At 48.6% G+C, this 57,671-nt stretch carries 45 protein-coding genes (1 of these 45 running past the window's edge); 20 read left to right on the forward strand and 25 right to left on the reverse strand.

The features are described 5' to 3' along the window. Positions 1-87 precede the first annotated feature (87 nt). Positions 88-876 carry a C39 family peptidase gene (locus ACKFKF_RS01225; RefSeq protein ID WP_446866008.1) on the reverse strand — a complete coding sequence of 263 codons (789 nt, stop codon included), beginning with the start codon at positions 874-876 and terminating at the stop codon, positions 88-90. Between the two features lie 269 nt (positions 877-1,145). On the opposite strand from ACKFKF_RS01225, the gene argS reads away from it, so the two are divergent. From argS to trxA, 4 genes are all read left to right on the forward strand, one after another. Beyond that, positions 1,146-2,927 (forward strand): arginine--tRNA ligase, encoded by a 1,782-nt coding sequence (gene argS / locus ACKFKF_RS01230; RefSeq protein WP_446866009.1) that lies wholly within the window; start codon positions 1,146-1,148, stop codon positions 2,925-2,927. Positions 2,928-3,045: 118 nt separating this feature from the next. Further along, positions 3,046-5,505: a hypothetical protein gene (locus ACKFKF_RS01235; protein ID WP_446866010.1), complete on the forward strand. Its 2,460-nt coding sequence runs from the start codon at positions 3,046-3,048 to the stop codon at positions 5,503-5,505. Between the two features lie 150 nt (positions 5,506-5,655). Continuing rightward, positions 5,656-6,552, forward strand: coding sequence for an Hsp33 family molecular chaperone HslO (gene hslO, locus ACKFKF_RS01240; protein WP_446866011.1), 897 nt, complete (start codon positions 5,656-5,658; stop codon positions 6,550-6,552). A 182-nt stretch (positions 6,553-6,734) separates the two neighbouring features. Then, a complete protein-coding gene (gene trxA / locus ACKFKF_RS01245; RefSeq protein WP_446862616.1) occupies positions 6,735-7,052 on the forward strand; it encodes a thioredoxin in 318 nt (105 codons plus the stop codon). Positions 7,053-7,060: 8 nt separating this feature from the next. Here trxA and ACKFKF_RS01250 read toward each other — a convergent pair whose 3' ends face one another. Then, positions 7,061-12,100 carry a translocation/assembly module TamB domain-containing protein gene (locus tag ACKFKF_RS01250; protein WP_446866012.1) on the reverse strand — a complete coding sequence of 1,680 codons (5,040 nt, stop codon included), beginning with the start codon at positions 12,098-12,100 and terminating at the stop codon, positions 7,061-7,063. A 230-nt stretch (positions 12,101-12,330) separates the two neighbouring features. On the opposite strand from ACKFKF_RS01250, the gene ACKFKF_RS01255 reads away from it, so the two are divergent. Then, positions 12,331-12,870: a transposase gene (locus tag ACKFKF_RS01255; RefSeq protein ID WP_446866013.1), complete on the forward strand. Its 540-nt coding sequence runs from the start codon at positions 12,331-12,333 to the stop codon at positions 12,868-12,870. Positions 12,871-13,174: 304 nt separating this feature from the next. Further along, positions 13,175-14,128 carry a DNA cytosine methyltransferase gene (locus ACKFKF_RS01260; protein ID WP_446866014.1) on the forward strand — a complete coding sequence of 318 codons (954 nt, stop codon included), beginning with the start codon at positions 13,175-13,177 and terminating at the stop codon, positions 14,126-14,128. 97 nt (positions 14,129-14,225) lie between these two features. On the opposite strand, the gene ACKFKF_RS01265 is transcribed toward ACKFKF_RS01260, so the two are convergent. Further along, on the reverse strand, positions 14,226-14,429 hold the full coding sequence (locus ACKFKF_RS01265) for a phycobilisome linker polypeptide (protein ID WP_446856580.1): 204 nt from the start codon (positions 14,427-14,429) through the stop codon (positions 14,226-14,228). Positions 14,430-14,469: 40 nt separating this feature from the next. Here ACKFKF_RS01265 and ACKFKF_RS01270 point away from each other — a divergent pair, with 40 nt between their 5' ends. Further along, positions 14,470-14,676 carry a hypothetical protein gene (locus tag ACKFKF_RS01270; protein ID WP_446866015.1) on the forward strand — a complete coding sequence of 69 codons (207 nt, stop codon included), beginning with the start codon at positions 14,470-14,472 and terminating at the stop codon, positions 14,674-14,676. Positions 14,677-14,812: 136 nt separating this feature from the next. On the opposite strand, the gene apcB is transcribed toward ACKFKF_RS01270, so the two are convergent. The 5 genes from apcB to surE all read right to left on the reverse strand — a co-directional run bounded on the left by apcB (position 14,813) and on the right by surE (position 19,522). After that, positions 14,813-15,298: an allophycocyanin subunit beta gene (apcB, locus tag ACKFKF_RS01275; RefSeq protein WP_446856581.1), complete on the reverse strand. Its 486-nt coding sequence runs from the start codon at positions 15,296-15,298 to the stop codon at positions 14,813-14,815. A gap of 55 nt (positions 15,299-15,353) precedes the next feature. Next, positions 15,354-15,839, reverse strand: coding sequence for an allophycocyanin subunit alpha (gene apcA, locus ACKFKF_RS01280; RefSeq protein ID WP_446856582.1), 486 nt, complete (start codon positions 15,837-15,839; stop codon positions 15,354-15,356). A 463-nt stretch (positions 15,840-16,302) separates the two neighbouring features. Then, positions 16,303-17,622 (reverse strand): homoserine dehydrogenase, encoded by a 1,320-nt coding sequence (locus ACKFKF_RS01285; protein ID WP_446866016.1) that lies wholly within the window; start codon positions 17,620-17,622, stop codon positions 16,303-16,305. A 184-nt stretch (positions 17,623-17,806) separates the two neighbouring features. Beyond that, entirely contained in the window at positions 17,807-18,319 is a 513-nt protein-coding gene (locus tag ACKFKF_RS01290) for an AAA family ATPase (protein ID WP_446856584.1), read from the reverse strand. Between the two features lie 411 nt (positions 18,320-18,730). Continuing rightward, entirely contained in the window at positions 18,731-19,522 is a 792-nt protein-coding gene (surE, locus tag ACKFKF_RS01295) for a 5'/3'-nucleotidase SurE (protein WP_446866017.1), read from the reverse strand. 42 nt (positions 19,523-19,564) lie between these two features. Here surE and pheS point away from each other — a divergent pair, with 42 nt between their 5' ends. After that, a complete protein-coding gene (pheS, locus tag ACKFKF_RS01300; protein WP_446866018.1) occupies positions 19,565-20,566 on the forward strand; it encodes a phenylalanine--tRNA ligase subunit alpha in 1,002 nt (333 codons plus the stop codon). Positions 20,567-21,195: 629 nt separating this feature from the next. On the opposite strand, the gene ACKFKF_RS01305 is transcribed toward pheS, so the two are convergent. After that, on the reverse strand, positions 21,196-21,408 hold the full coding sequence (locus ACKFKF_RS01305) for a helix-turn-helix domain-containing protein (protein ID WP_446856590.1): 213 nt from the start codon (positions 21,406-21,408) through the stop codon (positions 21,196-21,198). 146 nt (positions 21,409-21,554) lie between these two features. Here ACKFKF_RS01305 and ACKFKF_RS01310 point away from each other — a divergent pair, with 146 nt between their 5' ends. The 5 genes from ACKFKF_RS01310 (at position 21,555) to ACKFKF_RS01330 (ending at position 28,235) form a co-directional block, all read left to right on the forward strand. Further along, on the forward strand, positions 21,555-21,800 hold the full coding sequence (locus ACKFKF_RS01310; RefSeq protein ID WP_446866019.1) for a hypothetical protein: 246 nt from the start codon (positions 21,555-21,557) through the stop codon (positions 21,798-21,800). Then, positions 21,790-22,512, forward strand: a complete 723-nt coding sequence (locus ACKFKF_RS01315; RefSeq protein WP_446866020.1) for a tetratricopeptide repeat protein — start codon at positions 21,790-21,792, stop codon at positions 22,510-22,512. The genes ACKFKF_RS01310 and ACKFKF_RS01315 overlap by 11 nt, the downstream gene beginning before the upstream one ends. A gap of 192 nt (positions 22,513-22,704) precedes the next feature. Then, complete coding sequence (metH, locus tag ACKFKF_RS01320) at positions 22,705-26,262, forward strand: methionine synthase (protein ID WP_446866021.1); 3,558 nt, start codon at positions 22,705-22,707, stop codon at positions 26,260-26,262. Positions 26,263-26,535: 273 nt separating this feature from the next. Then, the gene (locus tag ACKFKF_RS01325) at positions 26,536-27,123 is read left to right on the forward strand and encodes a Uma2 family endonuclease (protein WP_446866022.1); all 588 of its coding nucleotides are present in this window, start codon (positions 26,536-26,538) and stop codon (positions 27,121-27,123) included. Between the two features lie 155 nt (positions 27,124-27,278). Then, complete coding sequence (locus ACKFKF_RS01330; RefSeq protein ID WP_446866023.1) at positions 27,279-28,235, forward strand: fasciclin domain-containing protein; 957 nt, start codon at positions 27,279-27,281, stop codon at positions 28,233-28,235. A gap of 85 nt (positions 28,236-28,320) precedes the next feature. On the opposite strand, the gene ACKFKF_RS01335 is transcribed toward ACKFKF_RS01330, so the two are convergent. The 3 genes from ACKFKF_RS01335 to ACKFKF_RS01345 all read right to left on the reverse strand — a co-directional run bounded on the left by ACKFKF_RS01335 (position 28,321) and on the right by ACKFKF_RS01345 (position 32,465). Beyond that, positions 28,321-29,604 carry a dihydrolipoamide acetyltransferase family protein gene (locus ACKFKF_RS01335; RefSeq protein WP_446866024.1) on the reverse strand — a complete coding sequence of 428 codons (1,284 nt, stop codon included), beginning with the start codon at positions 29,602-29,604 and terminating at the stop codon, positions 28,321-28,323. Positions 29,605-30,039: 435 nt separating this feature from the next. Beyond that, positions 30,040-30,489, reverse strand: a complete 450-nt coding sequence (locus ACKFKF_RS01340; RefSeq protein WP_446856597.1) for a YlqD family protein — start codon at positions 30,487-30,489, stop codon at positions 30,040-30,042. 59 nt (positions 30,490-30,548) lie between these two features. Beyond that, positions 30,549-32,465 carry an AMP-dependent synthetase/ligase gene (locus ACKFKF_RS01345; RefSeq protein ID WP_446866025.1) on the reverse strand — a complete coding sequence of 639 codons (1,917 nt, stop codon included), beginning with the start codon at positions 32,463-32,465 and terminating at the stop codon, positions 30,549-30,551. A gap of 338 nt (positions 32,466-32,803) precedes the next feature. Between ACKFKF_RS01345 and ACKFKF_RS01350 the strand changes: the two genes are divergently transcribed. Both ACKFKF_RS01350 and ACKFKF_RS01355 read left to right on the forward strand, forming a co-directional pair. Then, positions 32,804-33,088 carry a DUF427 domain-containing protein gene (locus tag ACKFKF_RS01350; RefSeq protein ID WP_446866026.1) on the forward strand — a complete coding sequence of 95 codons (285 nt, stop codon included), beginning with the start codon at positions 32,804-32,806 and terminating at the stop codon, positions 33,086-33,088. Between the two features lie 234 nt (positions 33,089-33,322). Continuing rightward, positions 33,323-33,646, forward strand: a complete 324-nt coding sequence (locus ACKFKF_RS01355) for a hypothetical protein (protein WP_446866027.1) — start codon at positions 33,323-33,325, stop codon at positions 33,644-33,646. On the opposite strand, the gene ACKFKF_RS01360 is transcribed toward ACKFKF_RS01355, so the two are convergent. From ACKFKF_RS01360 to ACKFKF_RS01380, 5 genes are all read right to left on the reverse strand, one after another. Continuing rightward, positions 33,643-33,999, reverse strand: a complete 357-nt coding sequence (locus ACKFKF_RS01360; protein ID WP_446866028.1) for a hypothetical protein — start codon at positions 33,997-33,999, stop codon at positions 33,643-33,645. The two genes, ACKFKF_RS01355 and ACKFKF_RS01360, sit on opposite strands and share 4 nt — an antisense overlap. Positions 34,000-34,488: 489 nt before the next feature. Further along, entirely contained in the window at positions 34,489-35,556 is a 1,068-nt protein-coding gene (locus tag ACKFKF_RS01365; protein ID WP_446866029.1) for a glycosyltransferase family 4 protein, read from the reverse strand. A 15-nt stretch (positions 35,557-35,571) separates the two neighbouring features. Next, positions 35,572-36,717 carry a glycosyltransferase family 4 protein gene (locus tag ACKFKF_RS01370; protein ID WP_446866030.1) on the reverse strand — a complete coding sequence of 382 codons (1,146 nt, stop codon included), beginning with the start codon at positions 36,715-36,717 and terminating at the stop codon, positions 35,572-35,574. A 14-nt stretch (positions 36,718-36,731) separates the two neighbouring features. Continuing rightward, complete coding sequence (locus tag ACKFKF_RS01375; protein WP_446866031.1) at positions 36,732-37,703, reverse strand: GDP-mannose 4,6-dehydratase; 972 nt, start codon at positions 37,701-37,703, stop codon at positions 36,732-36,734. Positions 37,704-37,852: 149 nt separating this feature from the next. Further along, positions 37,853-38,767 carry a DUF4214 domain-containing protein gene (locus tag ACKFKF_RS01380; RefSeq protein WP_446856605.1) on the reverse strand — a complete coding sequence of 305 codons (915 nt, stop codon included), beginning with the start codon at positions 38,765-38,767 and terminating at the stop codon, positions 37,853-37,855. 308 nt (positions 38,768-39,075) lie between these two features. On the opposite strand from ACKFKF_RS01380, the gene ACKFKF_RS01385 reads away from it, so the two are divergent. Further along, positions 39,076-40,377, forward strand: coding sequence for a class I SAM-dependent methyltransferase (locus tag ACKFKF_RS01385; RefSeq protein WP_446866032.1), 1,302 nt, complete (start codon positions 39,076-39,078; stop codon positions 40,375-40,377). Positions 40,378-40,522: 145 nt separating this feature from the next. On the opposite strand, the gene ACKFKF_RS01390 is transcribed toward ACKFKF_RS01385, so the two are convergent. The 6 genes from ACKFKF_RS01390 to ACKFKF_RS01415 form a co-directional block, all read right to left on the reverse strand. Then, positions 40,523-44,944 carry a glycosyltransferase gene (locus ACKFKF_RS01390; RefSeq protein ID WP_446866033.1) on the reverse strand — a complete coding sequence of 1,474 codons (4,422 nt, stop codon included), beginning with the start codon at positions 44,942-44,944 and terminating at the stop codon, positions 40,523-40,525. A gap of 140 nt (positions 44,945-45,084) precedes the next feature. Continuing rightward, a complete protein-coding gene (locus tag ACKFKF_RS01395) occupies positions 45,085-46,953 on the reverse strand; it encodes a methyltransferase domain-containing protein (RefSeq protein WP_446866034.1) in 1,869 nt (622 codons plus the stop codon). Continuing rightward, a complete protein-coding gene (locus tag ACKFKF_RS01400; protein ID WP_446866035.1) occupies positions 46,946-48,232 on the reverse strand; it encodes an ABC transporter ATP-binding protein in 1,287 nt (428 codons plus the stop codon). The genes ACKFKF_RS01395 and ACKFKF_RS01400 overlap by 8 nt, the downstream gene beginning before the upstream one ends. A gap of 153 nt (positions 48,233-48,385) precedes the next feature. Next, the gene (locus ACKFKF_RS01405) at positions 48,386-49,492 is read right to left on the reverse strand and encodes a radical SAM/SPASM domain-containing protein (protein ID WP_446866036.1); all 1,107 of its coding nucleotides are present in this window, start codon (positions 49,490-49,492) and stop codon (positions 48,386-48,388) included. A 232-nt stretch (positions 49,493-49,724) separates the two neighbouring features. Further along, positions 49,725-50,573 carry an ABC transporter permease gene (locus tag ACKFKF_RS01410; RefSeq protein WP_446866037.1) on the reverse strand — a complete coding sequence of 283 codons (849 nt, stop codon included), beginning with the start codon at positions 50,571-50,573 and terminating at the stop codon, positions 49,725-49,727. A 132-nt stretch (positions 50,574-50,705) separates the two neighbouring features. Further along, positions 50,706-51,242 (reverse strand): hypothetical protein, encoded by a 537-nt coding sequence (locus tag ACKFKF_RS01415; RefSeq protein WP_446866038.1) that lies wholly within the window; start codon positions 51,240-51,242, stop codon positions 50,706-50,708. Between the two features lie 37 nt (positions 51,243-51,279). Here ACKFKF_RS01415 and ruvB point away from each other — a divergent pair, with 37 nt between their 5' ends. Beyond that, positions 51,280-52,467, forward strand: a complete 1,188-nt coding sequence (gene ruvB, locus ACKFKF_RS01420; RefSeq protein WP_446866039.1) for a Holliday junction branch migration DNA helicase RuvB — start codon at positions 51,280-51,282, stop codon at positions 52,465-52,467. 15 nt (positions 52,468-52,482) lie between these two features. Continuing rightward, a complete protein-coding gene (locus ACKFKF_RS01425) occupies positions 52,483-53,343 on the forward strand; it encodes a tetratricopeptide repeat protein (protein WP_446866040.1) in 861 nt (286 codons plus the stop codon). Here ACKFKF_RS01425 and ACKFKF_RS01430 read toward each other — a convergent pair. Further along, positions 53,333-54,151, reverse strand: coding sequence for a TIGR01548 family HAD-type hydrolase (locus ACKFKF_RS01430; RefSeq protein WP_446866041.1), 819 nt, complete (start codon positions 54,149-54,151; stop codon positions 53,333-53,335). The two genes, ACKFKF_RS01425 and ACKFKF_RS01430, sit on opposite strands and share 11 nt — an antisense overlap. Positions 54,152-54,259: 108 nt before the next feature. Between ACKFKF_RS01430 and ACKFKF_RS01435 the strand changes: the two genes are divergently transcribed. Further along, a complete protein-coding gene (locus ACKFKF_RS01435) occupies positions 54,260-54,559 on the forward strand; it encodes a 30S ribosomal protein PSRP-3 (protein ID WP_446856616.1) in 300 nt (99 codons plus the stop codon). A gap of 322 nt (positions 54,560-54,881) precedes the next feature. Next, positions 54,882-57,179 (forward strand): 1,4-alpha-glucan branching enzyme, encoded by a 2,298-nt coding sequence (glgB, locus tag ACKFKF_RS01440; RefSeq protein ID WP_446866042.1) that lies wholly within the window; start codon positions 54,882-54,884, stop codon positions 57,177-57,179. A gap of 5 nt (positions 57,180-57,184) precedes the next feature. Here the strand turns inward: glgB and ACKFKF_RS01445 are convergent, their stop codons facing one another. Beyond that, positions 57,185-57,671 carry the 3' portion of a pilus assembly FimT family protein gene (locus ACKFKF_RS01445; RefSeq protein WP_446866043.1) on the reverse strand. Its footprint extends 101 nt past the window's final position, so the window shows 487 of its 588 coding nt (coding positions 102-588); its start codon lies beyond the right edge, outside the window; the stop codon is at positions 57,185-57,187.

The raw sequence follows: 57,671 nt of genomic DNA on the forward strand, positions 1-57,671 counted from the left end.
TGATCTCACACCTGTCTCAATCTAAGACCCTCAGATTGGATTTTTCGAGGTGCCCTGGCTTTACTTCCAGCGATAGTTTCTAACTCTTCAAGGTTTTGAGATGAAATGCACCCAAAAATTGCCGTCGGGAATGCATAGCCGCTTGATCATCTCATAGGAATAATGGACGTATTTTCCTTTGGTGTCTTCGATGCCGAGAGTGTTGCGATCGTAGCCCCAAGAGTACCATTCTCCAAACGGATCGTGAACCAAAAAGCCATTTTCGTCAAAGCCAGCCAAAACGACAATGTGACCAAAATCAGTGAAATAGCCGTGAATCACAGCAGGTTTGTTGTCGGTGAGCCATTCTTTGACCTGGGTGATCGTGCCGTCTGCTCTAAAATCATCTCGGTAGCCGTAGTCCTCCACGATCGTCGCCAAATCATGGGGATCATGACGGCTCAAGCCTTTCTTCTCAGCGTAGGCATAGAGTTCGTCTTCAAACTGACCGATCGTAGATTTGCGTTTGACACCCAAAAATTCTAAACACATCGCCAGCGAAGTCACGTTACAGGAGCCATTGGGATTTAGCTCATTGTCGCGCTGAGATTTGTAGGGAATGTTGAGCTTTGTCGTAATCGGAATGGCTCTCGGATAAGCGCGAACCCCATCTCTACGAACTTCTATATGTTTACCAAACACATACCAAACATTCGTATCTTTGAAGGTATCTTTGGAGAAAAAGCAGCGAACGTGATCTCGCTCAATGGTAAAGGAATCGAGTTCTAAAACTTTGCCTGCTGCGATCGACTGCTTAAAATCATCGGGCAGTTCTGAAGAGGGAATCGGCTTTCTTTTGAGAATCGTTGAGGCGAGAATCTTAAGGGTTAGTGACATAATGCACCCACTGATTTGGATTGAGACTACTAGGTTAAGAATATTGGATTGAGAAACGGAAAAGTCTGAAGGTTAGCGTTCCCAGATTTTTGGATCAGCTTCTAAGTCATTTATTCAGAGAGACGATCGCCCATTCCAGTTTTTGGGTCTTGAAAAATTTTCTGCAATCAATTTTCTTGCCCAAACGATCGCCCATACTGAATGATAGAAAGTCAGGTCGCTATTCTAGAGTGGATGGCCGCTATTTTGTTTGCAGGCTTTTGAAAAGTATGGACGCTACGATTTCACAGTTAAAACATCGCTTTGAGCAGGCATTGGTTTCAGCGTTTGGAGAAACGTTAGTGGGAGTCGATCCGCTTTTGGTGCCGTCGAGCAATCCTAAGTTTGGTGATTATCAGTCCAATGCGCCGATGTCGCTGGCCAAACGGTTGGGCAAGGCTCCACGAGCGATCGCAGAAGAATTAATTCAAGCTTTGGATGTGTCGGAGCTTTGTCAAGCGCCCAGTGTCGCCGGGCCAGGGTTCATCAATCTGACCCTCAAGCCTGACTATTTAGAGGCGCGATTGAATGCGATGCAAACCGACGACCCCTCGCGGGTAACTCGAAGAGATCGTCTCAGCATTGCTCCCGTTTCGTCGCCCAAGCGGATTGTGGTGGACTTTTCGAGTCCCAATATTGCCAAAGAAATGCATGTGGGGCATCTGCGATCGACCATTATCGGAGACTGCATCGCCCGAATTTTGGAATTTCAAGGGCATGACGTGCTGCGGCTCAACCATGTGGGCGATTGGGGCACTCAGTTTGGCATGTTGATCACCTATTTACGCGAAGTGGCTCCGGCTGCCTTGACGACGGCGAATGCGATCGACCTGGGCGATCTGGTGGCGTTCTACAAAAAAGCCAAACAGCGATTTGACGAAGATCCTCAGTTTCAAGAAGCGTCTCGTCAAGAAGTGGTGCAGTTGCAATCGGGTGCAGAAGATACGTTACGAGCGTGGAATTTGCTGTGTGAACAGTCGCGGCGTGAGTTTCAAGAAATCTACGATCTGTTGGATATTTGTCTAACGGAGCGAGGCGAATCTTTTTACAATCCACTGTTAGCTGATGTCGTCAAAGATTTAGAGAAAGCAGGATTGTTGGTCGAAGATCAGGGCGCAAAATGTGTCTTTCTGGAAGGGTTTTCTAATCGAGAGGGTGACCCGTTACCTTTGATTATTCAAAAGTCAGATGGTGGCTACAATTACGCGACGACTGATTTGGCAGCGATTCGGCAACGCATTCAAAAAGAACAGGCTCAACGCTTGATTTACATCACGGATGCGGGTCAATCCAATCACTTTGCTCAAGTGTTTCAAGTGGCGCGTCGGGCGGGGTGGATTCCTGAAACAGTGCAGGTTGAGCATGTTCCGTTTGGGTTGGTGCAAGGTGAAGATGGCAAGCGGCTCAAGACCCGATCGGGCGATACCGTCCGACTGCGAGATTTGTTGGATGAAGCGATCGCCCGCTCAAGAACAGATATTGAAACTCGACTCAAGGAAGACGATCGTTCTGAAACCGAAGAATTCATCGCCCACACCTCACAAATTGTCGGAATTAGTGCCGTTAAATACGCTGATCTGAGCCAAAATCGCACCAGTAATTACATCTTTAGCTTCGACAAAATGCTGGCGCTCCAAGGCAACACAGCACCCTATATGCTCTATGCCTATGCGCGAGTTCAGTCCATCAGTCGAGAAGGAAAGATCGACTTTCAAAACTTAGGGTCAGAGGCGAATATTCTCTTAAAAGAAGAAGCAGAATTAACGCTGGCAAAGCATCTATTACAGCTAGAAGACGTTATCGATTTGGTTAGTCAAGACTTGTTTCCCAATCGATTGTGTCAATACCTGTTTGAACTCAGCCAAAAATACAATCGATTTTACGAACTTTGCCCCGTTCTTAAAGCCGAAGAACCTGTTAGAACCTCTCGCTTAATGCTCTGTGATCTAACCGCCCGCACGTTGAAGCTGGGACTTTTTTTGTTGGGAATTGAAGTTGTCGATCGCATGTAACTCGCCTGACAATCCCTTAAACGAATTTCGATTGATGAGAGCGTAATTAATCAGGGTGAGCGATCGTCGTTCTGGGCAGACTTTCTTGAAATCGTAGCAGGCAGAGGAGCAAAGCGGTTTGGATTTTATCGTCATAGATACGGAAGGTGACCCAGAACTTCGCGAAGTTGCTATTCTCGACTGTCAAGGACGACTGATCTACGAAGCGTTTTCTGCTGACCACAAAGATTTCTCGGCCAAAAATGTAAAAAGTTACGATGGCAGCCTTAAGCCGCTTAAGCAAATTGTTCAGGACATTGCTACGATCGCTCTATCAAAGCGTGTAGTTTGCCACTATGCCGAGCATGATCTTAAAGTGTTACGACATAGTTTTCACAGAGTTAAAGTCTCGTGGAAAAATTTTACTGTTGCCTGTACTTATGAGCTTGCCAAACAGCATTTTCAAGTAGATAGCTACTCGTTAGACCATTTGAGTAAATATCTACACCTCAAAGTCAAGGGCAAGCGATTCAATTCAAATCAGGCGCATACTGCTCGATACGACGCAGAATTTACTCACCAACTCTACTTAAAAATTTTAGAGAATCAGCAGGCAATGACACAGCCCCAATTGCATCACGCAAATCCTTTTAGCAGCAGTCGTGTTGATACGCCTTTTCAAGATCACGTTGATTTTCAGTCGATTTATCACGCCGAGTTTGAGCTTCTTAAGTCCAGTTTGAGAGACATTAAAGCTGACGCTAATCAACAAAGCAAAGGTGCGGTCGTCATTGGTGAAGCTGGGTCAGGAAAGACGCATTTGATCATGCGAATGGCGAAAGAATTGCTGCGTACTAATCGCCTATTGTTCATTCGACAGCCCAACAACGCAGAGCATGTTTTGCACCACACGTATTCTCGGATTTTGGAATCTTTTGCAGAGAAAGTAGTTGGGAGCGATCGTACTCAACTCGAACTTTTACTAGCGAATAGTTTTGTCAAAATTCTTAGCTCACTTCCCAGGGTAACGAATAGCTTAAGAGGACAAGAAATTCTCGCGGTGCTTCAAAATAACAGTCTTAATCTTTACAGCGGACTAGGAGCGGAGGACACCGATCGTAATCGACAGAATTGGCAATATATTGAGCGCCACCTCAATGAATGGTGGGGTCAACACTACACAGCAGCGGGCTATTCGTCCACGATTCTCAAAGGGATTATCAAGTTTTGCAGCTATATTGACTTGAGAAAAAAAGATTTGGTGAGGCGATGGTTGGCGGCTTACGAACTTGAAGATCAGGAAGCCAAAGAGATTGGGTTAGACAACTGGAAATCGGATATTAGTCAAGAAGAGTTTGCGCTAGAGGCAATCACTGTATTTGGTAGATTATCAACTCTGGACGAACCTTTGATTATTGTTTTTGATCAACTAGAAAGTTTGGGATTAGTCCACAATCATCCTATTTTGGAGAGTTTTGGATCTGCTGTTAAAGAAATCTTAACCCATGTTCCCAACAGTCTGATTATTCTGAATCTGTTCCCCGATCGTTGGGAGCAATTCAAGACATTTTTTGACGGCTCTGTGGTCGATAGAACTTCTGAATACATTGTCAGATTAGAACGCCCTAGTGTTGAGCAACTAGAAAAACTTTTAGCTCTCAAAGCAAAGTCAGTGGATCTTGATCTGTCTGATCTCTTTAACTCGACAGAGATTAATAACATCCTCAACCAAAAATCAATTCGGGCTGTTTTTAATTGTGCAAGCGCTTATTTTCGTCACAAAGTCCACAACATTCCTTTACCAAGCGACTATCAACCCTCCATCCAAACGCCTTTAGTTGAGTCCAGAATTGAACAGCTTGAACAGGTGATTTCTCAAATTGCTCACTTGATCCAGCCTTTAATTAGTAATCAACCTGGCTCCAGAATTTCAGATTTAGAAATAGCGTCAAATTCTCCACAAATCGATCGCTCATTCGTTAATTTCCTTGCTCCACTTCAGACAGAAACGGTGAAAAGAAAACCGCCTTCTGTAGAAGATAGAGTGTGTGAATACCTGGAATACAAGAAGCTTGAACTGATCGAGAACTACGGCAAGCCTACAATCATTAATGATGCAGATGAAATCGGAAAGCTGGCAGCGATCGCAGAGGCTTTTAAGCTCGATCGAGCCTTAGAGTTTCGTCCACTTCGGTTAGGAAGAAGCACACTACCAGAGCATTTTAATATCGAAACTTCTCAAGGAGAGATTGTGGTCGGTTTTCTCAACACAAGTGGTAATAGCTTCACGTCTCGGATCAAAAACTTTAATCAGTTAGTGAGCAATTATCCAAAAATCAGATTTTTCTTAACTAGAGATGCGCGTGAATCTAAGATTACTGGCGGAGTTGGTTCAGCAGAAATTGAAAAACTTAATCACAGTCCAAATGGTCAATTTTTGGTGATCGAACGGGACGATCGCGTTAATTTTGATCTAACTTACAACCTGATTATTGACATTCAAGAGAAAGACCTGGAAGTTGATTTAGTAACGGCTTTGCGTGTCTTAACTTCCTACTTGAGTGATTACTGGCTTATCTCCGCTCTGAGTGGAAGCTAAGAAGACATTAGACCAAAGATGGAGCCAAAGATTTATAGAAAGGCTCCTCTATCCGTCGAAAGGCTGGAGGTTAGAGTCTCGATCGCAAACTACCCATCTCCAAAACCTTAGAATAGGAACAGCACTCATTAAGAAATGTAAGGGTTTTTCATGGCTGATCAGTTAATTCGAGCGACTGCGGCCGACGGGGGAATTCGGGCCGTCGGAGTGATCACTACCCGCCTCACAGACGAAGCCAAGCAGCGACACCACCTCTCTTATGTCTCGACTGCCGCCTTGGGGCGCACCATGGCCGCCGGACTGTTGTTGGCATCCAGTATGAAGCGCGAAGGATCGAGGGTGAATATTCGGATTCGGGGCGACGGGCCGATCGGCGGCGTAATGGCAGACGCGGGAGCAGACGGCACAGTGCGCGGCTATGTCGATAATCCCCACGTCGAACTGCCGCCCAACGCCCAAGGCAAACTGGATGTCGGAGGAGCCGTCGGCCAAGATGGTTACGTCTACGTCGTGCGAGATATTGGCTATGGCTATCCCTACTCCAGCACCGTCGAACTGATTTCTGGAGAAGTGGGCGATGACATCACACACTACCTCGTTACCTCCGAGCAAACGCCTTCCGCTCTAGTGTTAGGAGTCTTTGTCGGCGCAGAAGGCGTGACAGCCGCCGGGGGAATTCTCATCCAAATCATGCCCAAAGCCGCCTCCGACCCCGAACTCGTTGCACTTCTAGAATCTCGACTTGCCAGCCTCAAAGGATTCACGCCTCTGTTGCAAGCAGGCAGAACGCTTCCTACAATTCTTGAGGATTTGTTGGGCGATTTGGGCTTAGAAATCTTGCCAGAAACTCAATTGGTGCGATTTCACTGTGGCTGCTCGTTTGATCGCGTTCTCGGTGCCCTAAAGCTCCTGGGTCAAGTCGAACTGCAAGACATGATCGAAAAAGACGAAGGAGCTGAAGCCATCTGTCACTTTTGCGGCGAAGTCTACAAAGCCGATCGCGATCACCTCTCACAACTGATCGGAGAATTGCAAGCGGGAGGATAAAGTTTTGGACGTTGGACTCTAGACTTTGGACACGGTAGCCTTGAGAGTCTCTGGTTTTCCAGTTTTTGGTCTAATGTCTAACGTCTTCTACCTTTCGTCATCACATTTCTCAAACATTCTTTAAAACTCAAAACTTCTTGCAAACGCTACGCTTAGAGAACACGCGATCGAGGAATCAAAAAATGGCAACCAAACAGGAGTTCAATAGCTTTGAAGAGTTAGTATCTCAGTCCGAAACTCCCATCGTCGTTGACTTTTATGCTCCCTGGTGCGGCCCGTGTCAACTGATGGCTTCGATCTTAGAAGAAGTCAATGGGCAGATGAAAGACCAGATCAAAATCGTCAAAATCAACGTTGATAACTATCCGGATCTGGCCAGTCAGTATCAGGTTCATGCGCTGCCGACGTTGGTAGTCTTTAAGTCAGGAAAGCCCGTTCACAAAATTGAGGGAGTCGTGCGATCGCAGCAACTTGTCCAACAACTACAAGCGATCGTTTAAGGTCTTCTCTAAAATCTCGTTTCATACTCCACCACGGCGCGATTGTCCCCCGAAAAATCAGTCGAGCCGCGCAGCAACAGGCGATTATTGATGCGATAGCGTACCCCAAACTGAGTCGGTTGATCCGAAGTCAAGACTTTGAGCGCCGAGGCAGACAGACCACGGGTGATATCGATACTCAATTCTGCGCCTAGACCCAGGGTTGAGCTTCTCCTGTTTTCATCATTGATGACAGTAGGAAACAGGCGAAACTCCCCAAATCCGAGGGCATTCCCAATCAGTCCTTGAATATTGGTCAACAGCGCAGAACCCGCCAGATTTGCGATTCCCAGCGTGCTGTCTCCTCGTCCGAGCGTATTTACAAAGCCTCCTCCAATCAGGGCGATGATTTCGTTTTGGCTCCGGCTGGGACTACTCGTGAGTTCTAGATTTTCAAATAGCTGGCTGGCGGCTCCCGTCGCTCTTGCCTGAATGCGAATGGTTTGTAGCGAGCCTAAACTGGTCGCCAGCAAAGAATTATCCTCAATCTCCGAAGAGGTCGTATTGGCAGAAATGCGGCTGCGCGTCACCTCCGGAACAGAGGCAATCAGACGAATATTGAGGATGGGGTCAAGCCCTTGAGCAGGGGTAAAGGTCGCACTTTGTGCCCCGCCTCGCGCCAAGACAAACTGGGTTGTAAAAAGGTTGACCTGTCCCGCTGTCAGACGAATGGTGCCATTGGGTTTGAGATCATTTAACGAGCCATTAACGAGTAACTCGCCTCGCGCTAGAAAGTTGATGATCGGGGCACGGGTGACACGGACTCGATCGCCCAGCACCAACCGTAAATTCTGTAATTCAACAAACTGATCTGGCTGTCCTGTTGTACCTCCTCCTGTCGTGCCTCCTCCTGGACTGGCGGGAGCGGCTGAGGTGTCAGGAAGTAGCACCTGTCCGTCTGCTAGTTGAATTTCACCCCCAACTTCTGGACTGAAGGCCGTTCCTCGGAGTGCCACATTACCACTCACGCCCCCCTGATACAAGCCTTTGAGGGTAAGGTTGATATCGTTGAGAGCAAGGGCGATCGGCGTATTGACATCGGGATCACTCTGACTCAAGGTTGAGAAAATGGGAATCACGCCCTGGGCTGAGAGGCGACCTTTGCTAAATTGTCCCGTTAGCGGCGTGGTAGCAGCGCCGACTCGAATGCGATCGCGCTCAAAGGTAATCGTGCCTGTCAGATCGGTGATCGGTTCGGGGAGCGCCTGGGCCAAAAGTTGAGCGTTTTGAACCGTGACGACTCCGGTGACGACGGGCTGAAGCAGCGTTCCCCCAACCTGTAGCTGCACATCTCCTTTGCCGTCTACCCAGGCGACTTGCTGAGTCAGCAGATTTAATAAAGCCAATCCTTCGTTTTTGACATTTACAGACAGACTGATCTGATTGCTGTCGGGGAAAGTGGACGCAAACGGCAACTTGATTGGGATGCTGCCTGCGATGCGGAGCGGTTCGGGAGGGGCGATCGTCACCGTCGTGCCAAAGTTGAGTCGAGCGTTGGTGTAGTTAAAGCTGCCAGTGGCGGATTGGACGGGCGTGCCGTTGAGGGTGCTGTCGGCGAGACTGATTTCTCCGATCGCAAAGGGGTTGTCCTGGGTGCCTGAGATAGTGGCGGTGGCGTTGAGGTTGCCTGTGATGCCGATCGGCAGGGGGTAAAAGGTTTCGATCAGTCCAACGGGCAGATTGGTGACTTGCACCTGTCCTGATTGGCTTGCCCCACCAAAATTCCCGGATACATTAATGCGAGCGTCTCCAGATTGCAGGCGTAACGGCAGCAGATTGACGACTCCATTTTCAAAACTGCCTTTGGCGATCACCTGGTCGATTTCAATAATCCGATTGGGGTTTCGCGTAATTTTCCCCTGATCAACTTCGGCAAACGAGGGAAAGGGCCGCCATTCGAGATTTTGCCCGGTCAAGTCAAACTCGGCTTTGGGGGGCGATCCCAGTCCTGCTGAGACGCTGATGTTGCCGTTAAAGGTGCCGCGCACGTCGGCCAATTCGGGAATGTTGAGGTTGCGTCGATCGTTGGCTACTCGCCGCAGAAGCGTATTGATTTCAGAAAAGCGCTTTAGTTGATCAGAAAGGCTGGCATCCGGGAGTCCTACCGTCGTCGGGACAACAGTTTCGGCTCTGCCAACATCCGCCGCCTGCAAAATTTGGGAGAAATCTTGAATTTCAAAAATTCGCAGCGTTCTGAGAACATCTTCGAGTTTGCCCTGAGCGATCGCAACTTTGCCTTCAAATTCGGGAGTCGATCGCAGGTCTACACTGCCTGACAGCGCATAGCGGCTGGTGCCCTTTTGCAAAAACGTATCGGTAAATCGAATCACATTGCCCGTGTTGACAAACCTCGCCTGGATGGTTTCTGGCTCGATCACGATGCCCCGCACTTCTCTGGCAGGTCTGACCACGTTGAGCGACCCATCCGCAACTTGTAGCCGATTGACATCAATATTCAAGTTGCCTGTGAGAAACCGTCCGCCAAAGCTGCCCAATCGCGCTAGATCCACACCAGGAATAATTAAGCCATCTAACGGCAACTGCTGGATCACCACTCGAAAAATGTTGCCTTCTGTTTTGCCTGCAATGATCGCTTGATCTCGTTTGACATTCAGGGCGATCGGTCGATAGTCAGGATTCAACGCCAGGAAGATCTGATCTTTGCCGCCTGCCACGTTGACCGTAAATCCTTGAGTCGGGACGAGGCGAATGCTGCCATTGAGCGGCGAATCAAAGGTGATGCCGTTGAGAGACAGCCCTTTGACGGCGACATCACCAATCACATTCGGTGCGTCAGGCGTTCCGGTGATGCGGCCGGTGAGATCGAGTTGACCCGTGAGATCGGTGACCGGAGGGCGAGGAATCGGTAAGTTAGCCAGGGCGTAGTTTGTGGTTTTGACGAACAGATCCAACCCGGTGACCGCGGGGGAACCTGCGCCTTCGAGTCGAGCCAGAATTGACCCATTGGCGCTAAATCCGGGAGCCGTCGCCTGCGGAATATTCAGCTTGCGTCCATCCCATTGCACTTGAGCGACGATCGGCTGCTCGATCAGCGAAATTCCTTCTGACAGTCGCACCTGACCATTCGCCCGAATCGTCCCCGCACTCAGAGAATTGACCAATCCCGCGACGCGCAAATCGCCACTCAACAATCCACGTAGGTCAGGTGAAAAGCGGCTTAGTTGCAGTCCGCCTCCGGTGACTCGCGCCTGCCATCTTCCCAAACTGGAGGCAATGTCGGCATCAAATGCGCCTGTGCCTTCGGTGAGTCGCGCCTTACCCGTTGCCCGAATGTCTGCGAGATTAAAAGATTTGGTTGTCCCAGACAAATTAAAATTGCCGCTGGCCAACCCGGTTAATTGAGGCACGAACTGTCTTGCTTGAACGCCGATCGCCCGTACTGTCGCTTGCCAATTTTCGCCGATCGTTCTGCCGTTTGCGGTGACCGTTCCGCCACCAACCTGGGCTACGATGTTTCGCAGAATGGTATTGCCGCCCACGATCGCCACTTCTCCTGTCGTGGGATAGGTTGCCTGGGGTGCCTGAAATTGGGCCACCGTCTGAACGCGATCGCCCGCTCCCCTAAGCTGAATCTGGCTATTGACTCGACCCACCGTAATCGGAGGCGCTTGTCCGTTGTTGTAAAGTCTGGCTAGCGTGTCACCCGGAACGTTTTGAGCATTTAGATTGAACGCGATCGTTCTTGGGGGGGCGAGAGAAAGGGTGCCCTGTCCGGTGATTTGTCCGCCGATCGTGGGAGTCGCTTGAAGATTAGAAACAGCCAGATCGAACGTACTCGCATCCAGTCTAAAGTTGGCGCTGGCCTGACTGAGATTCAGTCGATCGACTCTAGCAACTTTGGTATTACGGACAACGCCTGTGAGAACGGGACTGGCGATCGCTCCCGTCACTTTTACATCCGCTCCAACTTCACCCACAGCAGCAAACGGAAGCTGAATCGCAAAGGTCTCAAAAAAGTTATCCAGCGTGACGGCCTTGACCTGAGCAGATAGATTAAATCCTTTCTTGGTGTCTAGTGTGCCCTTGGCCAAAAGTGGAATTTTGCCGAGAGAAGCGCTGACTTGCTCCAAAGTAATTAGCGTTTCTTTAAGTTGCAGTTTGCCATTCGCATTGGTGAATTTTTGCGGTAACTGCGGAATGCTCAACGTCACATTCTTAAAGTCGGCCGTCCCATTCACTAAAGCGGGTTCTTTGGGGCGCAGTTTTACATTCACCTGACCATTGACGCGACCCTGAGTTAGATCAACGGGGAGTTTGACGAGGCGATCGATTTCAGCGATCAAAAAATCCTGGCCGCGAATGTCAATATTGGAGTTTAGCCCCTGCTGATTGAGCGACTCGCCTTTGAGGTCAAAACTGCCGCCCTGAGTTGATTTTCCTTCGGCTTCATAGGCAAAACGCCGATTGCGATCGAGGGGCTTGACTTCTCCAGCTACGTCGGTCAGATTCACCGAAGTCCGCTTGCGGCCGGGTTTGGGAAAGGGAGACAGTTCAATATTGGCTTCTCGTAGCTCCAGCACTTCAAGCTGAGTTCTAATAAATCCCTTTTCTTCCTGTTCTTTGATGGCGGTCGAAACCCACACTCCGTCTCTATCCTGCTCGATATAGGCCGTCGGTTTGATCAGCGTCACATCCAGCTTTAAGGTGCGATTAAAAACTAGCTGAATCGGATTGAATCCAACCTCGACTGACTCGACCGTGGCGCGATCGGGATCATCCTCTGTCGGCGGAATCTCGCTCTTACCAAACCGCAACCCTGTCAGCGAAAACCGTTCAACTTTGCCTAGCTTAACGGGACGATTGAGCAACTGAGTTAGATTGTCGGCGACTAAGGGCGCTAACTCCTGATTGACAAAGACGGTGCCATACCAAACCCCTGCCCCAATTCCTGCAACGGCAGCGATCCCCAACGGGATGCCAATACGGACGAGGCGCGATCGTCGTCTACGAGGGGTGGGGGGCGTACCTTGCTCAGGAGGATTCGTCATTTACAACAGTGGGGAAGGAATTGAGGCGCGTCTAGCGAAGCCTCTATATAGTTACCACACAGGTCATTATTTGGGGAAATGAATTTGAGATTACCGTTTAGAGATGAAATTAACTCCGATTTGGAGACCTTAGCGAAAGCGAATTTTGAGAGAATAATGTAGCGCAAAACCAGCTATTTCCAGCCAAGTCCAACATTTTTGTAAGACTTATCTCCCTTCATGCCGCTCGTGTGAGAACCCGGACTTTTTGGGTCTACGTCGAGCATATTGACTGGTTGCAAGAGCAGGTCAAGGAACTCGACCGCACGATCGCAGAGCAGATCAACCAGTGTGAGCGTTGGCAGCGAACTCAAAAGCTGTGGGTGAGCGTTCCCGGCGTGGGGTCGGTGATGAGTGCCACGTTACTGGCAAGTTTGCCAGAGTTGGGACAGTTGACGCACAAGCAGATCGCTACCTTAGTCGGCGTTGCGCCCTGGAACTACGACAGTGGTCAGATGAAAGGCAAGCGGCGGATCTTTGGCGGTCGTGCGCCCGTCAGGCAGGTGTTGTACCTGTCAGTTTTGGTTGCGGTTCGTTACAATCCGGTGTTGAAAGCGTTTTATAATCGCCTTCTTGATCGCGGCAAGTTAAAGAAAGTGGCCTTAGTCGCTTGTATGCACAAGTTGCTGACGATTCTCAATGCAATCGTGAAACAGGGCAAGGCTTGGCAGCCTCTTGCTGAAGAAGCCAGCCCTGAAAAAGTTGCGCTTCCGGCTCGACATTCAAGATAATCGCTAAATCCCCTAAAAATGGGAGACTTTGAACGAGAAATATTGTCTCAAAGTCCCCAAAAGTGGGGGGGGTGGGGGGCAGAAGCGCTGAACAACGAAGCGAGAAAGCTCCATCGAATTCACGGAAATTTAATCAATCAGGTAAACCGCTCAAAACTGACGATATCAACAAAACTGACATAGAATTACGATTCGCAGAGCCAACGCAATTAAGATGGCTTTGCATCTAGATTTTGAGCTGACTAAGCCCCAAAAGAAAGCTTGATGCTATTATCTTCAACTCACCCGATCTTTTTGACTGACCATGAGAGCGATCGACTTATTTGCTGGGTGTGGTGGTCTTTCATTAGGGGTGCAAACTGCTGGCTTTGAAGTGGCGGCCGCTTTCGACAACTGGAAAGAATCTTGCGAAGTCTATACTGCCAACTTTGATCACCCGATCTTTCAAGCTGATTTGTCAAATGTTGAAGATGTCGGGAGATTTAAGGAATGGCAGCCAGACATCATCATTGGTGGCCCGCCCTGTCAAGACTTTTCAAGCGCTGGAAAGAGAGACGAAACGCTTGGACGAGCAAATCTGACGATCTCATATGCAAAGCTCATTTCCAAAGTCAGACCTGACTGGTTTTTAATGGAAAATGTAGAGCGGATTAAAAGCAGTCGTGTATTGCAAGAAACGCTTTTGATCCTTAAATCGATCGGCTATGGGCTGAGTTCTACGGTTTTAGATGCCAGCTATTGCGGAGTTCCTCAGATCAGAAAAAGATTTATTCTGGTTGGGCATCTGCACTCAGAAGACGGATTTTTGGATCATCACTTGATTAAAAACCAGTCAGTTCATCCGATGACGGTTGATAATTATATGGGCGATCGTTTAGACATCAAGTTTTATTATCGGCATCCTAGAAGCTATGCGCGCAGAGGGATTTTTAGCGTCTACGAGCCGAGTCCGACGATTCGCGGAGTTAATCGACCTGTGCCTAAAAACTACCGCCAGCACGAGGGCGACCTCTGTGACCCCAAAGAAGTGCGTCCTTTGACGACATTAGAAAGAAGCTACATTCAGACTTTTCCAGAAGGCTTCAAATGGCTTGGCACAAAAACCTGTCTAGAGCAAATGATTGGTAATGCAGTCCCAGTAAAGCTTGGGCAATATGTTGCTAACTGCATTCTCCAATACATTCAAGATGACACGCTGACAAAGACCAACGTTGTAGAAGAGCAAGTTGTAGAGAGACAATTAGAACTTTTCATTTGACGAACTGTTCTTGTCTACAAAAAAGCATAAAAAAGGAGGTCATCACGACCCCCACAGCTAATGCTCAGAGTTAACAAACTTTTAGAAACTCAGCTTACTACAGCAACCCGGTATCTAGTCCAGGCTTGCCTGTTGCCAATTCAACCTTGACAATCTTGCCGCCCATCTTTTGAATCCGCTGTTGCTCACGAAACCAGTTGTCGTAAGGAACCAACTTGGTAAAGTAGGTGTTTTGCAGCTCGCGCTGGGTGCGGATGCGAGTCTGGCTAGGAACGCAGGCAGTAACCTTAAACATTCTCATGGGTCTTATTTTCTCCTGAGTAGGCTGAGGATGGTTTTGAATGTTGAGTCTTGAATTAACTAACTCATACCACAATTCAAAACCCGTTACACAAGTGGAATATTTCTCAAAAACTTGGCAAGTTACGATCGAGTCAAAACCTTTTCAGGCGGATTCACAGACTCAAAAGCACCGCAAACCTTTTGGATGGTATATCAAAATTGATGGTTGGAAGGTTGGAAGTCGAGAGGCAATGTTAGATCGCTAAAACCATTTCTCAGACTAGCCTTTGACAAGCTAACACCAAACCCCAGACTTCCAAAACCTCACATTAGAGTGACAAACAATGAGCCATGAATAATGAATTTAATACATCCTTCATCCCTCATTCTTCATCCCTTCAGTTAGCTCAAGCCAGAGCAGATATAGTCGAAGTAAACGCCCATTTCTTTGCCAGCGTCAGAACCGACCAAACCAGCGGTGACTTCTTTCATCGCTTGGATCGCTTGCACCGTTGCACCCACAGGTACGCCCAAAGAGTTGTAGGTTTCCTTCAAGCCGTTGAGCACGCGCTCGTCGAGGATGGAAGGATCGCCAGCCAACATTGCGTAGGTGGAGTAGCGCAGGTAGTAGTCGAGGTCACGAATGCAAGCCGCATAACGACGAGTCGTGTACATGTTGCCACCGGGACGAGTGATGTCCGAGTACAACAAGGATTTTGCAACGGCTTCTTTGACGATCGCAGCCGCGTTAGCCGAGATGGTGGTCGCCGCACGAACGCGCAGTTCGCCTGTTTGGAAGTAGCCTTTGAGCTTTTCGAGAGCAGACGTATCGAGGTACTTGCCTTGAACGTCAGACGTGTTGATAACTGAGGTAATTGCGTCTTGCATGATTTATTCCCGTAAGTCGCGTGGTCTTGATCAATCCTAAAAGGGTGGGCAGCAATTACTGCATTGCACCAATCACGTAGTCGAAGTAGGAGCCAGCTTCAGAAGCATCTTCGCCAGACAGCAAGGAAGCAGCCACGTTTTTCATCGCACGAATGCCTTCTGCAACCGCCGGGATGGGGGTGCCCAAGGAGTTGTACATTTCACGAACGCCGACGATACCGATTTCTTCGATCGGGGTCACATCGCCTGCAACAATCCCGTAGGTGACGAGACGCAGGTAGTAGTCGAGGTCACGCAGGCAGGTGGCGGTCATTTCTTCGCCGTATGCGTTGCCACCGGGGGAGACGACATCGGGGCGCTTTTGAAACAGTTGGTCGCCTGCTTGCTTGACGATGCGCTCACGAGAGTCGGTCAAGGTTTGAGCGATGCGGAGACGACGTTCGCCAGTGGTGACGAAGCCTTTGATCCGATCTAGTTCGCCAGGGCTGAGGTAACGAGCTTCAGCGTCTGCATTCACGATTGATTTCGTGACAATACTCATTGATGGATTCCTCCAAAAGTAGTGTAACCGAGTATGTTTAAACGGGATTTCCCCAAATGGCTTGTTAAGTCTGCACTCAAGCTTTGAAGCTTGCGATTTTGCGATCGTCAGAGGCTTTTGAACCTTGAGGTTTGCTGAGTAAATCCGATTCGCCTTGCGGTTACTTTGATTACACAAGCGTTGTAAGACTTAGCGACCTTCCGTAATTATTTTGCGGTATTTAGTTCACCATCCTGATCACTCCGCAACATTTTGTAATGTTGTTCCTCATGTTTGCATTTAGCGATGATTTGTGCTTTGTGCGTCAATGAGGGAGGGGTTCACAGAGTTGAGAACGATCGCAGCTACAGGGTTAGCGTTTGGGTTTGATGAAACTCCGTTTTCAGCATGTTACGGTTCTTTGAGTCCTTAAGTCAAAGGCTGAAATGTATCGTTTGATTGAGAAGATTTTTTCAGATTTGTTCTAGAGCACTCGTAGCACACTGGCGACGCTAGCAATGGTGGGCAACGCCTGAATCTCGTTTAGTGCCTTGCGAAAATTGCCTTCGCGGACATCGTGGGTGACGACGACAATCTCAGCCGAGCCGTCTCGAATGCCCGTCTGGACAACTGATTCTAGGCTGACTTGGTGATCTCCAAAGCAGGTACCCAGTTTGCCGATGACACCGGGATAGTCTTGAGTGAGAAATCGGGCGTAAAAGCGGGTTACCAAGTCTTCGATCGAGGCGATCGCGCAATAGTGTTGGTGAGAACAGGCTAAAAGCGGATCGAGTAGTGGTTTTCCGTCAGCTTGAAGGAGTTGTCCGCGACCCAGTGTGAGCAAGGCGGCAATGTTGAGCATGTCGGAAACCACCGCACTGGCAGTCGGCCCGGCTCCGGCTCCCCGCCCAAAAAACATCACTTGCCCGATCGGATCGCCTTCAATCAAAATCGCGTTGTAGACATCGTTGACGCTGGCGAGGGGATGAGATTTGGGAACGAGGGTAGGATGGACTCTAAGCTGCAATTGTTCAGGATCGGTGTGGGGTTCTCGTTTGGCGATCGCCAGCAGCTTGATCACAAATCCCAATTTTTCGGCGTAGGCGATATCGGTGGCGCTGACTTGACGAATGCCCTCACAGTGGACTTCAGGAAGCTTGATTCGTCCACCAAAGGCGAGAGAAGCCAGAATCGCAATCTTATCGGCGGCATCCAATCCATCGACATCAGCGGTCGGATCGGCTTCGGCGTATCCCAGTTGTTGAGCGTCTGCCAGGATCTCGGCAAAGTCGCCGCCCTCGGTTTGCATTCTCGTCAGAATGTAGTTGGTCGTGCCGTTGACGATGCCTGTAACGGTGCTGATGCGATTGGCGCAAAGGGATTGTTTGATCGGCTCAATGACGGGAATGCCGCCGCCTACGGCCGCTTCTAACAGAACGTATACGCCTGCTTCGGCGGCCGCTGAGAAAATTTCTTCACCAAATCGAGCGATCGCCGCTTTATTGGCCGTGACGACGTGTTTTTTGTGAGCGATCGCTTTCAGTATTAACGATCGAGCAGGCTCTAATCCGCCGATCACTTCCACCACAATATCGATGTCTGGATCGGTAACGATCGCCTCTAAATCAGTCGTCAACAAGTCAGCAGGGATATCAATTGAGCGGGGTTTGTCGAGCGATCGGACTCCGACTTTGTGAATCACGAGTTCTTGAAGCAGGGGATGTCGCTGAATCGGGTCGCGCAGAATTTCTACCGTTCCCGTTCCGACCGTTCCCAGTCCGAGTAGACCAACTTTAAACGCCACAGGCTTTCCCTATCACAACTGCAATCTCATTTTAGGACTGCATCGGTTCACTCAGAAAATCGATTGGGTGGAGGCGCGATCTATTTTCAGTGATTGAGCATTCACACACCCTGATTCAGTTATGTTGCAATAGCCTCGTTGTGCTGCGGACACTGCCTCTCACATACACATTGTGATGCTTTTGCTAGGTTGACAACCCTATTGAAGTGGAATCATATCTAATGATGTTAAAGCCTTCGTCGGCGATCGGGGGTTGAAAATATGCGGTGATGGAGTCGAATTCTGCCTCAGACATAATCATCGAACCTTCGGGCTGTTCAGCGTTCCGTTTCCGCAGTTGCTCTTTGCACAAGGAGTCAGGCGCAACGATGTAATGAAGTGCATGATTGACTTTAGCTGCTTCAAAAATGGAGCGAAACCATTGGCGTTGAGAAGGAACATTTCCTGGAAAATCTAGAACAACAGATATTCCCTGGGTAAGAATGTCTTGTATGTGCTGTGAGGCTACAGATTTTAAGCGTGACGAATATCTTAAATAATCATCAAAGGTGCTAATCTCTTCTGGGTACAACTTCGACAACCAGAGATCTTCACTGATCAAAATGGCACGATGGTCGGATGCCAGCTTTTTTGATAACGTTGTCTTTCCGGATGCCATCTTTCCGCAGAAAAAGTGTAGAACGGGATTGGTTTTCACGATTCACCACCGTTACATTTTTCTAAGTTTACTTAATGAGTCTAGCGGCTCTGTTGATTTGTGACGAATACTACACCAACAAAATCACCTTTTTGTAAATTCAGCCAGTCTTCCAGGCTCGCTTTTAAGAGGACAAAAATGCCCATCCGTTTGCTACTTAAATTTTAGACGGAAATGCCAGCTGTATAACCGTTTGCTTGAGCGGCTGTAAATAGCCTTGTATTCAACACCCATATCCCTTATTAGTCTCCTCCAAGCAATTATGATGAGGGTGCTATTTGGAAAAGGCTAAAGAAAAGTAGTCCGCAGCGAAAAACTTATTGAAGTTTGCGTCTGAATTATTCTCTAGCTCTTCCAAAGTAGAACTGTTCGCTTTTCCGGTATGTTCAGGAACAAGATTTTGGGTTTACGTTAAATCCCGGAATCCTGCGTCCACTTCTGCATGGTTCTCAGCCCGGATGGAGAGGTGAGATTGTAGTGCAGCGGCGTGATTGTAATATAGTTGTCGCGAATTGCCTGTACGTCGGTCGGTACATCCGTTGGCACATCGGGGTCATCGACATCTTCGAGCAGTTCGCCCGCTAGCCAATAATAGTTTTTGCCTCTGGGATCGGTGCGCTTCTCAAAGACATCGGTGTAGCGGCGGACTCCTTGACGAGTGACGATCGCTCCCTTAATCTTGTCTTGTTCAATGGCTGGCACATTCACATTGAGTAGCGTTAACTCAGACGGCGGATTTTTCTCAAACTGACGCACTAGCAAGCAAGCAAAATCGGCCGCAGGTTGAAAATTTTGAGCAGCAAAGCTAGTCAAACTAAACGCCACACTGGGAATCCCTTCGATCACGCCCTCCATCGCGGCCGAAACGGTGCCCGAATACAGCACATCGGTTCCTAAATTTGAGCCATGATTGATGCCCGACAGTACAAAGTCAGGGGGACTCTCAAGCAGCGCCCAAAGGGCCAGTTTTACGCAGTCAGATGGCGTTCCCGAACAGGCCCAAGCTTTGACGGCGGGATGAAAAATCTCAGTCATCACCTCTGCTCGAATCGGGTCGTGTAAGGTCAGCCCATGTCCTGTAGCAGAGCGTTCTCGATCGGGACACACCACCGTCACTTGATGCCCCGCGTTTGCTAAGGTGTTGGCCAGCGTCCGAATCCCCAACGCATAAACCCCATCGTCATTGCTGATCAGTAATTTCATCGAATCCAGTAAACTAGTAAAACAATTCGGCCCTTTCTTAGTATGACTGCTCAGACGATCGAACTCGAATCTCAACTCGAAGCCATCCGGCAAGAAGCACAACAGGCGATCGCAGCCACTGACACGCTCGATCAACTAGAGCAACTTCGTGTCAAATATTTGGGCAAGAAGGGGCCGATTCCTCAAGTATTGGGGGGAATGGGCAAGCTTGATCCGGCAGAGCGTCCCCGGATTGGGGCCCGCGCCAATGAGGTGAAAGAAGCGATTCAGGGAGACCTCGATCGCAAGCGAACTGACCTGCAAGCGGCGGCCATTCAGGCAAAATTGGAGGCAGAAACGATCGATGTGACGATGCCGGGAGTGTTTCGTCCCCAGGGTCGAGTGCATCCACTCAACAGTACGACGGATTTAGTGTTAGATATCTTCGTAGGTCTGGGTTACACGGTGGCGGAAGGGCCGGAAATGGAGACGGACTACTACAACTTTGAGGCGCTTAACTTCTTGCCGGATCACCCCGCACGAGACATGCAGGACACGCTCTATTTGCCAGATGGCAACCTGCTGAGAACCCACACTTCGACGGTGCAAGTCCGTTATATGGAGTCGAATGAGCCGCCGATTAGAATTGCGGTGCCTGGGCGGGTTTATCGTCGCGATACGGTGGATGCAACTCACTCAGCCGTCTTTCATCAGATTGAAATTTTGGCGGTCGATGAGGGGCTGACTTTCACGGATCTTAAAGGCACGATTAAAGTGTCCTTGCAGGAAATTTTCGGTGATTTGCCGATTCGTTTTCGTCCCAGTTTCTTCCCCTTTACTGAGCCGTCTGCTGAGGTTGATGTGCAGTGGAAAGGTCGCTGGTTGGAGATCTTGGGCTGCGGCATGGTTGATCCAAATGTTCTCAAATCGGTGGGCTATGACCCAGAAATCTACACGGGATTTGCGGCGGGGTTTGGGGTCGAAAGGTTGGCGATGGTGCAACATCAAATCGATGATATTCGACGACTTTATGACAGCAATTTGCGATTTTTAAAGCAGTTTTAACGTAAAGTCAAAGAGCTTTCTCGCTTGGTGGCATTGCTGATTGGAGGGATGAATCTGTGAGAATCGTCAAGCTTTTCGCCCCCTAAATCCCCCATTCTGGGGGACTTTGATTTACGCGATCGCACCTTTAGCGCCCCTCTCGCAAAATCAGCTTTCCCGATTAGTGGAGAACTTTGAATCAAACCTCTTGTCTTAAGAGCGCATTTCTAAATTAATGATCAAGCTTGCTCCTTGCGTTCACCGAGCCGTTGCAGCATGAGTCGAATCATAGATTGCTAAATCATCGCCTCGCTCATTTCCGGTCGTAACTCGTCGTCTTTACTCAAGCGTCGATTTGGATTGATCCAAGCAAATGTCCTCGCTGCGTTCGGGGTAGACGAGACTTTCTGATCTTGATTCAGTTCGCGGTCATGCTCCGTCTATTTAAGCTTTTGAAGTGCGCTCTAATACAAGATTACACTTGGGTCACTTTGAGAACGCCTGACCTTTTCTGGCTCTATATAAAGTTAGTTCAAGTCTATCTTCTAACGTCGTCATCTCCGGATGTTCCAGACTGTATTGCCCTCGCTCCTCCGTTAGGCGAATCTGTCGTCCTTGAAAGTCTGTAAGTGTAAACATCTCAGCATTGGTCACTCTTCAACGACTTCGATCAAGTCTTCGATCGTCACCTCAAAAACCTTCGCCAATTTAATCAACGCTGTTGCATCAACCATTGCCATTCCGGGAGAACGAGCATAAGTTCTGAGAGTGCTATAAACCACGCCTGAACGGTCAGAAACTTCTTTGATTGTCCAGCCTCGCTTATTAGCGAACTCTCGAATTCGCAGCCGCACCAAACCCATGCTTGACAATGACCAGATCTAGTCATTTAATAAAAGTGTCCTTGAAACAAAGATCGCCCCCGTGCCTGGAAAACTCGAAGGGCGTTGCCTCCGGCTGTTGCGAAGCTAACCGTTGTTCTTTCCTCGTAAGAAGGAAGATAACCCTCATGATACCAAGAGAACCGCCGTCCGAAACGGTGGAAACTTCTGCGTACAGAAATCATCTACATCCCTGGTGTATCATTTGTTTTTTACCCAACATGCCGCGAGGAGTTATTGCGCGGTATCGTCGCCGCAGTCATGCCCAATCGCATCTGAGCGTCCTGAAACGTCTGAGTCCGACTTTTACCTACCAGATTGTTTTTGATCCACCCTACCCACTGGAGAATCAGGAAACGCCCCATGAACAATAACGAACGCACGCCTCAAGACGATCGAGAACCCACTCCAAAAGTGACCCCTTTGTCCAGTCAGGAGCGAACGGTTGACCTCCCCGCTCAAAATGGTCGCCTTCCAAAAACGGCTCCCGCAAAAACGGCTCTAACTGGCTTTCAGAATCGAGTCAAAACCTCTCTAAAACAGTTTTCGACTTCTGTGAATCTTCCTCAATCAAAAGTTTCGCCACTCTTAGCAGGGAGCGTTTTGGGGTTATCGGTTGCCTTGATGATTGTGTTGTTTCGTCCCCTGGCTTCCACGCCGCCCACCGTCGAAAATCAAGTTTCCGAACAGCGCAAAACCGTTGCCGAAGATTGGTTTCAACAAGCCCGTGACGCATCTGTGCGCGGCGATCGTTCCTCCGCCATTGCCAACTACACGCAAGCGATTGCACGATCGCCCAAAAATCCCAACTTCTATTACAACCGAGGCATTGAGCATTCTGCATCCGGCGATCGTTCTGCCGCCATCAAAGACTACATGCAAGCGATCAAGCTCGACAAAAATTTTGCAGACGCTTACTACAATCGAGCCAACGCCCACGCCGCCAGCAACCAAATCAAGGAAGCGATCGCCGACTACCAACGCGCCGCCAACCTCTACCAACGCCAGGGTCTAACCGATTACCAGCAAGAAGCGATCGCCGCCGCCAAAAAACTCCAACAATCCACCAGACCCCCCCAACAATAAACACTCCTCCGCCCTCCGCCCTCCGCCCTCACTCTCTCTCGTTATGCCAAAGTGAAAGAGAGAAATGTGTTGCGATGATGAATTGTCACAGGGGCGACTTTCCCCGATCGAAGACCTTCATCACAATAGTAGGTTAAGAAATAAAAACCTCCGTGGTACATTTCTCAATCGTCCTTTCTGTATGGCTGCCCTATGAACAGTGCTTTTCTAGCTCGTCTTCACAGCCCCGATCGACCCGTCATCGTTTTTGATGGTGCAATGGGGACGAACTTACAAGTTCAAAACCTCACCGCAGAAGACTTTGGCGGAGCCGAATATGAAGGCTGTAATGAATATCTCGTTTACACTAAACCCGAAGCCGTTGCCAAAGTTCATCGAGACTTTTTGGCGGCTGGAGCGGATGTAATCGAGACGGATACGTTTGGGAGTAGTTCGTTTGTCTTGGCTGAGTACGATTTGGCGGACAAGGCCTACGACTTGAGTAAAGCCGCCGCAGAACTTGCGAGACGAGTGGCGGATGAGTTTTCGACTCCTGAGAAACCGCGATTTGTCGCAGGCTCGATCGGCCCTGGCACCAAACTGCCGACACTGGGAAACATCACTTACGACACGCTCAAGGCGGCTTTCTCCGAACAGGCTGAGGGCCTGTATGACGGAGGAGTTGATCTGTTTTTGGTCGAGACTTGTCAAGACGTGCTGCAAATCAAAGCAGCATTGAATGGCATCGAAGAAGTGTTTAAAAAGAAGGGCGATCGCCGTCCTCTGATGGTTTCCGTGACGATGGAAATTCAGGGTACGATGCTGGTCGGCTCTGATATTAGTGCCGTGTTGGCGATTTTGGAGCCGTTTCCGATCGACATTCTCGGCTTGAATTGTGCAACGGGGCCCGATCGCATGGCAGAACACATCAAGTATCTATCAGCGCAATCGCCCTTTGTCGTGTCTTGCATTCCAAACGCAGGCTTGCCCGAAAATGTCGGAGGACACGCGCACTACAAGCTGACACCGATGGAACTGCGGATGTCATTAATGCACTTTGTTGAAGATCTGGGTGTGCAAGTGATTGGGGGTTGCTGTGGCACTCGTCCAGATCATATTCAACAACTCGCAGAATTCTCGACTACGCTAAAGCCGAAAGAACGTCCGATTCGTACTGATGGACAAATTATTAGCCGTCCGCTTTACAACTACGTGCCGTCAGCCGCATCAATTTACAGCGCCCAACCGTATGAACAAGACAATTCATTCTTGATTATCGGCGAGCGATTGAATGCCAGCGGCTCTAAAAAGTGTCGCGATTTATTGAATGCGGAAGACTGGGATGGATTGGTAGCACTGGCGCGATCGCAGGTCAAAGAAGGCGCACATATTCTCGACGTGAACGTGGATTATGTCGGCCGCGATGGGGTCAAAGACATGCACGAACTGGTGTCTCGTCTCGTCACAAACGTCACGCTGCCCTTGATGCTCGACTCCACCGAATGGGAAAAAATGGAGGCCGGGCTAAAAGTTGCGGGCGGTAAGTGCCTGTTGAATTCCACCAACTACGAAGACGGCGAAGACCGTTTTCTGAAAGTGTTGGAACTGGCAAGAGAATATGGCGCAGGCGTTGTCGTGGGAACGATCGACGAAGACGGTATGGCCCGAACTGCCGAAAAGAAATTCGCGATCGCCCAACGTGCTTATCGTCAGGCTGTTGAATTTGGCATTCCTGCTCATGAGATCTTTTTTGATCCGTTAGCGTTGCCGATTTCAACTGGGATTGAAGAAGATCGCGAGAATGGAAAGGCGACGATCGACTCCATTCGCATGATCCGCGAACATCTTCCGGGCTGTCACATTACATTAGGCGTTTCCAACATTTCATTTGGTCTAAATGCCGCCGCCCGTCAAGTGTTGAATTCGATGTTCTTACACGAAGCGATGCAGGTGGGAATGGATAGCGCCATCATCAGTGCGGCCAAAATTTTGCCCCTGGCCAAGATCGATCCCAAACATCAAGAAATTTGTCGTCAACTGATTTTTGATCAGCGCCAATTCGACGGCGATATCTGCGTGTTTGATCCCTTATCCGAGCTGACCACTCTATTTGAAGGCGCAACCACCAAACGCGATCGCAGTGAAGATGCCAAACTGCCGATCGAAGAACGACTCAAGCGCCACATCATCGACGGCGAACGCATCGGACTCGAAGACGCGCTCAAAGTTGCTCTAGAAAAGTATCCGCCGCTAGAAATCATCAACGTCTACCTACTGGACGGCATGAAGATCGTTGGTGAACTGTTTGGCTCTGGTCAAATGCAACTGCCCTTTGTGCTGCAATCTGCCGAGACGATGAAGTCTGCCGTCGCTTTCTTAGAGCCATTGATGGAGAAGAAGGAAGCGGGGCGATCGAAGGGTGTTTTCCTAATCGCAACGGTGAAGGGAGACGTTCACGACATTGGTAAGAATCTCGTCGATATCATTCTGACGAACAACGGCTACAAAGTGATCAACCTGGGAATTAAACAGCCCGTGGATAACATCATTGATGCCTATTTAGAACACAAAGTGGATTGCATCGCGATGAGCGGCTTACTCGTCAAATCAACCGCCTTCATGAAAGAAAATCTCGCCGTCTTCAACGAAAAAGGAATCACTGTTCCCGTCATTCTAGGAGGCGCAGCGCTCACACCCAAGTTTGTCCACGACGATTGCCAAAAAACATACAAAGGCAAAGTGGTATATGGGAAGGATGCCTTCTCAGATCTACACTTCATGGACAAGCTAATGCCCGCCAAAGAGAACGCCGAATGGGACGATCTTAAAGGCTTCTTAAACGGCGACGCTTCTCTCTTCTCAGTCGTCGAACCCGAACCCGAAGAACCCACCCCTCACCCCTCACCCCTCACTCCTCACTCCGAAGAAGACACCACTCGATCGCAGTCGATCGATCCCCAGATCCCCCGTCCCACGCCTCCCTTTTGGGGCACCCAAATTCTGCAACCGTCTGACATTCCCTGGCAAGATTTGTTCTGGCACTTAGATTTGCAAGCCCTGATTGCAGGACAGTGGCAATTTCGCAAACCGCGTGAACAAACTCGTGAGGAATACGACCAGTTTTTAGCCGACAAAGCGTATCCCATTCTAGAAACCTGGAAGCGGCGCATTGTCGAAGAAAACTTACTGCATCCTCAAGCCGTTTACGGCTACTTCCCCTGTCAATCAGAAGGCAATTCGCTTTATTTATATGATTCGGAGACAGCCAAGAATGTTGTAGCGGAGTTTAAGTTTCCGAGGCAACGATCGCTGCGTCGTTTCTGCATTGCTGACTTTTTTGCGTCTAAAGAATCGGGTCAAATCGATGTCTTTCCGATGCAAGCGGTAACAATGGGCGAGATTGCGACCGAATTTGCCAAGACGCTGTTTGAAGCCAACAACTACACCGACTATCTCTACTTCCACGGGATGGCCGTCTCAATGGCGGAAGCCCTAGCCGAATGGCTCCATGCCCGAATTCGTCGAGAGTTAGGCTTTGCATCAGAAGACCCCAACAACATTCGCGACATGCTGGCCCAACGCTATCAAGGCTCTCGCTATAGTTTTGGCTATCCCGCCTGTCCCAACATTCAGGATCAGTACAAGTTGTTAGATCTGCTGGGAGCCGATCGCCTCCATCTACACATGGATGAAAGCGAACAACTCTACCCAGAACAATCCACAACGGCAATCATTGCCTATCACCCTGCGGCAAAGTACTTTAGCGCGTAGGCTTCAATTCAATAGACCTCCTGCATGAATAGAATTTTCGATGTCACCTGCCGCTTAGGTCTTGCTCCGTTTGGGTCGGCTTGTGCCCCCTAAATCCCCCATTCTGGGGGACTTTGAAACCGCAAGTCTTGGCTCAAAGTCCCTCACTTGTGGGGGATTTAGGGGGCGTTTCCAGATTCGCGTAGGAGGTCTAATTAACCCATTACCAATTCAGCGAGGTGTGAGCAATTGCATCTCGCTTATTATTTAGGAAATCGATCGTTGGTAGATCTTATGCAAGCCACAGAAGTCGAAAAACGCTACAGCCCAGAAGAGTATCTCTCTCGTGAAGAACAGGCTGAATACAAAAGTGAGTATCAAGACGGAGAAATCATTCCCATGACAGGCGGCTCACTCAATCACAATGAGATTATCACCAATTTATGGATCTTGAAGTCTAAGCTACGGGGCAAGGGCTATCGATTCTTCTCTAGCGATGTCCGGTTGTGGATTCCCAAGCATCGCAAGTTCACGTATCCCGATGTGATGGTGATTCAAGGTGAGCCTGTCCTTTATCAAAACCGTACCGATACCGTTGAGAATCCTTGCTTAATCATCGAAGTGTTATCCAAGTCAACGGAAGATTATGATAAAGGCGATAAGTTTAGATACTCTCGATCGCTTCCCCAACTTCAGGAATATGTGTTGATCAATCAATATGCGTTAGAAGTTCAGCAATACACTAAGTCAGACCACAATTCATGGATCTATCGCGTGTATGAATTACCTGAAGAAGTTGTGAAATTTACCTCAGTTGAGATCGCGATGACCGTCGCCGAAATCTACGAAGGAATCTCTTTTCAGGAAACCAACCCGGCTTGATTGGAGGTTTGATGTAGCGAGCAGTCAATTCTAGCCTTTCTCAAGTGACTCGATCGTGCCGTTCCAAAGCCTTACTTTAGGACTATCTCGGCTGAGGGAGGTAGAGCGATCGTCCCTGTCATAGTCTTAGGAGTTCTGAATAATAATTAGTTGTGATGAAGAACTCATTCAAAAAGCTAGCAAGCACGATCGGGGTATTGGGATTTAGCCTTGCGGTTGCCCTACCCACGTTTGCACAATCTGCTTCTCCCTCAAGCGGCTCGACTGGAAGAGATTCTAACGTCAACTCAACACCTAACGAACCCTCCCAACTCAACCCATCCAGCGGCAGCGAAGCCCCAGCAGCGCGTCCTCAACCCAACGTTCCTAACGACCAAACCAATCCGGGTGGCATCAACACGCCTGCAAATCGTCCCCAAGCTCCCGGTGGGCTAGATGCTCCTACCAACACGTCTCCCAACAACACAACGCCTGGTAGCTCCAGCGACCAAACCAATCCGGGTGGCATCAACACACCTGCAAACCGTCCCCAGGCTCCCGGCGGACTGGATGCTCCTACCAACACGTCTCCCAATAACACGACTCCTGAAAGCCCTGTCCAAAGACCTGTACCTTCACCAGGCTCACCTCAAGGCATCGTAGTTCCCTCGTCGTCTTCGTCTCAGACGTTGGATGCGATCGTTCGTCAAAGCCCTTCTTTTGAGCTATTTAACGCCCTGTTGAGAGTGGCTGATCAGAATGGTGCTTTGAGTACTGTATTGAATGGCAGCAGTAGCTACACTGTCTTTGCCCCAACTGATGAAGCGTTGGCGGCCTTACCTCAAGGCACTTTTAAGGCACTCGTGCAGCCCGAAAACCGCGATCTCTTGGTAAGAATTCTCGAAAACCACATCGTGCGCGGCAAAGTGCTGTCTAATGAAGTCGGGTCACGAGAACTACGATCGCTCATCGGTGAACCGATCGCCCTCACAAGTGCTCCTGTTGTGGGTGCCGACATTCAAACCAGCAATGGTGTAATTCATGCGATCAACGGCGTGATTCTTCCCGCTGATGTGCAGTCGCGTCTGGTGGGTCTAGTTCCTCAACCCATCTCTGGCTCAACGATTCGCTAAAAGTTAGGCAAAATGGGGAATCGATTGAACCGAGCGATCGGTTCCCTGATCGAACTACATTTAGTCAAGACCACATTTAGTCAAGCTACATCGTCAAAGACTGCGAATTTGATTCAATCAGCTTTGACAAATCCTGGAGAAAGGCGGCCGCATTGGCTCCATAAATAATTCGATGATCGCAGGTAATATTCACCTGCATTTGGCGCTTAACTCCTAATAGCCCATCTTCTGTAGCGACGACTTGAGGACGAGAAGACCCGATCGCCAAAATCGACCCCTGGCCCGGTGGCAAGATTGCATCAAAAGAACTCACGCCAAACATCCCTAAATTAGACAGCGTAAAGGTTCCAGAACTGTATTCATCAGGCTGTAGCTGCTTAGAACGGGCGCGATCGACCAGATCTTTCCAGGTGCGAGACAGCGAATAAATATCCATCTGATCGGCGTTTTGCAACACGGGCGTGATCAGTCCGCCATCATCCATTGAAACGGCAACCGCAACGTTAATTGCACCATTTTGACGAATGCCCTGATCAACGTAACTCGCATAGAGCAATGGATGCTTTTGCAACGTGACCGCGACTGCTTTCGCCAACAGGGCCGTCATCGTCACGCCCTTTGACTTAAGTTGTTTGTAGAGTTTGTCCAGTCCATCCGTCGTGATCGTGTATCCCACATGAAAAGTCGGCACCTCCAGACTGCTCAACATCGATCGCACAACCGCATTTTGCAGCGTGGTCATCGGTGTGGTTTGTCCGGGCTGGAGGGGAATTGGAGCAGGCGCAACAGGCGCTTTTTTGACCGCAGGTGCGACGGGTGCAGCAGTCGGGACAACCGTCGGAGCAGGCGCAACCTTGCCAACGGCTGCTTCGACATCTTCGGCGACGATCCGACCGTAGGGGCCGCTGCCTCTCAGCGTCGTCAAGTCTACCTTCAAATCCTTAGCTAACTTCTTAGCGCGGGGCGACGCGACGATCCGACCGTTTTCGCGAATCGGGCTGTTGCCATTTGTGGCAGTGGGGGGGGATGAGACAGCGACGGCTTCTTGTCTCGCTTGAGTCGTGGCGGCCGCAGGGGCAGAGACAGCGGCGGGGCTTTCGGCTTGCTGTTGGGCGGTTTCGATTTCGGCTTCGGTTTCTGCAATCAGCGCGATCGCCATTCCCACCGGGGCTGATTCACCCGCAGGTGTGACGATGACAGCCAGGTAGCCTTCATAAAAAGACTCCACATCCATATCTGCTTTGTCAGACTCGACCACGACGACCGTTTCGCCCTTCTCGATTTTGTCGCCGGGAGATTTGACCCAGGAAACAATTTTTCCTTCGGTCATCGTAGAACTGAGCGCAGGCATGAAGATTTCGTTAATCATTGCGGGGTGTCCGGGTCAGAGGGGTTAGCGACTCGCTGGGGGGAGTGGGGGCGTTTGCACGCAAACTTGCAGATTAAATTTTATCGGATTGGGGACAACTTGGGCATTTTTGAGGCTTGTGGGTTTTGAACCGTTTTTGAGACTAGAAACCACGACCTCTTCGAGATACCTGCAAGGAGTCGCATTGACTGGACAGGGTTGCGTGCCAGCGTAAAGCATTTTTCCCCTCAAAAACCGTGCGTTGTAACACACCCTGGCTCAACGAATTTTACGCCCTTCACAGCACTCTATTGAAACGCCAGGGGCTGTGGATTGAACAAAACCAAAGATCTGTGGGTATGTCGGGCGATCGCGAGACGCACCAAACTCGATCGGTGGCAGTGCGTTTCAAGGCTCAACACACCCTACAGATCACGATTTACTTAATTTATGATTCTAAACGTCGCCGCGAATTTCTTCGACGATGCCATCGCGCAGCAAAATTTCAACGTTCATTTTTTCGATCAAATTGTCGCCTGCTTCGATGCGAAAAATGCTGTTGACCTGTCCCTGGCTAACTTCTTGATCTAAGTCGAGCATTTGAACTTGCTGAAGCTGCTGAAGAATCTGATTCTTTTGCTCCAAAAGCTCACTTTTTCTTTGATTAAACTGCACCTTAATATTTTCGATCTGCTGAATCGTTTCGGGGCCAGGCGGTTGAATGGTTTGCCGTTGAATCTCAGAGACAACCTGCTGCAACTGCATCTCTAACTGCTGCAACTGAGTATCAATTTGATTGAGTTGTGTCTGGAGTTGTTGTTGGGCTTCATCCTTCCAACGGGGCGTGACGATCGCCTTGACGTTGACGTTTCGCTGCAAGAGCAGATGAGACTTTGAGACATCCATAGATACTGTAAGTTAAGCGTGAGTAAAGAAATCTTGCTGTCGAAGAACGATCCCGTCTGTCAAACAAACATCTCGTCAATGATACCTTGGTAGCGATCCATCACAACATTTCGACGAATTTTCAAGGTTTGGGTGAGTAGACCATTTTCGATCGTAAACGGTTCAGCAATTAAGCGCATGGGCCCGATGCGATCGTCGGGTCGGTAGCCTGGACGCTCTTTGACCAATCGATTCACTTCTAGACGAAAGAGTTCCTGGACGGATGACTGAGCGATTAGAGAAGAAAGATGAGTGTCGGTGAGGCCTTGCTCGATCGCCCATTTCTCAAGGGCTTCTGCATTGGGAACAATCAGCGCTCCCAGAACTTTTTGGTCTTGACCGACGAGCATCACTTGATCAATATAGGGACTTCGCAGACAAGCATTCTCGATCGGTTGCGGTTCAATGTTTTCGCCGTTGGTGAGGACGATCGTATCTTTGGCGCGCCCCGTAATGATCAGATCGTTGGCAGCGGTCACCATGCCCAAATCGCCGGAGTTAAACCAGCCTTGAGGGTCGATCGCTTTTGCCGTCGCTTCGGGATTGTTGTAGTAGCCCTGCATGATTTGTGGCCCGCGCAGTAATACTAGCCCCCGTTTTCCTATCGGTAAAGGTTTGAAGGTTTCGGGATCGACGATGCGGGTTTCTGTATCGGGAAGCGGTTCGCCATCGGCTCCTCTGACATTTCGCCACGGACGACGGGCGTGAGTAATCGGGGAAGTTTCGGTCAAGCCATAGCCACCGATGAGAGGAATGCCCACGATTTCAAAAAAGTCTTCTAAGTGATCGGCGATCGAGCCGCCCCCACTCACCCAAAACTTGATCTGCCCGCCCGTTCCGGCTCTCACTTTTTGATAAACCAGTTTGTCTCCTAGCTTGTGAAAGACCCACAGTGATCCCGCTTTGATCCGAGCAATCAGGCGATCAAGCGCAGACGGATTCAGGTTTTTGAGCGACAGATTTTGGGCGACGCGGTTGGCTTCAACATACTGATGACTGATGTCGAGAAAGAACTTGACTAGCTTTTGTTTGCTGGCAGGCTGGTCGCGAAACTGTTTTTGAATGCCTTCGTAAATCGACTCCCACAAGCGCGGCACACCGACCATATAGTGAGGTCTACAGTCTTTGATATCTTTTTTGACGCTGCGAATGTTGGTGTAGGTTTGGGTGACTCCGTAGGCGAGAACGAAATATTCAAACGATCGCTCATAAGCGTGCCAGATCGGAAGGATGCTAAGAACGCGCTCGCCGGGTTGAGGCTGGGCGACCGCATATGCGCCTGTGATCTGATGGAGCAAATTTCCGTGACTGAGCATCACCCCTTTGGGCATTCCTGACGTGCCAGAGGTGTACATCAAGGTCGCTAAGGTTTGACGAGTTTGGTGGACGGGTTGCAGTTGAAACGTTTTGCCCAGCGCCATCACCTGAGAAAACGTGAGCATCTTGAGCGAGTCTTCGGAGGCGACGGATTCATCAGACAGCAAAATCACAAACTGAATCGGCAGATCATTTAAGCCATGTTGCAGTTTCTTGAGCAAGTCTTGATTTTCGACCACTAGCCCGATCGCGCCGCTATCTCTCAAAATAAATAGCAATTCATCGGGGTCAGCCTGAGCGCCTCGCACCACATTGGCCGCGCCCGATCGCATGATTCCCTGGTCAGCCACTAGCCAGTTAGGGCTGTTATCCGCAAACAGCGCAATGCGAGGCGGAATCGATTCTGAAGAGACGGCTGAAATGCCCAATGACTGTAACCCAGCCGCAAACTGCTGCATCCGTTGATATAGCTCGGCATAGGTGAGCGTGACGGCGGGCTTGCTGTGGGGGTTGTGGACAGCGGGAATCTGGGCAAAGTTGCGAGCGGCGATCGTCCAAACTTCTGGCAGAGATTGCACCGCATGATAATCGACGGCTGGCTGACTAGAATGAGCACTCATCGCGTTAACTCCTAAAAGAACGTTTGAAGCTGACCGTAAAATCGCGTAAACGATGCGCTTTGCTTAACAGTATCGTTGAGATTTTTTGTTGCGAGACTTCTGAGGACAGAATCCATTGTGTCTCAGTCAGGCTATTTGAGCGATCGTCTCTTAACGATTTGACGCATCGATTGAGCTTGATAGTTGAGTGGGGTTCTGTTCAAAAACGAGTTGAGGACTTGAATTGATCGCCCCTGAAAACTAAGCATGAGAACAGTCGATCCTACTCACAAACTTGCTGAGAGTCGCGATTCTTCGCTAGGCTTTGAGTGAATTACTTTAGAAAACAGCACATCAACATGCCAAAAGCTATTTGGAACGGAACCGTCATTGCTGAAAGCGATCGTTGTGAAGTCGTGGAAGGCAATCAATATTTTCCGGCTGACTCGATCAAGCGTGAATACTTCAAAGACAGCAGCACTCATACCACCTGTCCCTGGAAAGGAGTCGCCAGCTACTACACCGTAGAAGTCGATGGACAAGAAAACAAAGATGCCGCCTGGTATTACCCCACGCCCAAAGATGCTGCCAAAAACATCACCGGATACATTGCATTTTGGAAGGGGGTAAAGGTAGAGAAGTAGAGGGTGAGGAGTGAGGCGTAAAACTTGCAAAGCGAACAATTTGAATTCATCCTTTCATCCCTCCTCGCGCAGCGGATTACCCCCAAAGGGAGAACAGATCATCGAAGTTCTCCCTCATCCCCTGCTTGACCGACAAAACTCAGGAAAGCGAGAAAGGAAGCTAGGAGGGAAGTAGTGCATGATTTAAGCTGAGAAGTAACCACACAAATCAGTCAAAACAAATCAGTCAAAACAATGTCACTGACTTTCCGCCTCTATGATGCGCTGTCGCAATTTCTGAGTCAAGGCGAGAATGAGTGGAAAGATGCGCGTCACCTGCCGACTTTGTGTTGGATGATGATTAGCATCGTGCAAAGCCAGAGCGGGCATCTCAATGGGTTTGGGGTGTCTGTCAAGAGCCGAGCAAAGATTGCCCAGTCCCACCCAAGACGGTTTCGACGCTGGCTGTCCAATCGAGGCATTGATGCGGTGTCAGCTCATCAAGCGCTGATGAAACAAGCCTTGTCTGAGTGGAGCAACGACCGGATGTATTTAATCAAGCAGGCAAACGGGGGTTAGACCGGAGTCAAGTGATGTTGAATTCTCTCAGCCCAAACCTGATTATCTCGTACCGTTAAGACAATTTTTTTGTAGAATTCGTCCTCAAGTTCGAGGGTTAGAAAGTGATCGCTCTCCTGCACATACCAAAATTCTCGCCCGCGATCGCTGTAATAAGTTCCCGCTCTGATTACACCTGGCAAAAATGTGCCTGGCATCCGCAAATCGAGCCAATTGCTGTCAGGCTTTGCGATCGTCACTTGTCGAATATGATCGAGTGGAATCTCGAGCGTTTGATTGAAGAAAAAAGCGCAAATCCGCTCCCACAGACTGAGATCAATGTGTAAGAGATCGTTCTGAATGGATAATTGCATTTCAGTTTACCTCAAAGCTTTTTATATAGCAGTCCTAAATTAGTCGTGAAATGCAACGTTGATTGCGCCCTCTAGATCCCCTAAATTTGGGGGACTTTAGTTTGGGTGACTTTGAACCGTAAATCATTCTTAAAATTACGTGAATTCGATGAAATCTTTCGCTGCGGTTGTTAATCCAGGCAGCCCCCTAAATCCCCCAAAATTGGGGGACTTTGAACCCAAAATCTTGTCTTAAAGTCCCCCAATTTTGGGGGGTTGGGGGGCAGAAGCGCTGAAGAACGAAGCAAAAAAACTTCATCGAATCCACGTTAAAATTGGGGAATTTTTCCATCTTAAAGTCCTCCAGAATGGGAAATTTAGTGGGCTTTCCGAGATCTCGCAACTCAAATCGGATTGCTACATACTCTCAGGCTAACTTTTTAATACAGATTCATGCTGTGCCAAAAGTCATATTGAAGCTAAATTTTCTGACGATTGTTACAGATGTTGTTACAGATATTGTTTCAGAACATTCGCTGTAGATTCTGCTGTTTTTGTCCAACTAAACTCACTGGCTCTGGTAAGACTCAGTTGACGCAAACAGCTTCTCAAAGAGGAGTCCGAAGCGATCGCCTCCATTGCTTCCCCAATTGCGCCCACGTCATAAGGATTAACTAGCAAAGCTGCATCCCCCGCCACTTCTGGCATTGAGGACAAATTAGACGTAATCACCGGAGTTCCGCAAGCCATCGCTTCGAGAATTGGCAAGCCAAACCCTTCACACAAACTGGGAAACACGAGCGCGATCGCCTGATTGATCACCGTCGGCAACTCAGCATAAGGAACATAACTCAAGAATTTAACGCGATCGGTCAAACCCAATGCTTCAATTTGAGCCGTGAGAACGGGTGTATGGCGGCGATCGCTGGGCCCAGCAATCCACATCTGAGCGTCTGTTTGCAGCGTTGAAAAGGCTTGAATGACTCGCTGCAAATTTTTATAAGCGTCGTGACGACCGATATATAAGAAGTAATTTTGAATCGGCAAATTGAGACATTGAAAGTGACTGGAATCGTACGCTAAAGGCACGATCGTCATTTTTTGAACCGGAATTTTATAATAATGTGCAGCATCATTTGCCGTCGCTTCTGAGTCACAGATAATCTGTTTTGCCTGACCCAAAACTTGAGGAATATAGTATTTGAAATAAGGGGTTAGCGGAGAAGACCACCGAGGAAACTTTAGAGGAATTAAATCGTGAAGCGTAACAATCGATCGACAGTTTGAAAACAAAGGCGCTTCAGGAATCGGAGAAAATAATAGATTTCCCTGAAGTTTTTGATAAAGTTTGGGGAGTTGAAATTGAGTCCAAACCAATCGAGAAAAGTGACCTTTGCTGCCTTGATCAGGAGTCATATTCCCCGGAATTGAGTAATGCTTAAATCCAGAAAACTGCTGCGGACTTAACAACGTCGGCTCTAAAGATTGAAGCTGAGAAACCAAATTTTTTGCATAGATTGTGTGACCTGTGGGCTTGGTCGCCAAAAAAGATAAGTTGATGAGTAACTGACTAGACAAAATTCTTGTAAACCATCACGACATTAGAAGTTTATAAGCATTCAGAGTCGCTTTTGCAGTATTTTCCCAGGAGTATTGCTGCGATTGCACCTTACCTTTTTGAATCAAGCGATCGCGCAGTTGAGGATTACTAACGACTTGCAAAATCGCTTCGGCAAGCTCACTTACATCTTCAGGATTGATCAAAATCGCCGCATCCCCCGCAACTTCTGGCAACGAGGACGCATTCGCCGCAACCACAGGCGCACCCAACGTCATCGCTTCTAACACAGGTAACCCAAACCCTTCATAGTGAGAGGGATACACAAAAACATCTGCCCTAGAATAAAACAAAGCCACTGAGCGATCGGACAAATAGCTGAGATGATGAATCGAGTTTTGGTAGGGCGATCGAGCAATTCGCTCAAAGATTTCTTCATATAGCCAGCCTTTTTGACCAATCAAGACAAGCTGATGATCAAGTCGATGTTTTTTCTTTAACTGATCAAACGCTGCAATCAGATTAATAATATTTTTGCGCGGCTCGATCGTACTGACGAACAAAATATAGGGTTTTGAAAAGTCGTATTCAACAAACTTCTCAGATTCAACAGCCGTGTCTGAACGGTATCGACTGGCTAAAGGAGTCACGACAACTTTCTCAGGCTTGACACCCAAAAATCGAACAATATCTTGTTTAGAACTTTCAGAAATCGTTAAAACTAAATCAGTCCACTGTAGACAGCGCTGCACCCGATTTGTATACGCTTTAACGGTTGAATTTGCATACTCCGGATACCGAACAAATGTTAGATCATAGATCGTCATTACTTTTCGAGAATACCGAAATGGAAACACCGTGTAGTTCGTGCCATGCACAATATCTGGAGCGCCAAAAGATCGTTCAACTTGAGGCAAAAACAACCCAGGAAACTGAATCAATAGATTAGACAACCGAACCGGAATGGGAAACGATCGCAGATTTGAATACTCCCGCAAATACTCCGGAAACGACAAATTTCCTTGTAACCAATTCTTTAACCCTGGTTGATAGATAAGCGTTAATTCAAAAGAGTCTTGCGATCGTAGCTCACCCAATGCCTCAACCAAGTTAGCCACATACAAGCCAATGCCGCTGGGTTTGGGCAAAATGGGAGTCGCATCGATCGCAATTTTCAACATTCCAACGTCTCAATTTAGGGCTTGCGATCGCTCAGTTCTTTCAGATCGTGGTCAACCAACAGTTCGACTAATTGTTCAAACGAATATTCAGGTTGCCAGTCTAGCTGCTTGCGAATCTTGTTGATCGAGCCAACAAGCTGCACCGATTCATCCGGGCGATAAAACGACGGGTCAACCGACACATAATCTTGCCACGTCAGCCCCACCGATTTGAACGCACACTCGACCAACTCGCGCACCGAATGCGTTTCCCCACTGGCGATGATGTAGTCGTCCGGTTGGTCTTGTTGCAGCATCAACCACATGGCGCTGACGGCATCTTTGGCATAGCACCAATCGCGCTGGGCATCGAGATTGCCTAACTTTAACTCATTGGCCAACCCCAACTTGATCAGAGCAGCTCCACGGGTGATCTTGCGAAACACAAACTCCGTACCGCGTCGAGGCGACTCATGGGTGTACGTAATACCGCAGCAGGTATACAGCCCGTATTGTTGGCGATAGTTGATCGTCATCCAGTGCGCGTAAGCTTTAGCAACCCCATAGGGATTTCGTGGTCGAAAGGCCGTGCGCTCAGTCTGAGGCGACTCATCGGGTTGCCCAAACACCTCACTGCTCGACGCTTGATAAAACCGAGCGTTTGGATAACAGCGGCGAATCGATTCTAAGAGTCGAGACACGCCCAAAGCAGTGTATTCAGCCGTGAGCGCGGGTTGAGTCCACGATAGAGGCACGTAGCTTTGAGAGGCTAAGTTATAGATTTCGTTTGGTTGGGCCTGCATGATCGCGTCCATGAGTGAACACTGATCGAGCAGATCGCCAGAGAGAATCTTCACCTCGCCCGAAAGATGACTGATGCGATCGACATTGCCAGAACTCGATCGGCGCACCAGACCAAAAACTTCGTAACCCTTGGAAAGCAGAAGTTCGGCAAGATAAGAACCGTCCTGCCCTGTCAATCCTGTAACGAGTGCTCTTTTATGCATGTATCAAGACTGCCATTCTTACAGTAGAGTGAATTTGTTCAATCTTAGATTCAGATGCAGCCATGAGTCGCCAAATTGACACTTGAGAAAGAAGGTTTCGCCAACTCTGGTTGTTTTTGAAGATCGTGTAATCAAAATCCAAACGTTCCTTAGTCCTCAATTCGCTCATTTTCTTGGCGCGTACAGGCGACGTAGTACAAATAAGAATTGCGTGGATTATCGTTAAGACCCGATTCGGCAAAGATTTCTTCCGAAATAAACCGTTCGGCTTGAGCAGATTTAGAAAATTCAGCAATGCCTTTGGTTTGAATAATCTTGAAGTGATGCTGTTCTAGCATTTCGATCAAATCGTCATAGTAATATTCCAATTTATGCTCAGGATGAATAAATCCGTAGGGATTTTGAAGTTGAGTGATTCTGCGATTGGGGGTATCTAGCGCAAAGACTCCATCCGGCTTTAACAGCTTGTAAACTTGCGAAAAGATCAAGTGAGCATCTTCTCGGCTGACATGCTCGATCGATTCTCCTGACCACACCAGATCAAACGAACCTTCTGCAAACGATCCTAAATCAGACATCTGCGTGTAAATGTATTCAATCTCGCAACCGTTGTGATTGAATTTAGTCTCCGTCTCCACCGAAGGAATGATGCGCTGATCGGGCGGCAAATCAATGATCGTGAGCTTTTCGGGCGAGTAGGGATACCCAAAACTGAGCAGCGCCCCGATCGGGTCACCTGGGTTTGCACCACCGAGGTCTAGAATCGTTTTAGCAGGTGGCAGCAAGGTTTGCACCATTTCACATCTCGCTTTGTGGACGGCACCCCAAAACTCTGGTGGATAGCTGGTCATCACCTTTTGAGAAAACTCATTTGACTCTAAAATAGCTCTCACCAAATTGTGCCGAGAGACCCCTTGCTCTAGCAGTTTTGACCAATTCACCAGACCCACGGGATCGATTTTTCTTTCTAAGACAATTTGATAGAGGTTTTCTAAAAAGTCTCGATTAGAGCTTTTGGGCGTGAACAGGTTAGACAGTTTGCTCAATGCTTTATTCTTGATCATTGCTTTTGCAGCCTCCTAACCTATTTTTGAGCGTTGCTGTGGGGAGATTATACTACAGTCCGATTCTGTCAAAATTAGACTTACAAAATTGAGCGATCGTGGCTGAAAGGCTCTCTCAAGTCACTGTTTAGTCAAGTTGATTCTAATGAAAGCCATTTCTTTTGAAAACTCGTGGAGTAGACGCTGCTTTTAAGTCACTAACATTCATTTACAGATTATGGTGACAAACAGTTTCTGAGTCATTTGCCCAGCAAGATATTGCATAATAAGCCTTTTACGACAGTCCTCATCTAGTCATTGAGCCAGCCATGTTAAAAGTTCCTCAACATTTTAATTGTCCAACCTGTAAGTCACCGCTCAAAAAAGTTAATGCTTCAGAGACAACTCAGGGTCGGATGAAGTTTGGCGCACTGGTTTGCGAGTCCTGCGATCGACCCGTGGGTCAGGTCAGCTTTGGCAAACTAGATTTTCTGCGGGTGTCGGATGCGATCGTGTCTCAGTCAGAATCAGCGCCTCACATCTGCGAAGATTTTACTTACAAGCGGGTTCCCTGGCACGATGCAAGCATTCGATCGTCAGGCATGTCTAGATATGATTTGGGCTGGACTCCCGAAGGATTTGCAGGCGTTTTATTTGCAGATGACAAAACAGATTGGGAAATTATCATTGAAACCAATGCGACAGATTTAGGCATTCGTTGTCTGTCTCATAGCTGGAGTGGCGCGATCTATGTCACCGTTAATGGACAAGATGAAAAATACATCGATCTCTATGACGAACATAAGGGCGATATTAAACGCTACCCAATTTTTCAAGACCTGAGTGGATCTAAAACTGTAAAAATTCGCCCTGCGGATACTCACAAATCTCCCCACGGTAATCAAGTTTTCTTCTCAGGGTATGATGCCTGCTTTAACCAAAAACAAGGTGCAGATTCACTTGCTCGATCGGAGGTTAATCGAGGTAACAGCTTTCCACCAATGTATGAGTGGGTGTTGCCAAAGCTGGCAGAAGACGCATTTGTTTTAGACTGTGGGTCGGGCGATCGCTGCTTTAAAGATTCGCGCTTTGTCGGGTTTGAGTATATGTCGTTTGAGCTACCGGATGTCTTTGGCGATGGTCATGCGCTACCCTTTGCCAATGAAGTGTTTGATGTGGTCTTTAGTCAAGCCGTCATGGAACATATGCGAGACCCCTATCTAGCAGCCCGCGAAATTGCACGAGTGCTAAAACCCGGAGGATTGGTTTATGTCGAATCAGCGTTTATGCAGCCGCTCCATGCAGTTCCCTATCATTTCTTTAATACAACACCCTGGGGCATTGAGGAGCTATTTACCGACGCTGGATTGACGGCTGAGATGACTGAATGGTTTGGTGCATTATCGGGCAGTATGCAGTGGTATTTAGACTGTTGTGGCGGTGGTCAGTTGTCTAAGTTAGAGCGCACCCTTCTGATGAGAATTTTACGCAAAGTCGATCGACAAACTAACTACGAGTCCTTGAAGCCGATCGCCAGCGCTGTGGCCTTTTGGGGAATTAAGCCTGGCGAAACTCATGCAAAATGGAAGGCTGCTTTACAGGGAAGCGATCGCCCCACGTTTAAGTATTAAAGATTGGCGTAAATTTGATAAAGCTAGTTGCTTCGAGTTAGTTTGCAAGATGTTACCACTGCGGAATCCGCATCACCCGTGGGGGACTTTAAACTAGCGTTGTCTTAAAGTCCCCCAAAATGGAGGGTTAGGAGGCAGAAGCAATCTATTTGATCGCTTGAACTTGCATCTCGTAAAAGCCATTGACAAGCAGGGCGTTGGTGCAGGTGACCTCTCTAAATCCACAGCTTGCAACAATAGCCGATAGCGACTGAGCGCTAAACATGTTGTAGTGAAAGTTGCCGCCGTAATCCTGGGCCCCGTAGGTAATTTTTCTCAAAGCATCCCAGGAGAAATTCCCTTTTGAATACTCCATCAGCATATGTTCTGCGTCAGGGCAAATAATCACAAGCTTGCCGTTTTGTTTGAGCAGATCATACCAGTAGGGTAAAACGTGAGTCTTAAGCTCATATTCCGGCATATGTTCAACTAGGTGAGCCGCATAGATTTCTGAGACGCTGCCTTTCTCAAAGGGTAATTGACTCACATCTGCAATCACATCTACGCCAGGAAGACTTCTCTCATCTACATTGATGTAGTCCTCCATGACTTTTGTTCCACAGCCGAGATTGAGTCGTAGATCAAAACACTGGTCAAGTTTGGCTGGGTTGAGAATCGAGGGTGCAGCTTGCGTTTTTGCTTGATAAGAAAGCTCGCTTCTGATCACTTCCCCTTCAATAATGACTTGAATTCTGGTCTCATCCAGCAGTCGCTTTAAATCTCGCAGATCTTCTCTCAGATCACTAATTTCTTGTTTAATCTCTTGCGTGGTTTCTTCAGCCCTTTCTCTAATGTCAACTTTCACACTAGAAATTAAATTGAATAGCTCTGTCTTAATAGTTAATAACTCAGTGTCCATAATTTCTTGCCTATCTTCGATTCGCCTTTCAACCTGTTCTAGCTTATTCTCGAAGCTCTGGCGCGATCGTTCTAGTTCAGATTTTAGTTGATGGTTTTCGGCGACCAGCGTGCGGTTGATCAGCGTCTGCATCTGCATGGAGTTGTACAGCACTGAATGAATGAATTTTGCCGCCTTGGGAACGATCACCCGGTTAGCGATCGAGTTCAATACGCCCCAGCCGATGATCTTGGGTTTGGTAACTTCCCAGTCTGCCCGCAGATCAGCAGGATTGGCTCCATCTAAAGGAGTAGACACGTTGGCATCGGTGGCATGTTCCATCTTTTGAAGCTCTCTTTCTCGCTTGACGACTTCTTGTTCAAACTGCTCGATCGTAGGGTGGCTAAAGGACTTAACTGTAATCAGAGCCTCCATCAACGTTGTGTAGCCTTTGACGCTGGCTTTTGCCATATTTCTCGCCGACAACACCTCAACTCTCCGCTTTGCCCCAACGCCTAGCCGCTGTCTGAGGTGATCATCCGTGACGAGCTTGAGAATTTTTTGTGCCAAGTCTTTAGGATTGTCAGGCTCAAACAAAAGCCCCGATTCGCCGTCGGTCACGACTTCAGGAATTGCCCCGGCTCTCGCCCCGATCACAGGCTTTTGGTGAACCATCGCTTCGAGCGCCACCAGCCCAAACGATTCGTAGCGCGAAGGAAACACCATAAAGTCACAGTTGGCATAGAGCAATTCTCGCCGCTCTTCGGTGACCATGCCGAGAAACTGTACGCGAGTTTGCAGGGTGCGGTTTAGAATCGATCCGACCTTTTCTTGCCAACCTTCGATGTCTTTGCCCGCAATCCAGACTGAAATGCGCGAATCTTGAGGCATGAGGATTTTGAGCGCTTTGAGAAAGATATCAATGCCTTTGCGAGACTCTAATCGCCCGATAAAGAGAATTTGAATTTCTCCACGCTGAAGATCTTTGGGTAGCTCGCCGTAGTTTGTAAAATTGCTGTAGGCAGGCCAGGGCTGTACGCCGAGTAGCTGCACCGACCAGCGATCGTCCGGTTCTACTTGATAAGCCGACACAAAAGAGTCTTTGACGCTCTGACTGATGGCGACCACCGCATCTGCATGACTCACCAACGCCTGTTCCATTTCTGCACAGAGTTTCAAGTCTTGATTCATTTGCCAGCCGTTGATCTCCATTGAGACTAAGAGTGGCGTGACCAATCGAACCATCAAAGGCACCTTGAGCTGAGAACGGTACGCCAAAACGCCAATACTTTCAAAATCCCAGACCGCCGATTCAATGACGCTAATGGGGCGATCGTGGTGAATCGTTTCAGTCAGTTTGGCGACCTTTCTAGACCAGGCCAGATTTTTAGACAAAATTGGATATTCAGGCAAACAGTCTGCATACTCCACCACGGCCACTTGAATATGAGTAAACGGGCCGACGACAATCGTCGCATCTTGAACGCCACGACTGATCACCGTCACTTCATGCCCTAGCTGAATCAATTCTCTAGCAAGGGTTTGATTGTATGCGCCAATGCCTCCAAAAGCGTGCGGCGGAAATTCTTGAGAGATGATCAGAATGTGCATTTTTTGCGGCAAAGGGTTAGCGGGGGAATGCGTTTCGACAACCTCTAAGTAAGGCAGAAATGGCAAGGTTGGAGCCGTGAGCGATCGAGAAAATTTTCGAGGAAAGCAGGCATCATAATAACCGCGCAAAGCCCCTGCGATCGCGCAACTACAGTGATAGAGCGCCTCTTTTAGCCCCAAGTCGCCGCCATACCAGGCTCGAATAAATTCTAGACATCGTTGCTTAAGAATATTTTTTGCGGTGATTGCCACTCTTTTGACGATAGAAGTGGTTTTATTGGCATTCTTCATACCAAAGTAAACTGTGTTTTTGGAAATAACTTTCCAGTTAAAGTTGTATTTTCCTAAACGGTTGTGGCTTTGAGCAAACTCATGTCTAACGTAAGCTTGATTGGCGTTTGCGAGTAGACCGCCTGCCTGCTGCAATCTTACGGCTAAATCCGTTTCGTCTAAGTAGTAGTCATATTGTTCATCAAAGCCATTGACGGCAACCAGCGCTTCTCTAAAAAAGGTTGAATTTGTCCCCATCAGATAGCGATAAAACTTAGTATCTGTTACGCGGGGATCGGTGAGGTGTACGTGGGCAGCGGTTCCAAACAAATCGGTAATGCCTGCCTCAAACTGAAAGAAAAAGTTATTTGCAAAAAAGGTGCGTCCGCCGATTCCTACGACACCGGGGAGAATCTCTTGATAGCGGTTGACAATTTCTGTGAGCCAATTGTCGTAGGGCAGCGCGTCGTCATCAATGAAAGCAACAATGTCACCCGACGCTTGTTCGATGCCTAAATTCCGTGAGATTGACAGGTTTCTCAGGGAGTTTTGAGCAATTTTGACTTCTTTGCGATCGGCGAGAACCTGCATCGTGTCGTCTTTAGAAGGGCCGTTGACCACGATGACTTCAAAATGGGGATAGTGCTGATCTTTTAGATAATTGAGACATCTCAACAGATAATCACTACGGTTGCAAGTACAAATGACGACTGAAACTTTGAGCGGCTCTTTTTGAGCATTTGAGCGTTCTATTTCATCTAAGATTGAATATAAACTTTGTTTGACCGTGGATGGACTAAACCGATTGGCCTGCCGCAGTCCATGATGAATGGTGTCTTGTCGCAGTCGCTCATTGCTAAAGATAGAATGAATGCGATCGACAGCTTTTTTAACATCCAGGCTATCTAATGCACCGGGACTACTTCCCAAGGTGGTTTGTACCGCAGTTGAGGCATAAGCAACCACAGGAATCTGATAGTTAAACGCCTCGACGATCGGCACACAAAATCCTTCATGCTCACTCGCGCACAGAAATAAATCAGCCGCTTTGTAATAAGCAGGCAGGGCCCCATCTTCGACTTTTCCGGAGAGTGTAATGCGATCGCTCAACCCATATTGCTGAATTTTGGAGACAATTTTACTGTAGTAAGTATCTTCTTCTGAGTACCGACCGACTAGATACAAATGGGGCGTTTGGTCAGGATGCTGGGTCACATAATGAGCAAAAATATCAACCAGGAGATCTTGTCGTTTGTTAGGAGCAATTCTACTTACAAATAGCCAAACTTTATCGGCATCCCCTCTCAAATCAGCGATTAATCGCTCGGCAGGAGAAGTCCTGGGTGGCACTGGCACCGCGATCGGCAATTCTTGAACTGAGTTGAAGCCTAAAGCTGCAATTTCTTGACAGTTATAAGGAGAATCTCCGATCGCGAAATGATAGTGGTGAATGATTTTTTGAAGTTGAGATCTCCCTTTTTTGCAGAATTCGTAGAGGCGATCGCCCCGCTCAAAAAAGGTATGCGGCGTGATGTTGTGGTAAGCAAGAATCTTGTACCCTCTCAGCCCCACGATTTCGGGTGCAAGTTCTGAGTAGCCCGAAAAGTGATGGATCAAAACCACATCTTCATCCATCTGAAACTCAGAGAAAGGGCGGCGATAGGCTTCTACCCGATGGTCTGCATATTTACTAAAAATTTGAGCGTTTTCTCCCCGCTCTAAAAGCATTTGATGGAGCCGGATAACTTGATTAGAAACTGCATCGCCAAAATCTAACGCATCTAATACCTGCACATATCTCAAACTCATCCGCCTTCTCCTAAGCCTGCAACAAGGGTCTACTCAGATTACGTTTGTTTTTCAAGGTTAGACTGTTCATTACAATAAGCTTGTACTTCCGATCCACGCATCCAATTTTTCTATCTTGAATGACGCTCAAAAAGCCAGATTTAAGGCTCATAAATCGTCACGATAAAATCTTCTGCTAGGTAGGTCGGCGGATCATCAAACCAGCGAATTGCTTCTTGCACCAGGGTCAATCTGAGCACATAGCGGCCCGATTGGGTAGGTGCTTGAAGTTGCATTTGATAGGTCGTTGCTACCTGTCGATTAAATGAGAGTATACCGGATGCTTGTGTCAGTGGAGGCAGCAGTTTTGTCCGTTCTCCGCCATACACAATTCTTTGGGTGGCTTGTTCATTCATCCAGTGATAAGAGAGATGAACAGGATTTGGAGAATAGCTGTTCAACACAAAATCGCTGCTGTTTGTCAACTCCACTGAGATAGAAAATTTTCTATTAGTTGTGAGTTCAGTAGGGACTTGCCTCGCTTTTAGTTTAATCTTATCAACGGGAATCTCTGGCAGCGGAGGCATGTGTAGATGGGTTGCAATTTGAGTGGGATTGATCGGTTGGTGAGACCCGATCGCAAACAAACTGGAAGCCGATCGCACGTCCTGTTTAGAAAATTTTCTCAATAAACTGCCTCCCAGATTGCTCTGAGTGGCAAACCAAATCAACACATGCTCAAAATGCTGACTAAGTTGACGTTTTAGCACCCGTGGAGATTGCTCGTTGATATGCATCAACACTTCATTAGACGTTCGGGGTTGTGCCGGGAGATAAGCTCCTATAGAAGCAGCAAGCCTCCGTCTGCGTGCATAGTCATATTGGTAATACCAGAGGTTGGGAGATGTGTGGATGATCAATAACCCATCTGACTTGAGTTGTTGAGAAACTCGCCGATACAGGGTGTTAACGTCCTCGACTGATAATTGCTCAATCACATTAGCAGCGATCGCTAAATCATAGGTTCTTTCAGGTAACTCAACGGTACAGATGTTATCGCAGTGGAAATGTACTTTTTTTTGCTGTACTTTTTCTTGCAGGGCTGGGTCGTCTTCAAACCACTTTTTGGTCTGTGCGATCGCGGCTTCAGATTTGTCAATTGCACTCACTTTAAACCCTCTTCGAGCGTAGAAATAGCTGAGTTCGCCTCGCCCACAGCCCAGATCAAGAAGACTGCCAGAGTGTTTTGTGCTGGCGATTGCGACGATCGCTTGTAGTCTGGGATCTTCTAACTTTTTGCCGTTGTATTTTCGGTAGGATTTATAAGCACTAAAGTCTCTAGTGCAGTAGTCAAGCGTATGAGGCTGAACGGATGAGTCCGCTAAAAGTGACCCTTGCGATAACTGCGAAGTCGCTCGGCGTTGTCTCATTTGCGCTAAATAGGATTCAGAAACTTTGATCAAAAGTTCGCCTGCATATCCTGGAATCACGCCATACCATTCCACCAGATCTGCATATCGCAGCAGAAACTCGCTGACGGATGAAAAGTTGTACTGCGTCCAAAAATAACCATCCACTAAGACAAATCGCCCTTGTTGAAAAGCAATCTCTAAATCATGAAAAGAGCCATTTCCATCTTGTTGTCCATCCACATGAATTAAGTCATAGATATCACCCGGAAACTGCTGCATCGTCTGGGTATCTTCTATCAAAAAATCAGCCTTAAACGATCGCGTGATTTCTTTAGCCCAGTTGATAGCGCCTTTAACGCCGCCAAACTGATCTGAATCGATATCAATTCCCACATAGTGAGCGTCAGGACTGCCCTTGAGAAATGCCGCAGCAGAATAGCCAAACCGCACCCCAATTTCTAAAATAGAAGTCGGCTTTAGCGTATGCGCGATCGCCCATTTCAATCGATAGTAATCAACCCAGTCATCAAATAAATCAATCAGAGGATCGTCAGGATTTGCAGTCTCTCTAAAGTCATATTGAGAGTGTTTAAACTGCTGAATAATCGATTCAAACATGAGCTTTCCTGTGGGTCTCGACAGTTGGGTAAAGGTTGACAATTCCTCCCCAACCCCTGGTTTCTTTGTCTCGCAAAACTTTGAAAGAAGCGGCATTGTGGACACGAGCAATATTGCGCTCAAAGTATCCTTCTCTGCCTCCATCTGAAACGCCGATCGTAATCGTGTAATCCCCTTCTGCAAGCGGGACGTTGACCCGAAAACAAGTCTCGATCGTGGTGCCTTGATTCACTGACCCAATTGGTTGATCAAGTCCGTAGGTATGATTGACAAAAACTGTAAAGCCCGTGCGATCGCGAATCATAAAGCCCACTACGGGGTCATCAAATGCTTCCAAAAATTCCACACCGATGACAATTTGCAGCGATCGACCACTGATTACAAACTCTGTTTTCTGGTTGTCTTCATCCAATAGTTGAACGGAGTAAACTTTTAGCTCTGGTGAAACAACTGCAACGACATCAGATCCGCTGCTAGAGAAGTTAGTTTGAGGTGAGCCTGTCTCAGAAGGCGCTTGAATCGCTACCGTTTCTAGTTCGCGATCGTTTTGTTTGAGCAGTTTGACTTCGTATAAATCAATCACCTGTTTGGCATCGGCTCTCAAAACTAGCCTGCCTGCCTCAAATAAAACAGCTTGTTTACATAGCGAATAAACAGATCCAGAATCGTGAGAGACAAACAGGAGCGTGGTGCCTCCATCTCTGAGCTTTCTAATGCGTTCAAAACACTTTTGCTGAAAGAAAACATCCCCGACGGCCAGCGCTTCATCGACAATCAAAATATCAGGCTCAGTACTGACAGCGACCGCAAAAGCTAGACGAACAAACATGCCGCTCGAATAGGTTTTGACAGGCTGATCAATGAAGTCTCCAATGTCAGCAAACTCGGCAATCTCTTCGACTTTGTGTTCGATTTGTCGCTGGCTTAATCCCAAAATGCGTCCATTAAAAAACACATTCTGTCGCCCTGTAAACTCTGGATTAAAGCCACTTCCAAGCTCTAATAATGCTGAGACGCGCCCGTTGACTTTCACTTCGCCCGCAGAGGGAGTCAATGTCCCCGCGATTACTTGCAGGAGTGTACTTTTGCCCGCTCCGTTTTGCCCAATGATGCCCAGGGTTTCCCCTTTCAAAACCTGCAAGTTTACGTCTTTAAGCGCCCAAAACTCGTCTGCCAATTGCTTGCGAGGCAGCAAAATTTCTTTGAGGCGATCGACGGGTCGTGCGTAGCGCTTAAAACATTTGGAGACGTTTTTTAGTGAAATTGCAACCTCACCCATAATCTGATACTGCCAGCTAACAACTGCCTCACACCCAGACAACACCCCAAAACCCACTAAAGAATACCACTAAACTTTATCGATTCTGTGTGTATGCACCCAGTCAGTCTGCGCTCTAAAAAAACTGGTTAGAGAATGCGGTTGATATCTCACTTAAGCGCGCAGTTGTTCACAGTTTCGGCATAGGGGATTGGTCACCTCGTTGCTGATAAATTCCTGACGCAGCGCCTGCATGGGAGCGCCATTCCAGATGTCTGCCAGGGTTTGATGATTTAGATTTCCTAGTACATAGCGCTTGTCGTAATCCAGACAGCAAGGCACTACATCGCCATCCCATTTAATCGTCATGCGCCGCCAGGGAAAGTCACAGGTCACATAAGGTTTTTGTAGGGTTTGAGAAGCTGCCAGAACGTTCACATCTTGAGCATTGCCATCCCAATTGATAAAAGACTTGGAGAGAAACTCATCGATCCCAGGAATCGATCGCCAATAGTCACCCAATTGCTGAATGCTGCCTTCGTTGAGCGGAAAGTTGATCATCGACAAGGTAATCCGCGTTTGATAGCCGCCTTCAACTTTGCGCTTAAGAAAATCAAGCAGTCTTTGTTTAGAGAGATCGTAGGCGTTTTTGACTCCTCTGATTTGCTCAAAAGAGGCGTTGTCGTGTCCGTCTAGTGAGCAGTACAGGTGAGCCGGATGCGCTTCTAATAAGTCGTGCGCCACTCGCTCGGTCAGCATGAAAGGATTGATCGACAGAGCCGTTTGAAGCCCCCGATCGCTGGCGTAGCGCATAAACTTGGCAAACTCTGGATGCACCAGGCTTTCACCAAATCCATGTAGCCAAACTTCTGACTCTCTGGCCGCTTTGGGATTCGCCCTGACAAACTCATCGATCGCGCGCTGAAACAGATCAAACTCCATTAGTCCTTGAGCGCGGGTCATGTTATTCGTTCTGGCACACATGACGCACTTGAACGGGCAGCGGTTGGTCAACTCAATATTAAAGATCGTAAAGGGATAGGTGACCGTCAGAGGGCGGGTTTGAGCAGAAGGTTCGAGAAGGGGCGGCTCATCCGTTTCGTCATCTAAAGATGGCTCTGGGGATGGCTCTGGGTAGCTCTGGAGTGGACTGACCTCGACTGAAGGCAGGACACGCCCTGAAACGCTGTCTGAGACACTTTCTGAGACACTCAAACTGTCTTCTTCCAGCACGGGCAACAACTTTTCAACATATCTTCTCAACGTTGACACCAAAGACATGGCTACTTCTCCGCAATTGACTCACACACATAGCACTCAGGATAACCTGCTAATCTTGCATCGTTTTGTTAAGCGATCGCCCAAACTCTAAAGACCTGAGATCGGCTCTCTATTCCAGGTATACTTCCAAACTCTTGGAGATCCCCTTAACCCCCTTTGGGAGGAAAAGAAATGTCTTTAAAGTTTCCTTTTTTACCTGAAATGATTCAGGAGAATTTAAGGGGTCACTCGATTAGAGAACGTCTGCAAATGCAGGACGGAGGCGCTTGTAAATCCACAGTCCCCCGCAAAAAATAACCAGGGAGACGACCGACGTAGCTCCCCATTCCGTCCACAGATGCACTTCGCCAACCAGGATCAGATCGCGGTTAACTTCGACCAGGACTGCCAAAGGGTTTAGCCAAAATACCCAGGGTTTGATTTGGGTTGGAATAATTGAGACGGGATAAACGATCGGGGTCACATAAAACAGAAGATTGACCAGAACCCCGATCGTCTGAGGAATGTCTCTCAAAAAGACAGTCAACCCTGCCATCAAGTAGCCCAATCCCGCGGTTAAAAGCAATTGAGGAACCCAAACCAGCGGCAGCAGCCAAAGTGTACTGTGAATAGTATTGCTGGTAAATGCTACAAACAAAATCAGAGCCATCAAGCCTAATGAACTTTCAACAAAGGCGGACAAAACGGGCACCAACGGCAGTAAGGTCAGTGGAAAAACAACCTTTTTGACTAAGTTGGGTTGCCCGATCACTGACACAGAGGACTGCACCAAGCCTGTTGTAAAAGCCGTCCAGGGCACCAGTCCCGCAAAAAGCCAGAGACCATAAGTAAAATTATTGGCGGGAAGACCAGGCAGTTTGAGTTTGACCTGAAGGACGATTGAAAACAGATAGGTATAGACCAGCAGTTGAGCGAGTTGGTTAATTAGTGACCAGAGGTTGCCTAAAACTGATCCTTTATAACGGGCCTCCAAATCTCTCTGGACAAGCGTTTTCAGCAGATCCAACTTTGTCCACCACGGATGATGAGTCGGCAGCTTTTGGATAACTTTGCGGGCAACTGCCTTGACTGGTTTTAACAAGCGATCGTTCCCCTTCGCTAAATGTTTGCGAGATCTGAGGAAGAGACAACTGTCAAACGCTGAGTCGATTGCAACATCGATTGCAACGATGAGAAAGCAGATCCGCTCATGTTCTCGCTGGTAGACAGGATATCAGGTGACGACTTGCTGTAAAGCCTGAGCGATCGCTTGTTTTTGTTCGGCATCATAGCCCCAGCGTTCTAGAAAGCTTTGATACTGCCCTGTGCCAGATGCGATGCTCTCTAGCAAACTCTGAACCTTGGTTTGCACCTCTGCCAGTTGAGTTTGTTGAATTAGATTAGTCGTGCGTCGCTGCACTCGTTCTGAACCCTTAGCTAAATCAAGCTTCTGACTGCGTGTGTGAGCCAAGATCATGGCGGTGGACATGGCCAGATTTTTGACCAGCAGTTCGGACACCATTGAGGGGGACGATCGCAGCGCTGCCACCACTTCTTCAGAAGGTCGATCCGCCAATGGACGAGCGTCGGTTAGATAGGTGACAAAAAATCCTCGTGCGCCATTTTCAGTCGCGACTAAGTTGGCAACGGTTGCGGCATCTGACTCAGACAGGCCCTCTTGCTCAATTTTAGACAGCAAAGATTGAGTGAGGGCGATCGCCTCCTCAAAAGAAATGGAGTCAGGGACGATGAAAGTCGGGTCAATCGTCATACTTTTTTGGCGTTCATGGGTATGATTGTACTCAATTATGGCGATCATCTCCTCTAAAAAACAGGCGCTTGAGCCAGAAGATCTAGATACACCAGTGGGACAGCTTCCCCTCTCGGTGTCCGATTCGCATGGCGGCGGCCAGCCTCCCAAAAAGCCTCCCAAGGTCGCCCTACAACCAGAGCCAGACGATCGCGACAAAAAAGCGGCTAAAGAACTGCTCCAACCAGAGTCAGAACCCGAAGAACACGGCAAGCAAGAAGATCACCTGCGTCCCCAAAGCTTGCAGGACTACGTGGGACAAAAAGATCTCAAAGACGTTTTAGATATTGCCATTCGAGCCGCCAAAGCCCGACAGGAATCAATGGATCACCTGCTGCTCTATGGCCCGCCTGGACTGGGCAAAACCACGATGTCGCTGATTCTCGCTTCTGAGATGGGGGTCAATTGCAAAATCACCAGTGCGCCTTCTTTAGAGCGTCCCCGCGATATTGCTGGACTGTTGATGAATTTGCAGGCCGGCGACGTGCTGTTTATTGACGAAATTCACCGTCTGCCAAGAATTACAGAAGAACTGCTTTATTCCGCGATGGAGGATTTTCGACTCGACGTGACGATCGGCAAAGGTCAAAGTGCTCGAACTCGATCGCTGCCCTTACCTCCCTTTACGCTGGTGGGCGCGACGACGAGGGTAGGAGCTTTGACTTCTCCGTTGCGCGATCGCTTTGGGCTGATTCAACGTCTGCGCTTTTACGAATTAGATGAACTGACAGAAATTATTCTCCGTACGGCGAGTCTGCTGAATACGGCCATTACTTCTGATGGAGCCAGCGAAATTGCCCGGCGCTCTCGCGGAACGCCCCGGATTGCTAACCGACTGTTAAAGCGGGTTCGAGATTATGTTCAGGTCAAATCTTCGGGCAAAGTGACTCAAGACGTGGCAGCAGAGGCGCTGGAGCTATTCAACGTAGACCCCTGCGGATTGGACTGGACGGATCGACGCATGTTAAGTTTTATGATCGAGCGGCACAACGGCGGCCCAGTTGGGTTGGAAACGATCGCCGCCTCCACGGGAGAAGATGCCCAAACGATCGAGGAAGTCTACGAACCCTACCTGATGCAAATTGGCTATCTCAGCCGCACCCCACGGGGAAGAATCGCCACCGCCGCCGCCTGGAAACATCTTGGCTACCAGCCACCCGACAGCCAAATGTCATTTTTGTCCTAAATCTGGAGTTGTCGTATGAGTCGCTTGTTGCTGAAATCTTTGCTGGCTTTTTTGCTGGTGATGATCGTCGAATTTTCTACCCTGCCTGTCTTAGCGGAGGAGGCTCCTGTCTCTACACCTGTGCCGACGGTTGAAGACGTGCCTGCCCAACCGACTGCGCTGGATATGTTTTCTCAAGTCGGGGAGTTGAGGCAGAAAGCCTTTGAAGCTACCAATAAAGGAGACTTTAAGACGGCTGAGGGCTACTGGACTGAAATGATCAAACAACTGCCCGATAGTGGGGCTGCTTGGAGTAATCGTGGCAATGCCAGAGTCAGTCAGAACAAACTTGAAGACGCGATCGCCGATTTCAACAAAGCGATCGAACTGGCTCCGACGGCTCCTGATCCCTATCTCAACCGAGGCACTGCACTCGAAGGATTGGGTAAGTGGGAAGCCGCGATCGCTGACTACAACCACGTTTTAGAACTTGATCCCAAAGACCCAGCCGCCTACAACAATCGCGGGAACGCCGAGGCTGGACTAGAACAATGGGAAATCGCGGCGGCTGACTTTAAAAAAGCGGCTGACATGGCTCCTGAGTACGCCTTTGCCCGTGCCAACTACGCGCTGATTAAATACCAACTGGGCGAAACCGATGAAGCTATTCGCACGATGAAAAATCTGGTTCGTAAGTATCCCAAATTTGCTGATATGCGGGCTGCGTTGACGGCGGCGCTCTGGGTACAGGGCAAACAAGGCGAAGCGGAAAGCCAGTGGGTGTCTGCGGTGGGACTCGATCGCCGCTACAAAGACCTGAAATGGGTAAAAACGATTCGTCGCTGGCCCCCCGCCATCACTGCTTCTTTAGAGAAATTCTTGAGCCTCAAGTCCTGACCAATTGCTGAATGGCGATCGCCGTTAGTTCCTGCACGTTGGCAAACACGATTTCGGCTCCGGCTTGTCGCAGAGATTCTGCATAGGCCGATTGGCGATCTCCTTGAGATGCCCGCAAGGGGTCGCTCGTTTCCTGAACGTGAGGTGGCAAAACTCCCACCCCTATCCAACGGCGATCGGGCTGAATCTGACGGGCCCGTTCCACTGTGTACATATCTGCAACGGTGTCGCCGACGTAGATCACAGGAAGCGAAGCATTCTCAGCAAAGGATTGGACGCTGGCAAATAGTCCCGTGGGGTCAGGCTTACCGGGCGCATCCTCCATCGCGACTAAGAGAGGCGATCGCAGCCCCAGTCTTTTCTCCAATATATAATTTGCGGAGGCTCTGGTTGCCCCACTAAAAAAGCCCCAGTGAATGCCTGCCTCGGTCAGACTGTCTAAATATTTGGGCTGCATTAGCAACGGTTCTTGACAGATATAGCCCGTCCAATTGTCAGGATCAGTTCCCCGGTAGCGAGACTGGAAAAACGCCACCAGCTCTGAATAGTCGAGATTGAGCGAACTTCGCGACGTGCCTTGAGCTTCAAAGTAGCGATACGTCAACTCCTGCGACGCTTCCCAATCGTTGTTCCAAACGCCTTCTGCCTTGAGCGCATCAATTTCCTGCGATGAGGGACGATAGGCTCCTTGAGTAAATTTTTCCACTGTATTAGCCAGAGCGCGACGGTAAGATCCGCTGACATCCCTCACCACGCCATCAATGTCAAAAATGACGATCGCTCCCTTCAAATTCACTGCTTGACTCACTAAATCCTCCTCTCTAACACTCAATCTCTCAATCTTCACCCCCAGACCAGAACAGTACGGTAGAATAGCTGATTGTAATCAAAGCTTGGGACTGCGCTGGAGGTTGGATTGACGAAGTTTATTCTAAAGGTTCTCTGGCTAGATGAGAACGTGGCACTGGCGGTGGATCAGGTGGTTGGCAAGGGCACGAGTCCTTTGACTTCTTACTTTTTTTGGCCGCGCAACGACGCATGGGAACAGCTAAAAACTGAACTCGAAAAGAAACATTGGATTACCGAAGCCGATCGCGTTGAGTTGCTCAATAAAGCGACTGAGGTGATCAACTACTGGCAAGAAGAGGGCAAACGTCGTCCTATGACAGAAGCTCAGGCAAAATTTCCTGAAGTCACCTTTACAGGTAGCGCTTGAGGATTGACTGAGATCAATTTTTGAATCGGTCAGAACAGCCCTTAACTTGCAATCTTAGCGAGTTGGGGCTTGTTTTATACCCTGGTGGTGTAGTCTACAAATGGCATCATTTTTGTTTATATCTTTCATCGGTTTAACTTATCTAAGAAGTCCTTACTGCTAAAGATCCAAAAAGCTGCCGAGATTCCTCAACTCCCAAATAGTCACAAAATTACGTCAAGAATTTGAGACTTTTACAATGATTTGATACGGTTTATGACAGAACGTTAAATTTTTTCTTCTCTAGATTTCTTTAGCCAATTTTATTTAAGGCAGGTAGCTCATGTCGATGACCATCGCTCCCGATCAAATTGAACGGATTATTTGGAACCAACATCACGATCCGTTTGAGGTGCTGGGGCCCCATCCGATCGAGCGCGATGGCAAAACAGTCTGGGTGGTGCGAGCCTATCAGCCCAACGCAGACGCTGCCTGGGTGGTGATTCCTGAGCAGCGGGCCGAATATCCGATGCAGTCGGTTTACCATCCTCACTTTTTTGAATGCACGATCGACACCCCCGAACTTGCCAACTATCAGCTACGGGTCAAGGAAGGAGAGCACGATCGCGTCATTTATGATCCCTACGCCTTCCAGTTTCCCTTCTTGACGGATTTTGATACCCATCTTTTTTCTGAAGGCAACCACCACCGCATCTACGAAAAGCTGGGGGCACATTTCACCAAGCAGAATGGAGTTGAGGGGGTCTACTTTGCAGTTTGGGCACCCAACGCCCGCAACGTCTCAGTGATTGGAGATTTTAATTATTGGGATGGGCGCAAACACCAGATGCGGAGGGGTTCGACGGGCGTGTGGGAACTGTTTGTTCCTGGCTTAGGGGTCGGAACTCACTACAAGTACGAAATCAAAAACCAAGACGGGCACATCTACGAAAAGTCCGATCCCTACGGATTTCAGCAGGAAGCACGACCCAAAACAGCCTCGATCGTCGCTGATCTCGACTCCTACCAGTGGCAAGACCAGGATTGGATGGAGCAGCGCCGTCATACCGAGCCTTTAACTAAGCCTGTTTCCGTCTACGAAGTTCACATTGGCTCGTGGCTACATGCTTCTTCTGCCGAGCCTGCCAAGTTGCCCAACGGAGAAACTGAACCTGTTGTTGTCGTCTCCGAACTTAAGCCAGGAGCCAGATTTCTGACCTATCGAGAATTGGCTGCCACGCTGATTCCCTATGTGAAGGAGCTGGGATTTACTCATATTGAATTGTTGCCGATCGCTGAACATCCCTTTGATGGCTCGTGGGGCTATCAGGTGGTGGGGCACTATGCCTGCACGTCTCGCTATGGCACGCCTCAAGATTTTATGTACTTTGTCAATCAGTGTCACGCCAACGGCATTGGGGTGATCGTTGATTGGGTGCCGGGTCATTTTCCCAAAGATGGTCACGGTCTGGCGTTTTTTGATGGCACTCATCTTTACGAACACGCTGACCCGCGTAAAGGCGAACACAAAGAATGGGGCACCCTCGTTTTTAACTACGCTCGTAACGAAGTTCGCAACTACCTGGTTTCTAACGCCGTCTTCTGGTTTGACAAGTACCACATTGATGGAATTCGCGTCGATGCGGTTGCCTCAATGCTCTATCTAGACTACTGCCGCAAAGAAGGCGAATGGGTGACTAACCAGTATGGCGGTCGAGAAAACATTGAGGCGGCTGAGTTTCTGCGTCAAATGAACCATGTGGTCTACAGCTATTTTCCGGGGGTGCTGTCGATCGCCGAGGAATCCACGTCCTGGCCGATGGTGTCCTGGCCAACCTATGTCGGGGGACTGGGATTCAATCTCAAGTGGAATATGGGCTGGATGCACGACATGCTCGATTACTTCCACATGGACCCGTGGTTTCGCCAGTTTCACCAAAACAACATTACCTTTAGCATCTGGTACAATCACAGCGAAAACTTTATGCTGGCGCTCTCCCACGACGAAGTGGTGCATGGCAAGAGCAACATGATTGGCAAAATTCCGGGAGACGAATGGCAAAAATTTGCGAGTTTGCGCTGCTTATACGCCTACATGTTTGCCCATCCAGGTAAGAAAACGCTGTTTATGAGTATGGAGTTTGGGCAGTGGAGCGAATGGAATGTCTGGGGCGATTTGGAATGGCATCTCTTGCAGTTTGAGCCACACCAAAAGCTACAGGACTTTATGAAGGCGCTCAACACGCTCTACCGTCGCGAACCCGCCCTCTACACTCAAGACTTTGCCCAAGAAGGGTTTGAATGGATCGACTGTAGCGACAACCGTCACAGTGTTGCGTCTTTTATTCGTCGTGACAAAGATTCTGATGAGTCGGTGATTGTTGTTTGTAATTTCACGCCTCAACCTCACAGTCACTACCGCGTTGGCGTACCAGAGCCGGGATTTTACACGGAGCTTTTGAACAGTGATGCCCGTGATTATGGCGGCAGCAATATGGGTAATCTGGGCGGTAAATGGACGGATGAGTGGGCTTATCAAAATCGTCCTTACTCGATCGACCTCTGTCTCCCTCCATTAGCGACGCTGATCTTGAAGCTCGATCGTGCCAAAACTCAAGCTGCTCTCAAAGACAGCGAGTAGCTTATTCAATCACAGGGATTGTCTAGCCGCGTCGGACGGTTCTGCCCGGTTCGCATGGCTCCAATTAGCGTGGAGACAATTATACATCGCTTGGCAGGGCTGTTTGACACAAATAGGGTGACTCTTCCGGTTCTGCCATTTACTTCGCCGTAGTGGTTGAATTGGAGTTTGTGGATGCCAAATTTGTCTGCCTGAGGGTTAGTCTCATCGGGGTCTAGTTGGATGCCTGGGTCTAAACTACTCCAGGGAAGGCGATCGGGGTCAGTGATTGGGGCTGTGGATTGAATCACCCACTGAACTCGACCATCTTTTTGTCTAAAATTGACCTGCTGGTTGATACGTTTGAGCTTGGCGGTACTTTGCGCTTTCCGCAGGATTTCAAACACTTGACCCTGGGCAATGTTCAATTTTTGGGTGTTCAAGAAGGCTAACCAGCTTGGGGCAGCGATCGCGACCAGGACTCCAATCAGCAGCACCACAACCAGACTTTCA

The sequence above is a fragment of the Phormidesmis sp. 146-12 genome, assembly GCF_052939495.1.

Excerpts from the sequence above, each read along its gene's own strand:
- ACKFKF_RS01325 (WP_446866022.1), top strand. The coding sequence starts at position 26,536 with ATGCAAGCCACAGAAGTCGAAAAACGCTACAGCCCAGAAGAGTATCTC.
- pheS (WP_446866018.1), top strand. The coding sequence starts at position 19,565 with ATGACTGCTCAGACGATCGAACTCGAATCTCAACTCGAAGCCATCCGG.
- ACKFKF_RS01395 (WP_446866034.1), bottom strand. The coding sequence starts at position 46,953 with ATGTTTGAATCGATTATTCAGCAGTTTAAACACTCTCAATATGACTTT.
- apcB (WP_446856581.1), bottom strand. The coding sequence starts at position 15,298 with ATGCAAGACGCAATTACCTCAGTTATCAACACGTCTGACGTTCAAGGC.
- metH (WP_446866021.1), top strand. The coding sequence starts at position 22,705 with ATGAACAGTGCTTTTCTAGCTCGTCTTCACAGCCCCGATCGACCCGTC.
- ACKFKF_RS01260 (WP_446866014.1), top strand. The coding sequence starts at position 13,175 with ATGAGAGCGATCGACTTATTTGCTGGGTGTGGTGGTCTTTCATTAGGG.
- ACKFKF_RS01330 (WP_446866023.1), top strand. The coding sequence starts at position 27,279 with ATGAAGAACTCATTCAAAAAGCTAGCAAGCACGATCGGGGTATTGGGA.
- glgB (WP_446866042.1), top strand. The coding sequence starts at position 54,882 with ATGTCGATGACCATCGCTCCCGATCAAATTGAACGGATTATTTGGAAC.
- ACKFKF_RS01340 (WP_446856597.1), bottom strand. The coding sequence starts at position 30,489 with ATGGATGTCTCAAAGTCTCATCTGCTCTTGCAGCGAAACGTCAACGTC.
- ACKFKF_RS01345 (WP_446866025.1), bottom strand. The coding sequence starts at position 32,465 with ATGAGTGCTCATTCTAGTCAGCCAGCCGTCGATTATCATGCGGTGCAA.
- ACKFKF_RS01350 (WP_446866026.1), top strand. The coding sequence starts at position 32,804 with ATGCCAAAAGCTATTTGGAACGGAACCGTCATTGCTGAAAGCGATCGT.
- ACKFKF_RS01405 (WP_446866036.1), bottom strand. The coding sequence starts at position 49,492 with ATGTCTTTGGTGTCAACGTTGAGAAGATATGTTGAAAAGTTGTTGCCC.
- ACKFKF_RS01400 (WP_446866035.1), bottom strand. The coding sequence starts at position 48,232 with ATGGGTGAGGTTGCAATTTCACTAAAAAACGTCTCCAAATGTTTTAAG.
- argS (WP_446866009.1), top strand. The coding sequence starts at position 1,146 with ATGGACGCTACGATTTCACAGTTAAAACATCGCTTTGAGCAGGCATTG.
- ACKFKF_RS01315 (WP_446866020.1), top strand. The coding sequence starts at position 21,790 with ATGAACAATAACGAACGCACGCCTCAAGACGATCGAGAACCCACTCCA.
- ACKFKF_RS01370 (WP_446866030.1), bottom strand. The coding sequence starts at position 36,717 with ATGTTGAAAATTGCGATCGATGCGACTCCCATTTTGCCCAAACCCAGC.
- apcA (WP_446856582.1), bottom strand. The coding sequence starts at position 15,839 with ATGAGTATTGTCACGAAATCAATCGTGAATGCAGACGCTGAAGCTCGT.
- ACKFKF_RS01415 (WP_446866038.1), bottom strand. The coding sequence starts at position 51,242 with ATGACGATTGACCCGACTTTCATCGTCCCTGACTCCATTTCTTTTGAG.
- ACKFKF_RS01425 (WP_446866040.1), top strand. The coding sequence starts at position 52,483 with ATGAGTCGCTTGTTGCTGAAATCTTTGCTGGCTTTTTTGCTGGTGATG.
- trxA (WP_446862616.1), top strand. The coding sequence starts at position 6,735 with ATGGCAACCAAACAGGAGTTCAATAGCTTTGAAGAGTTAGTATCTCAG.
- ACKFKF_RS01335 (WP_446866024.1), bottom strand. The coding sequence starts at position 29,604 with ATGATTAACGAAATCTTCATGCCTGCGCTCAGTTCTACGATGACCGAA.
- ACKFKF_RS01360 (WP_446866028.1), bottom strand. The coding sequence starts at position 33,999 with ATGCAATTATCCATTCAGAACGATCTCTTACACATTGATCTCAGTCTG.
- hslO (WP_446866011.1), top strand. The coding sequence starts at position 5,656 with ATGGCTGATCAGTTAATTCGAGCGACTGCGGCCGACGGGGGAATTCGG.
- ruvB (WP_446866039.1), top strand. The coding sequence starts at position 51,280 with ATGGCGATCATCTCCTCTAAAAAACAGGCGCTTGAGCCAGAAGATCTA.
- ACKFKF_RS01380 (WP_446856605.1), bottom strand. The coding sequence starts at position 38,767 with ATGATCAAGAATAAAGCATTGAGCAAACTGTCTAACCTGTTCACGCCC.
- ACKFKF_RS01390 (WP_446866033.1), bottom strand. The coding sequence starts at position 44,944 with ATGAGTTTGAGATATGTGCAGGTATTAGATGCGTTAGATTTTGGCGAT.
- ACKFKF_RS01250 (WP_446866012.1), bottom strand. The coding sequence starts at position 12,100 with ATGACGAATCCTCCTGAGCAAGGTACGCCCCCCACCCCTCGTAGACGA.
- ACKFKF_RS01355 (WP_446866027.1), top strand. The coding sequence starts at position 33,323 with ATGTCACTGACTTTCCGCCTCTATGATGCGCTGTCGCAATTTCTGAGT.
- ACKFKF_RS01265 (WP_446856580.1), bottom strand. The coding sequence starts at position 14,429 with ATGAGAATGTTTAAGGTTACTGCCTGCGTTCCTAGCCAGACTCGCATC.
- ACKFKF_RS01225 (WP_446866008.1), bottom strand. The coding sequence starts at position 876 with ATGTCACTAACCCTTAAGATTCTCGCCTCAACGATTCTCAAAAGAAAG.
- surE (WP_446866017.1), bottom strand. The coding sequence starts at position 19,522 with ATGAAATTACTGATCAGCAATGACGATGGGGTTTATGCGTTGGGGATT.
- ACKFKF_RS01305 (WP_446856590.1), bottom strand. The coding sequence starts at position 21,408 with ATGGGTTTGGTGCGGCTGCGAATTCGAGAGTTCGCTAATAAGCGAGGC.
- ACKFKF_RS01270 (WP_446866015.1), top strand. The coding sequence starts at position 14,470 with ATGTTGAGTCTTGAATTAACTAACTCATACCACAATTCAAAACCCGTT.
- ACKFKF_RS01375 (WP_446866031.1), bottom strand. The coding sequence starts at position 37,703 with ATGCATAAAAGAGCACTCGTTACAGGATTGACAGGGCAGGACGGTTCT.
- ACKFKF_RS01385 (WP_446866032.1), top strand. The coding sequence starts at position 39,076 with ATGTTAAAAGTTCCTCAACATTTTAATTGTCCAACCTGTAAGTCACCG.
- ACKFKF_RS01310 (WP_446866019.1), top strand. The coding sequence starts at position 21,555 with ATGATACCAAGAGAACCGCCGTCCGAAACGGTGGAAACTTCTGCGTAC.